The sequence below is a fragment of the Citrobacter youngae genome, assembly GCF_003818115.1.
Taxonomy (GTDB): domain Bacteria; phylum Pseudomonadota; class Gammaproteobacteria; order Enterobacterales; family Enterobacteriaceae; genus Citrobacter; species Citrobacter youngae.
Genome location: NZ_RPOI01000015.1, coordinates 115,343 through 172,254, shown reverse-complemented (window position 1 = coordinate 172,254; position 56,912 = coordinate 115,343). Strand labels below are relative to the sequence as shown.

The window sequence follows — 56,912 nt, the reverse complement described above, 5'->3', positions numbered from 1 at the left end:
TGGTTCCACAGCAAGGCGTTACCCGCACACCGCGTGGCGATGCCAGTGCATTAGTTATCGGTGCTGATGACAAAGTTGAAACGCGTCAAATTGTGGCAGCACAAGCAATTGGCGACAAATGGTTAGTCACTGAAGGACTTAAGCCAGGCGACCGTGTGATTGTAAGTGGGCTGCAGAAAGTTCGTCCTGGCGCTCAGGTTAAAGCGCAGGAAGTCACCGCGGATAATAACCAGCCAGCCGCAAGCGGTAGCCAGCCTGAACAGTCCAAGTCTTAACTTAAACAGGAGCCGTTAAGACATGCCTAATTTCTTTATCGATCGCCCCATATTTGCGTGGGTGATCGCCATTATCATCATGTTGGCAGGGGGGCTCGCGATCCTCAAATTGCCGGTAGCGCAATATCCTACTATTGCACCTCCGGCAGTGACGATCTCCGCGACCTACCCTGGCGCTGATGCCAAAACAGTACAGGATACTGTTACGCAGGTTATCGAACAGAATATGAACGGTATCGATAACCTGATGTACATGTCCTCAAACAGTGACTCAACCGGTACGGTTCAGATCACCCTGACTTTCCAGTCAGGTACTGATGCTGACATTGCGCAGGTTCAGGTGCAGAACAAACTGCAGCTGGCAATGCCGCTGCTGCCGCAGGAAGTACAACAACAGGGCGTGAGCGTCGAGAAATCGTCCAGTAGCTTCCTGATGGTTGTCGGCGTCATCAACACCAACGGCACCATGACGCAGGAGGATATTTCCGACTACGTGGGCGCCAACATGAAGGATGCGATCAGCCGTACTTCAGGTGTGGGCGACGTGCAGCTGTTCGGTTCCCAGTACGCGATGCGTATCTGGATGGATCCGAATAAACTGAACAACTTCCAACTGACGCCGGTTGATGTGATCAGCGCCATTAAAGCGCAGAACGCCCAGGTTGCAGCCGGTCAGTTAGGGGGTACGCCGCCGGTGAAAGGCCAGCAGCTTAACGCGTCGATCATCGCGCAAACCCGTCTGACCTCCGCAGATGAGTTCGGCAAAATTCTGCTGAAAGTGAACCAGGATGGCTCTCAGGTACGTCTGCGTGACGTCGCGAAAGTCGAACTGGGTGGCGAGAACTACGACATCATTGCGAAGTTCAACGGCAAACCTGCGTCTGGTCTGGGTATCAAGCTGGCGACAGGCGCTAACGCCCTCGACACCGCGAACGCTATCCGCGAAGAGCTGAAGAAGATGGAACCCTTCTTCCCGTCAGGCCTGAAGATCGTTTACCCGTATGACACTACGCCATTCGTGAAAATCTCTATTCACGAAGTAGTGAAAACGCTGGCGGAAGCAATCATCCTCGTATTCCTGGTCATGTATCTGTTCCTACAGAACTTCCGCGCGACGTTGATTCCGACTATCGCCGTGCCGGTGGTGCTATTGGGTACGTTTGCCGTCCTTGCGATTTTCGGCTTCTCGATAAACACGTTGACGATGTTCGGGATGGTGCTCGCCATCGGCCTGTTGGTGGATGACGCCATCGTTGTGGTCGAGAACGTTGAACGTGTCATGGCCGAAGAAGGGCTACCCCCGAAAGAAGCAACGCGTAAATCAATGGGCCAGATTCAGGGCGCATTGGTGGGTATCGCGATGGTACTGTCAGCGGTATTTATCCCAATGGCCTTCTTCGGGGGTTCTACCGGTGCGATTTACCGCCAGTTCTCCATCACCATTGTTTCCGCAATGGCGTTGTCTGTACTGGTGGCGTTGATTCTGACCCCTGCCCTGTGTGCAACAATGCTTAAACCGATTGCTAAAGGCGATCACGGTGAAGGCAAAACGGGCTTCTTCGGTTGGTTCAACCGCATGTTCGATAAGAGCACGCACCACTATACCGACAGCGTAGGCGGTATTCTGCGCAGCACCGGTCGTTATCTGGCGCTGTATCTGATCATCGTCGTGGGCATGGCCTATCTGTTCGTTCGTCTGCCAAGTTCGTTCTTGCCGGATGAAGACCAGGGGGTATTCCTGTCAATGGCTCAGCTGCCAGCAGGTGCAACGCAAGAGCGTACCCAGAAGGTGCTGGACGAAATGACGGATTACTATCTGACTAAAGAAAAAGCGAACGTTGAATCGGTGTTTGCCGTTAACGGTTTCGGTTTTGCGGGTCGTGGTCAGAACACCGGTATCGCGTTCGTCTCGTTGAAAGACTGGAGTGAACGTCCGGGCGAAGAGAACAAAGTTGAGGCCATTACTCAACGTGCGATGGGTGCATTCTCGCAGATTAAAGACGCCATGGTATTCGCCTTTAACCTGCCAGCAATCGTAGAACTTGGCACCGCGACGGGTTTCGACTTCCAGTTGATTGACCAGGCTGGTCTGGGCCATGAAAAATTGACTCAGGCGCGTAACCAACTGTTTGGTGAAGTCGCGAAACATCCAGATCTGTTGGTAGGCGTACGTCCTAACGGTCTGGAAGATACTCCGCAATTCAAGATCGATATCGATCAGGAAAAAGCGCAGGCTCTGGGTGTTTCCATTAGTGACATTAATACAACGCTGGGCGCTGCATGGGGCGGAAGCTACGTGAACGACTTCATCGACCGTGGTCGTGTGAAGAAAGTTTACGTCATGTCTGAAGCCAAATACCGTATGTTGCCGGAAGATATTGGAAACTGGTATGTCCGCGGTAGCGATGGACAAATGGTGCCGTTCTCTGCGTTCTCTTCCTCGCGTTGGGAATATGGTTCTCCGCGTCTGGAACGCTATAACGGTCTGCCTTCCATGGAAATCCTGGGCCAGGCCGCACCGGGTAAAAGTACCGGTGAAGCAATGGCAATGATGGAGCAACTGGCCAGCAAACTGCCATCCGGTATCGGCTATGACTGGACGGGCATGTCCTACCAGGAACGGCTGTCCGGTAACCAGGCACCTGCCCTGTATGCGATTTCACTGATCGTCGTCTTCCTGTGTCTGGCGGCATTGTACGAGAGCTGGTCAATTCCGTTCTCCGTTATGCTGGTCGTTCCACTGGGGGTTATCGGTGCGCTGCTGGCGGCAACATTCCGTGGTTTGACCAACGACGTTTACTTCCAGGTGGGCCTGCTCACAACCATTGGGTTGTCGGCGAAGAACGCGATATTGATCGTCGAATTCGCCAAAGACTTGATGGATAAAGAAGGTAAAGGCCTGGTAGAAGCGACGCTGGACGCAGTTCGTATGCGTTTACGTCCGATTCTGATGACATCGTTAGCCTTTATCCTCGGCGTAATGCCACTGGTTATCAGCTCCGGTGCGGGGAGTGGCGCGCAGAACGCCGTCGGTACTGGCGTAATGGGCGGGATGGTCACAGCAACCGTATTGGCTATCTTCTTTGTTCCGGTGTTCTTTGTGGTGGTCCGCCGCCGCTTTAGCCGCAAGAACGAAGATGTTGAACATAGCCACTCAGTTGAGCATCATTGATACACTCCTAAAGATAAGGCCGCGCAAGCGGCCTTTTTTCTGGAAAAAAATCATAAAAAGCGCTTATTGCGATTTCGTTTATTTTCTCTTGTTTAAATAAGCGATATAATCCTTGTGAGTCTAAAGGCTATTCTTAAAAAGCGTCATGAACCCTTATTTACTTAAATAAATATTAAGACTATTCCTAGTTTTCGTTCACAGAGTCGGTTGTCGCCTTTCGTTGCTAAACCTAAACAAGATAACGTGATGATTGGCCGAGAATAAAGAAGTTGTTCCATTTCGAATACCGGCATTTATCTGTTAAAATGTAAAAATGGGACTGCGTCATAATTTTGCATAATTGTAATTTTTCGTGATATGACGATGAAATCTTTTTTAGAGTAGATTATAGTTAAATCATCAGGAGTCACGGGCAAGTTCCAGGTCGTTTGTTGTATCCATCCCGAAAGGTGTTCGGTTAGTCTAAACCACTAAGAAGGGGATGCGTTATGGATGAATACTCACCGAAAAGACATGATATCGCGCAGCTTAAATTTCTCTGCGAAACCCTGTATCATGACTGTCTTGCAAACCTTGAACAAAGCAATCATGGTTGGGTAAATGACCCTACCTCTGCAACCAGCTTGCAGCTCAATGAACTGATAGAGCATATTGCAACCTTCGCACTTAATTATAAAATTAAGTACAATGAGGACAATAAGCTGATCGCGCAGATTGATGAATACCTGGATGACACTTTTATGTTGTTCAGTAGTTATGGTATTAATACGCAGGATCTACAGAAATGGCGGAAGTCAGGTAATCGACTGTTTCGCTGTTTTGTCAATGCCACCAGGGCTAATCCTGTCAGTTTGTCTTGTTAAAAATTATTACAATCATAGGTAAGAGTTATGTCCGATAAACCATTAACTAAAACAGATTATTTGATGCGCCTGCGACGCTGTCAAACAATTGACACGCTTGAACGTGTTATTGAGAAAAATAAATATGAATTGTCTGACAATGAACTGGCTGTATTTTACTCAGCCGCCGATCATCGTCTTGCTGAATTGACAATGAATAAGCTCTACGACAAGATCCCAACATCTGTTTGGAAATTTATTCGTTAATTGCTCATGAGGTTAAGTCAGGTATCGCGAAACATTTGTTTGTCTGGCTGACCATTTCCCGCACCAACTATCATTATTTAATTCAAATCACGTGATTGCGATCACAGTGAGAAAACGGGAACGTTCCCCTTCCCTGCATTGCGTTTTACTGTACTGTGACTGCCTATCAGCAAACGGGAAAGTTCGTAATGAGTGAAGATAAGAAAAAAATGATCGCCGGCGAATTGTATCGCCCGGCAGATGAAACGTTGCGCAACGACCGTCTCCGCGCACGCCTACTCATCCACCGATACAATGCCACCGCACCCGATGCGCAGAGTGAACGTCAGGCTATCCTGCGCGATCTGTTGGGGCAAAGCGAAGGCGCTTACATTGAGCCCTCTTTTCGTTGCGACTACGGGTATAACATTTATCTCGGCAACGCGTTTTACGCCAACTTCGACTGCGTCATGCTTGATGTCTGCCCAATCCACATCGGTGATAACTGTATGTTGGCACCGGGAGTCCATATCTATACGGCAACTCATCCACTGGACGCTAACGAACGCAATAGCGGGGTTGAACTAGGGAAACCTGTAACCATCGGGAATAATGTCTGGATCGGTGGTCGCGCAGTCATAAATCCGGGGGTAACACTGGGCGACAATGTGGTTGTGGCGTCAGGCGCAGTGGTGACGAAAAGCGTTCCGGCAAACACCGTCGTCGGAGGCAATCCGGCACGGATCATCAAAACACTGTGATCTGATATGTAACTGTTATGCTAAATTGTGGTTAATCTGTTACTTTTCTCAGACAGTATCCCCTTTTAAAATGGGCTGATCCCTCCTGACTATTGCAGACTTCACGAAGGCAAGAGATGACAGAAATACAACGCCTGCTTACCGAAACCATCGATGACTTAAATATTCGCGAAAAGCGCGACAACAAACCGCGCTTTAGCATCAGCTTTATTCGTAAACATCCAGGGCTATTTATCGGCATGTATGTTGCATTTTTTGCCACACTGGCGGTTATGCTGCAATCAGAAACGCTGGTCGATTCGGTATGGCTGTTGGTTGTACTGTTCGCCTTACTCAACGCCTTTTTCTTTTTTGACGTTGCGCCACGTTACCGCTTTGAAGACATTGACGTACTGGATTTCAGAGTCTGCTATAACGGTGAATGGTACAACACACGCTTTGTGCCACCCTCGCTGATCGACACTATTCTGCACTCTCCCCAAGTCGACAGTGAGCATAAGGCCCAACTGCAAAAAATGATAACGCGGAAAGGCGAACTGTCATTTTATGATGTCTTCACACTAACCCGCGCGCAGGCCAGTCAGTAATCACGCCCTGTCACAAACAAAAAAAGTGCGTCCCACGAGGGGAACGCACTTCAGTCCCTGTAATGCTGGCGAAGTGACTAACGTCTTTTTTTACGGCCCTGTACCGCTTTAAACCGCGGATTCGTTTTGCAGATGACGTACAAACGCCCTTTGCGTTTGACTATCTGGCAGTCAGGGTGCCGCTGCTTTGCGCTGCGAAGTGAATTGAGTACCTGCATCTTAACCTCGCTTAGCGCCAATGAAGTGGCCGAAACGTTTCTGGAAACGAGCCGCGCTGCCTTCATTATCGAAGGTTTTCTGTTTACCGGTATAGTACGGATGTGACTTAGACGAGATATCAAGCGTTACGTACGGGTACATTTGGCCCTCGAACTCAATCTCTCGTTCGGTTTTAATCGTCGAACCGACCTTAAAGTATTCATTGGCACTGGTATCGTGAAACACCACTGGGCGATAAAAAGGGTGGATATCCGGTTTCATGGCAACCTCAATTTGTTACGTTATAACATACTCAACAAAATACACCACTCTTGTACGAATCACAACCCGATTTACGTTGTGGGTTACTAAACGGGATGATCAGTGGCCGTAAATATATGATGCCAATCGAATAGCTTTTTCGGCTTTCAGATATACTTTCCCTATGCTGTGTAAATAAGGATATCACCGTGACAACACGACATCTGATTGGCCTGGTGACGGGAATACTGGTTCTGTCCATCCTCGTACCGGTGTGTTTAAGCCTGTGGCTGGCACATCGTCAGGTCGAAACGAAATTTATCGATGAACTTGATTCATTTTCTACCCGCGTCGCTTTGCGTACAGAACGCGTCGGCGAGCAGGCCAAAAAAGCGCTACGCAAAATAGAAGCCTTCCAGGGTGTGCCCTGCTCAGAGGAACATTTGCTGGAAATGCGCCGGTTGTCATACAGCTACCGTTATATTCAGGAAGTGATGTACCTCAAAGGCAATGTTCCACAATGTTCCTCCCTTGAGAAAAGGAGCCTGGCTGCTGCGTTTCCGCCACCAATGAAAATGACACCTGATGGCTATCGCGCCTGGTTAACTTCGCAAAACGACCTCGGAATACAACGTTTTATGGCGGCGCTCGGCAGCGAACATTATGTCGTGATGATCGATCCGGGATCGTTCATTGATGTCATTCCATTTGGTTCATGGCCTATCGAAGTCGCCATTGTGGGTACAGTAAGCAACGTCGTGGTGGCCAGTAGTGCCGATCTCCCTTCAGACGTGTTACATCATCTGCAAAAAGACCGTTCTATCAGCCATTTTCAAAAAGAGGGCAGTATTTATAATTCTCGCCCTTTCCCCGAACTGGGCATCACTATCGTAAGCTGGGCGTCGACATTACCTTTGCAAAAATCCTGGCACCGACAGGCGCTGATCTGGCTCCCGGCAGGGCTCATTATTGGCCTGCTCACCGCCCTCTTTATCCTGCGTATTTTGCGCCGCTTGCAGTCCCCCCATCACCAATTGCAAGATGCCATTCAGAACCGGGCTATCAAGGTCCATTACCAGCCCATTATTTCGCTCAAAACAGGAAAGGTCGTGGGTGCGGAAGCACTGGCCCGCTGGCGACAAGCTGACGGTAGCTATCTCTCACCCGATATTTTTATCCCGCTGGCCGAAGAAACCGGCCTGACAGAACCACTCACACGTTTGATTATTGAAAACGTCTTCGAGGATCTAGGTAAATGGCTGCATCAACATCCTCAACAGCATATATCACTCAACCTTGAGTCGGCCGATTTGAAGTCCGAAACGCTTCCGGCGCTGCTAAGCCGCATGGTTAACCACTGGCAACTAAAACCCGCACAAATTGCCCTGGAACTGACTGAACGCGAATTTGCCGACCCGAAAAACAGCGCGCCGTTTATTGCTAAATACCGTCAGGCGGGTCACTCAATCTATATTGATGACTTTGGTACCGGTTATTCCAGTCTGAGCTATTTGCAGGATCTGGATGTAGACATCCTGAAGATAGACAAATCGTTCGTCGATGCGCTGGAATACAATAACGTCACGCCACATATTATCGAGATAGCCAAAACGCTGAAGCTGGAAATGGTGGCAGAAGGCATCGAGACTGAGAACCAGGAAAGCTGGCTACGTCAACATGGCGTGCAGTATGGTCAGGGCTGGTTGTACAGCAAAGCACTGCCAAAGGCGGAATTTATTCTGTGGGCGGAAAAACGACTTTAGCATGGCACTGGCGTGTATTGAGATGGCTGGCGGCACGCCGCACAGCCAGTCATGTCACTCTTCCATAATGGGCGAGAATCCACCGTAGATCATTCGCTTGCCATCAAATGGCATAGATTCACCAAACTCCTTCATACGGGGATCGGACATCATCTTCTGGTTCGCCGCATCGCGGACTTCTTTGGAAGGGTATTCAATCCAGCTGAATACCACTTCTTCATGATCCTGCGCTTTCACCGCCATACGAAAATCGGTCAACTTACCGTCGGGAACATCATCAGCCCAACACTCCACAACGCGCAGTGCACCGAATTCCTTGAAAAGCGGCGCAGCCTTTGCCGCCATCGCGATATATGCCTCCTTGTTTTCGGCAGGAACGGCAACAACAAAACCATCAACATACTTCATCAGATAAACCTCCGAAGTGTACTGCGCGGCAAGCCGGTTCCAGCCGCGTCAGTCGAGGTTAAGTTTAGTCGTCAGCAGGCAATCACGCCGTAGGCTCATTCCGAACACAAATACGTGACTGCGGCAGATGACGAAACCACGGCAGGCAAATCTGAATTAACGGTCCAATAGCTAACGCATACAGTACCGTTCCAACACCCACGGTTCCGCCAAGAAGCCAACCGCTGAGCAAAACCGACACCTCGATTGCGGTCCGGATAGTCCGTACAGACCAACCAGTACGCGCATGAATGCCGGTCATCAAGCCGTCACGTGGGCCCGCACCAAAACCGGCGCCAATGTACAGACTGGTGGCTAACGCGTTCAGGATCACCGCCGCAACCAGCAGTCCACTGCGCGTCAGTAGCGATTCGAATCCTGGGATCACCGCCAGCGCGGCATCTGCCGCCAAACCAATCATAATGACATTGCTGAGAGTGCCAAATCCGGGGCGCTGGCGCAGTGGTATCCATGCCAGCAGGACCAGTACACCCACGGCGATGATCACCAGGCCGATATTCATCGATAATAGATTTGCCACGCCCAGATGAAATACGTTCCACGGATCAGCCCCTAAATCTGCACGGACAAACATCGCCGTCGAAACGCCGTACAGCGCCAGTCCAACATACAGCTGAAGTAAACGACGCAGCATAATTTTCTCCTCGCCTCTCAGATAGCTTTCATCTTCACCGCAATTGGCACTATGATTAATGTCCAGTTTTCAAAAAGTGGACTGCTATGTCATCTCGCCGTTACGGAAGTCAATCTTTGCAGCGCCTGCTAGGGCACTGGCAGGAAAGCCCCTCGCGAACGCCTATCTGGCGACAACTGGCGGAAGCGTTACGTCTGCTGATCCTGGATGGTCGACTGGCACTGGATAGTCGCTTGCCCGGCGAACGCGAGCTCGCTGCCGTTCTGGAAGTGAGCCGAACCACCGTCGCCAGCGCCATGGCGCAACTGCGTGAAGAGGGATATCTGGAAAGCCGTCATGGGAGCGGCTCACGGGTGATCCTGCCGGAACACATTCGTCATGTGCCTACGCGAACCAGTACCGGCACAGCGTTGGATTTGTCCACAGCGGCCCTCAGCGCCGGGCCAGAAATTCATCAGGCTTACCAACAAGCGTTATTTGCGATGCCGCAGCATTTGCTGAGCTCCGGGTATCTGCCGCAGGGACTGGCGGTTTTGCGTGAATCCATCGCCCGGCATTATTGCGAACGTGGATTACCCACACAGTCGGATGAAATAATGGTCGTGAACGGCGCGGTCAGCGGCCTGGCGTTGATCCTGCGTTTACTCACCGGTCCCGGCGATCGCGTAGTGGTCGATCACCCCACGTATCCGCTGGCGATTGCAGCAATACAAGGGGCATCATGTCGCCCCGTCGGCGTTTCGCTGCCTGAGCACGGTTGGGATACAGCAGGTCTGGTTGCCACCCTCGCGCAAACAGCCCCGAGAATGGCCTATCTGATGCCGGACTTTCACAACCCGACCGGACGCTGTATGGACGCCGAAACTCGCCAGGTTGTGGCGGATATTGCGGAAAGAACCTGCACCACGCTGGTGGTCGATGAGACCATGGTGAACCTGTGGTATGACGCCCCGCCTCCGCCTCCACTTGCTGCATTCAATCGCGGTGCGCCGGTGATCCTGCTGGGATCGGCAGGGAAAAGCTTCTGGGGAGGTCTGCGTCTGGGATGGATTCGGGCCTCGTCACGTACTATTGCCGCGCTGGTACAGACTCGCGACACATTTGATTTAGGATCACCAGTGCTTGAACAGCTTGCCACGGGTTGGTTGCTGGACAATGCGGCCGATTTTCTTCCCGACAGACGGCAATTGCTCACCACCCGGCGCGATCTGTGCCATGACCTGATGAAGACACATTTCCCGGAGTGGCAGTTTACTCAACCACAGGGGGGACTCTCTTTCTGGGTTGAATTACCCGATACGCTGGCAACACTCTTTGCCACCCGTGCCGAAAGTGCAGGTATTCAGTTGGGTACCGGGACGCGCTTCGGCCTGGATGGCGCATTCGATCGTTTTTTGCGTATGCCCTTTGCTCTGCCCGATGACACAATGCGCTCGGCTTTCCGGACGTTGCAACCCATTTGGGATAATCTGCGTTTACAGGCAAGTCACGGGAAAATGCGCAAAATAATCTAAGCGACGAGTCAAAAGACTCGTCCTGGATACCGTGATGGACGAGGATGTCTGGGCATTATTACCGCTGAGGAGGAACCGGGAACCCCTTCAGGGAAATCACAAAATTCTCGCCGTCTTTCTTAATTTTCGCCCCGGCATCGCACCAGTCAGAAGCAATACGGAAAAACTCATCGCTACCGACATTCCAGCTCAAACGAACATGTTTCACATAACCGGAACGTAGCAATTCACAGGCTTCGCCATAATTACAGGCGGTTGAGAGCGGTTGTTGTTTCATTTTTTCTTCTTCAGTAATCTGCGCAATGCTTTGATTTCTTTAGGAGTCAGTGCTTCAACCACGGATTCTTCCGTATGCTGGCTATCAATATCATCAGCGGAGACTCCCGCCTCTTCAATGGCGGAAAACGCGATAAGTAGCAATTTTTCCGTCGAGATACTTAGGTTCTCATTATTCACTTCAGCGTAGTGACGCAGCTTTTCTTTTAGCGCCTCATCAATTTTGACATTCAATACAGCGGTCGACATCGTAGAAAATCCTTGTGGTCAGCCAAAACACACCGGATGTAAGACCATGTCGTTACAGCGCGATGGCAGCGGCAAAAGCATCAAATAACATCCCCGAAACACATTGACAGCATTTGATGACAATAAAATGACAATACGATGACAACGAAAAGAAGATGAGAAGAATTGAGATTGCCGGACGGCAGAATTGGGTGGGGGCCCTGCCAGCTACATCCCGGCACACACGTCATCTGCCCTGGCTGCTTCCTTCCGGACCTGACCTGGTGAACAGAGTAGCGTTGCGGGAGAACCAACAGAGCCCCCATTGAGAGCGTTGTCAACCAACGCGCAGGCGCATTATCACTGCTGCACCCGGTAATTGCAACCCATCCAGCACCGGATGCTGTTTTCTTGTGCAATGAAGCTTCACTACCTCGTCATTCGGGATTATGCTGGAGGATTAGCGCAGGAAAAAACGATGGATATACAAGACTCTTTCCCTCAACGCGTCTGGCAAATCGTTGCCTCAATCCCCGAAGGATTCGTCACCACCTATGGCGATGTCGCCAGGCTTGCTGGCTCACCGCGTGCTGCTCGCCAGGTAGGCGGCGTGCTTAAGCGTCTCCCCGAAGGCAGCACTTTGCCCTGGCATCGGGTGGTTAATCGTCATGGTGCCATTTCGCTTACAGGTCCAGACCTACAACGACAGCGTCAGGCGTTGCTGGCGGAAGGTATTGTGGTTTCAGGGAGTGGACAAATCGATTTACAGCGCTATCGCTGGGTGTACTAACCCCCTCCGGATGGAGAGGGTTAGAATGCCCTTAGTACTGTGTCGGGGCAGGAACGGCGGAAGACGGATTCACCTGTGTGGGTGACGTTGACGGTACCGTTGTCGCGGCACCACCACTCGCCTGTACTGGAACAGCCGTCTGCTGGACCGGGACCAGGGTCAGGTCGGCTTTAGTCCCCCCCTGATTGATCACCGTCTGGACGGTATCAGTAATAAAGACCAGTTTATCATTCACCGTAATCGCCGCACTCAGCAGAATACGGGCGTTCGGCTGAATATCTGCCGGGTTAAACGGGAGTACGAAGCTGAATGGTGCTTGTTTACCCTCGGTACGTACAACTTTTTGCGACAGCACTTTTGACGGTGCATCGGCAAGCGATGCATCTGACAGTGTTACGGTCAGCACGGCATCCGGCGGTAAGGCAACTTTCTGGCGGATCCATACCGTACCAGACACATTCGGCTGTTGAATTTTTGACTGTGTGTCAGCAATTGACGTATTAGGGCTTGGCGCAGGTGTCTGAATATCCGCGCTTTTATCAGCACAGGCCGCCAGAGCGACCGCAACCGCTAAACCACTTACCATGTGCACGAGTTTCATTAAATTCTCCTTATCATCTATGCACCAGCGAGAACTTTCCTCGCCAGAAGAGTGGTTAACAAAAACATAACGTGACTAAGTGTGGCACAAGACAGCTGGTTTTGCCTGTAATCGGCCAGTAATTCAGACAATTGCACCCATCGGACCACTTTCAAAATTGCGTTATACTCTGCCTACCTCGCTGCGAGAACGCTATTACCTGGAGAGCACGTATGAGTCTGGCACTGAAAAATTTGCTGACATTGTTAAATCTGGAAAAAATTGAAGAAGGACTCTTTCGGGGCCAAAGTGAAGACTTAGGGTTACGTCAGGTTTTTGGGGGGCAGGTTGTCGGTCAGGCGCTGTATGCCGCAAAAGAAACCGTACCGGAAGAGCGCCTGGTGCACTCCTTTCACAGCTACTTTTTACGTCCGGGCGATAGCCAAAAGCCCATCATCTATGATGTCGAAGTGCTGCGTGATGGTAACAGCTTCAGCGCCCGCCGCGTTGCCGCGATCCAGAATGGGAAACCCATTTTTTATATGACTGCCTCTTTCCAGGCACCAGAAGATGGGTTTGAGCATCAAAAAGAGATGCCGGCAGCGCCTGGCCCTGAAGAGCTTAAATCAGAAACTGAGATCGCCCGTTCGGTCGCTCACCTGCTGCCGCCGCTGTTGAAAGAAAAATTTATCAACGACCGCCCGCTGGAAGTACGTCCGGTTGAATTTCATAACCCGTTAAAAGGTCACGTTGCCAACCCGACTCGCCAGGTGTGGATCCGCGCTAACGGCACGCTGCAGGACGATCTACGCGTCCATCAGTATCTGCTGGGTTATGCTTCAGACCTGAACTTCCTGCCCGTTGCTTTACAACCGTATGGCATTGGTTTTCTGGAAAAAGGGATTCAGATCGCCACCATTGACCACTCCATGTGGTTCCATCGTCCGTTTAATATCAATGAGTGGTTGTTGTATAACGTCGAGAGTACTTCGGCCTCCGGTGCCCGGGGCTTTGTTCGCGGGGAGTTTTATACGCAGGACGGCGTGCTGGTTGCTTCTACCGTGCAGGAAGGGGTAATGCGTAATCGTAATTGAGAATTACCGGATGGTGACGCAAAAGCGTTGCCATCCGGCAGATTGAAACATCAGGCGTTGTAAGCATTCTCGCCGTGGCTGTTCACATCCAGACCTTCGCGCTCCTGCTCTTCCGGTACACGCAGCCCCACCGTCATGTCCGCCAGCTTATAGCCAATGAAAGCCACCACACCGGACCAGACAATGGTGATCGCCACGCTTTCCAGTTGTACCAGCAACTGATGCCCCATGGTAACGCCTTCGGCAAAGCCTACGCCGCCCAGAGAGCTGGCCGCGAAAACGCCGGTCAGGATGCAGCCGACAATGCCGCACACACCGTGAACACCGAAGACATCACACGGGTCATCAACGCGCAGAAAGCGCTTCAGCATGGTTACGCCCCACAGGCCAGCCAGCCCCGCAGCGACACCGATAATCAGCGCGCCGCCGACACCGATATAGCCACAGGCAGGTGTCACGCCTACCAGACCGGCAATGGCGCCAGAACACGCGCCCAGCAGGGACGGTTTGCCACGCAGCGCCCATTCACCGAAGATCCAGCCGAGAATGGCGGCCGCGGTTGCAACAACGGTATTGACGAAGGCCAGCGCAGCAATTTCATTCGCCATACCCGCGGAGCCAGCGTTAAAGCCAAACCAACCGATATAGAGAATAGCCGTGCCGGTAAAGACCATTGGCAGGTTATGTGGCTTAAACGCTTCTTTGCCAAAACCGACGCGTTTACCAATCAGATAAGCCCCAACCAGGCCGGCAATCGCAGCGTTGATATGTACTACCGTACCGCCAGCAAAATCCAGCGCACCGTGAGTAGCCAGCAAACCGCCGCCCCAGACCATGTGTGCAATAGGGATGTAGGACAGCGTCAGCCACACCACCACAAAAATCAGCACCGCAGAGAACCGAATGCGCTCAGCCAGTGCACCGACAATAAGCCCAACGGTAATGCAAGCGAAAGACCCCTGAAAAGCAACATGAATGTACTGGTAGAAGCTCCCCGTGACCGCCGTCAGTGCAATATTCTTCAGCATGACCCAGTTGAAGTTACCGAAGAAATTATTTCCTTCGCCAAAGGCCAGTGAGTAGCCATAAACCACCCATAAAATACAAACCAGAGCGAATGTCACCGTCACCTGGGTCAGCATCGACAACACGTTCTTACCGCGAATCAAACCGCCATAGAACAGCGCAATGCCTGGGATGGTCATAAACAGCACCAGCGCGGTACAGATCATCATAAAAGCGTTATCTGCTTTATCCGCAACCGCCGGTGCCGCCATCGCCAGACCCGGCAGCAGCGCCAGTGAAGCAATACCCGTTTTCATCGTCGCTATCTTCATTTTTTGGTTTCCTATCACTGTGTGCCAGACGTTACAGTGCGGCTTCGTCGGCTTCGCCGGTACGAATACGAATCACGCGTTGCAGCTCGGCGACGAAAATTTTGCCGTCGCCAATTTTTCCGGTGTAGGCGGCCTTACTGATGACATCAATTACGCCATCCAGTTGGTCATCAGCAATTGCCACATCAATCTTCACTTTGGGTAAGAAGTTGACGCTGTATTCAGCTCCCCGGTACAACTCGGCATGACCTTTTTGTCGGCCAAACCCCTTCACTTCGGTGACGGTCAGCCCCTGAATACCAATAGACGACAATGCTTCACGGACGTCTTCCAGTTTGAACGGTTTGATTACCACGGTAACCAGCTTCATAGATCCCCTCCAGTCAGAATTCAGTAGTGGCTGCAGATACACCAAATGAATATTGCAAGGGATGTGCCAGGAATGAAAAACGCGGGATGATTCAGCCGCACGGGGTACGGCCAGGAGAGAAAAAGAAAAAATGCACTATAACGGTGCATAGTGCGTTACATTTTTGCACCAGATTGTTGATTGCCGGATGGCGGCGAAAACGCTTTCTCAGGCCTACAAAACCACACTGGCTGTAGGCCTGAGAAACGCAGCGCCATCAGGCGATTGCCGAATCTTCGTTTACGCTAGCCGCCAGCTCTTCGCCCGCCAACTGCAGTTGATACATTTGCCAGTAGCGGCCCTGTGCGGCAAGCAGTTGCTGGTGCGTGCCGCGTTCAACGGCCTGTCCCCGGTGCAGTACCAGAATGGTATCCGCATCGACAATAGTGGATAACCGATGCGCAATCACCACCAGCGTGGTGTGCTCACGCACCGCTGCCAACGCCTGCTGAATAGCCTGTTCAGTACCGGAGTCAATGCTGGCCGTCGCTTCGTCCAAAATCAGCACCTGCGGCGTTTCGACCAGCACGCGCGCCAGCGCCAGCAGCTGTTTCTGCCCAACTGATAGATTATTGCCCTGCTCGCCCAGTCGGGTATGAATACCCTCGCTCAGACCCCGCGCCAGCTCGGCCAGCTGTACGGTTTCCAGCGCCTGCCACACCCGTTCTTCTGAGATATCACGACCCAGCGTGACGTTTACCAGGAAGGTATCCGCCATCACCACCGGATCCTGTTGCACCATCGCCACGCCCTGGCGTAACACACTGTGGCTCAGTGAAGACAGCGGTCGTCCGTCCAGACGGATTTCCCCCTGCGTCAGCGGGTAGTACCCCATCAGCAGACTGGCGAGCGTGCTCTTGCCGCTACCGGTATGCCCGACCAACGCCACAAAACTGCGCGATGGCACGGACAGGCTGATGTTTTGCAGCACCAGATTATCATCACGATAGGCAAAAGAGACGTTATCAACCTCAATGTCACCGCTTTTCAGGGGGTGGATATCCTCACCATAACGCTGGCGTGGGCCATCCATCAGTTCAAATACCCGTTCACCAGCTACCACCGCCTGTTGCAGCATTGATTGCTGGGTCGTCAGCTCGATCAATGGCTCGTTCAAACGCCCCAGATAGCTGATAAACGCATACAGCACCCCGACCTCAATGGACGTGCCGGACGTAAAGCTAAACAGCATCAGCAAACCGCAGAGGATCAGCGCCGAGAAAAGGCTCAGCAGCGGACGCAACAAAAAGCCATCCAGGCGCAGAGTCTGCATACGCGCCATATAGTGCGAGCGGCTGGCTTCGCCCATTCGCTCACCAAAGCGCGCCTGCTGGCGGAACTGTTGGATAACGCTCATGCCGTTGATGACTTCGTTAAAGCCATCGTTAATATCCGCCAGATAAGCGCGCACCCGACGCACAATGGGGGTGCTGTAGCGCTGATAAATCACCATCACCACCATCACCGCCGGGAAAATGGCCATCGCCACCAGCGCCATACGCCACTCAAGGCTGAACATCGCCACCAGCATGGCACCGATTAAGGCGGCGCTGCGCAGTACCGTCGCGACCACCGTCACATACAGGTCACGGATCACTTCGGTGTCATTGGTCACACGTGAGATAAGCTGCCCGACTGGCTGAGTATCGAAAGCACTGAGCGGCTGACGTAGCGCGGCATCCATCACATCGGTACGTAACTGCTGCACCACACCAACGGCCGCCTGGTTAAAGAGTAATGACTGCGCGTAATGCAGGCCCGCCGCCAACAGTTGCAGACCGACATATGCCGCCACCAGCCCAGCCACCATCGCCAGCGGCAGATTGTTTTTCGCCACCATGTTGTCGATAAAATAGCTGATGAGCAGCGGACCACTCACCTCCGCCGCTGCCGCCACCCATAGCATGACCACCGCAATTGCCAGCTGTTTTCGCCACGGAGAGCCGTACGCCAGCAGTCTTTTCAGGGTCGGCCATAGCTGCCCAAAACTACGCATTAGCCGCCTCCTCGTTTACTTCTGGCGCATCAGACAGCGCCGCTTCCAGTTGCTGATAACGGTACATATCACGATACCAGCCGGGTTGCTGCACCAGCGCATCATGTTCGCCACGCTGAGCAATATGTCCGTGCTGCATCACGATAATTTCATTGGCTTCCGTCAGAGCCGATAAACGGTGGGCGCTGATAATCACGGTTCTGCCTTCGCCCCACTGACGCAGGTTATGCAAGATCTGATGCTCGGTACGACCATCTACCGCCGATAACGCATCATCCAGAATCAGGATTTCAGCATTCAGCAGCAGCGCACGAGCGATAGAAATACGCTGTTTTTGTCCACCGGACAGCATCACCCCGCGTTCACCCACTTCGGTGTCATAGCCTTGCGGAAGACGTAAAATATCCTCATGCACGCTGGCCAGACGTGCAACATGTTCGATCTCTTCCTGTGTGGCCTGTGGGCGTCCAAGCGCTATGTTGTTGGCGACCGTATCCGAGAACAAGAAAGGTGTCTGGCTGACCACTGCCAGACGGCTACGCCAGCTATCAAGTTGCAAGCGAGTTAACGGGATATCATGAAAGCGCACATCGCCCTCAGTGATATCAAAATGACGCTGGATCAGCGACAACACCGTACTTTTACCCGCGCCGGTCGGGCCACAAATACCCAGCATCTGCCCTGGCTTAAGCTGGAAATTCACATTCTCCAGCACCGGATGAGTCGTTTGCGGGTAGCGAAATTCGCGAATTGCCACCGCCAGCTCGCCGCGTCCTTCCGGCACGGGTTCTGTGCCGTCATCCACTACCGGCGCTTCAGCCAGCATGGCGCGAATACGGCTATACGCGGCGCTGCCTCGCTCAACAATGTTAAACATCCATGCCAGTGCCAGCATCGGCCAAATCATCAGCCCGAGATACATCATAAAACTGGTTAACTGACCAAGGGTCAGAGAGTCATGAACCACCATCCAGCTTCCCCCGGCGATAGCCAGCAGGTTAGCCATACCAATGGCGATATAAATCGTGGGGTCAAAACGGGCGTCAATGCGGGCGACCCGTAAGTTTTTCTTGCCGGTATCTTTAGCATCTGCGGCAAATAGCGCCGACTGTCGGTCTTCCAGACCAAAAGCCTTAATCATACGGATACTGGTCAGGCTTTCCTGAGTACGATCGTTAAGGCTGGAGAACGCTGCTTGCGCAACCTTAAAGCGGTTATGGAGTCGATCACCGTAACGTTTGATCATTATCGCCATCACCGGCATTGGGAGTAGCGCGATAAGCGTCAGCTCCCAACTGATTTGCGTAGACATCACGATCAACACCGCGCACCCCATGACCAGCGAGTCCACCAGCGTCAATACACCTTCGCCAGCCGCAAACACCACCCGATCAACATCGTTAGTTGCACGCGCCATCAGATCGCCGGTGCGATGACGCAGATAAAATTCAGGATGCTGGCGGCTCAACTGGCGGTAATAGTCTTCGCGTAGTTCAACTGCCAGTTGGTAGGATGCGCCAAACAGCAGCACGCGCCAGACATAGCGCAGTAAATAAACCACCACGGCGATCAATGCAATGGTTCCCACCCACATCAGCAGCCGCTCGGTAGTGAAGCGTTGTGTCGTTACGCCATCCACAATGATCCCCACCACTTTTGGCGGGATAAGCTGAAGAATAGCGATGATGATAAGCAAGGCCACCGCCCCGAGGTAGCGACGCCACTCCCGGCGGAAGTACCAGCTTAATTGAGCAAATAATCGCACGCGTTATGTCCTGACAAAATTTCCGGCAATAAGCACCGGGAGAATTATTCAATAGGGAGAGCAGTTGTGTATTTAATCTGTTCCATGGCAAAGCTGGAGGTGACGTCAGACAGGCCCGGTACGCTGTTCACCAGGCGCTTATAAAATTCATCGTAGCTTTTCATATCAGCGACCTGCACCCGCATCAGGTAATCATACTCCCCTGCCATACGCCAGAACCCCAGCACCTCCGGCATCCCGGTCACTTCGGTGACAAAGCGGCAGTACCACTCGCTGCTATGATGCTGGGTTTTAATCAGCACAAACGCGGTTAAACCCAGCCCCAGTTTTTCCGGATCCAGCAGAGCAACCTTGCCCAGCAGAATGCCGTCATCCTCAAGCCGCTTGAGCCGTTTCCAGCAGGGGGTGGTCGTCAGATTAACGGCATCGGCTAACGCCTGCAAAGAAAGGGTGCAGTCTTGTTGCAGTAGGCCAAGCAGCTTACGGTCAATTTTGTCTAACATATCCACTCCACAGAGAAGAATTTTCTCCTTACATTCTATTTTAAAGGCTAAATGGCAACAATTTTTTCCGTGCTTTTCGCTATTCTGGGCACAAAATGACAAATGGATATTAATGATGAATAGCTCCTGGGTTAAAAACGCCATCAATGAAATTAATGCGGATTACCAGCGTTCTGCCGATACGCATCTTATTCGCCTGTCGCTTCCGGCGTTTCCGGGTATTCAGCTCTATTTGAAAGATGAGAGCACGCATCCAACCGGTAGCCTGAAACATCGCCTGGCACGTTCACTGTTTCTCTACGGACTGTGTAATGGCTGGATCAAAGAAGGCACCACCATCATTGAATCATCGTCCGGTTCAACGGCGGTATCTGAGGCTTATTTCGCTCGACTGTTAGGGCTGCCGTTTATTGCTGTCATGCCTTCCTGTACGGCAAAACGCAAAATTGAACAAATTGAATTTTATGGCGGCCGCTGCCACTTCGTGGAAAGCGCCTGCGAAATTTATGCGGCTTCTGAGCAGCTGGCACGTGAACTGAACGGGCATTATATGGACCAGTTCACCTATGCTGAACGCGCCACCGACTGGCGTGGTAACAACAATATTGCCGACAGTATCTTCCGCCAGATGCAGTGTGAACCCAACCCCGTGCCTCGCCATATCGTGATGAGCGCAGGAACCGGCGGCACCTCAGCAACCATTGGTCGCTATATTCGCTGTCAGGGCTACGACACTCGTCTGATGGTGGTGGACCCGGAGAATTCGGTTTTTCTGCCCTTCTGGCAGGATCGCGATGCGACATTGCGCAGCCCGGTCGGCAGCAAAATCGAAGGCATCGGCCGCCCGCGTGTCGAACCGTCTTTCATTCCTGACGTCGTTGATGAAATGCTGCGCGTGCCGGATGCCGCCAGCGTGGCTACCGCGCACTGGCTGGAAACACAGTTGGGTCGTAAAGTCGGCGCCTCAACCGGCACCAACATGTGGGGAGCGCTGCAACTTGCCGCGCGCATGCGCAACGCCGGAGAAACCGGTTCACTGGTGACGCTGCTGTGCGACAGCGGCGAACGCTATCTGGAAACCTACTACAACCCGCAATGGGTTGACGCGCACATAGGCGATTTAACGCCGTGGAAAGCGGAACTTGCCCAGTTGCTGAATACACACTGAGCAGACAAAAAAAAAGCCAGACGCGAAGTCTGGCTTGCTGGAAGGGATCTCTCATTCGGGGGAATAAGGTAGATGCGGATTGTCCAGCCAATGCGTCAAAAAGTGTGATACCGCCTGATTACGGCAATGCCCAATCACCGATAAATGAGGTAGTGCAGCCATCAGTTGCGGCATCGCGTTACCCATAATCAGGCCGCGCCCTACGCTGCCTAACATTTCGCGATCGTTCATGGCATCGCCAAACGCCATACACTCGGCCATTGAATACCCTAAGTGGTCACTCAACACCGCCAGCGCAGATCCTTTGTTACAGCCCAGCGGCAACACCTCGAGGCAATCAACCGCGGAGAAACAGAGATTCGCCTGCTCTCCCAACGCTTCATTCAGTTGAATGCGCAATTGGATCAGCGACTCATGATCGCCGCAAAAACAGACCTTCGTTACCTGATGAGCCGGAATACGTTTCACATCGACGATCTGGTAGCGAAATCCGCTATACACATGCGCCTGTAGCAGCGAGGGGATCTCTTGTCCGGTAAACCAACCGTTGTCATTAAAGACATGCATGCTGGCGGTGGTATCCCATTTCTGATGTAACACGATATCCGCAACATGCGGATCCAGATCCTGACGGTGCAACACATCGCCCTCAAGAGAGTGAATGCGCGTGCCGTTACCGGTGATCAAAAAGGCGTCCAGTGAGATAGAACCCAAAATGTGGCGCATTTCCAGCACATGGCGGCCAGTGGCAAATGTCAGAGTGATATCGCGTTCACGCAAGCGCGCCAGCGTTGAAAGCGTTTCGTCACCTAAATGGTGATTCGGCATCAAAAGGGTGCCATCCATATCAAATGCAGCCAGACGAGCCATTTCTTTCTCCACACTGTGACGCGGTTAACTTGTGATTCAGTATCACCTGAGATATACGGAAGTAATAGTGAATAGATAAAATGAATTGTTCCGGGTTTATTACAGAAAATCATTCAAGTTGCATCAAGGCGGCAAGTGAATGAACGCCCAGGAGCATACATTTCAGTATGTGACTGGGGTGAATAAACGCAGCCAACAAAGAGGCAGCTTGAAGGATGAAGTGTATATGAGATTGTTGAATCGCCTGAACCAGTACCAACGCCTGTGGCAGCCTTCGAACGGCGAACCGCAGTCGGTGACCGTCGGGGAACTGGCTGAACGCTGTTTTTGCAGCGAGCGCCACGTGCGAACCCTGCTGAAGCAAGCACAGGATGCTGGCTGGCTGGAGTGGCACGCTCAGTCCGGACGCGGGAAACGCGGAGCATTACGTTTTTTGGTCACCCCAGACTCGCTGCGCAACACGATGATGGAGCAGGCACTGCAAAAGGGTGAACAGCTCAGCGTACTGGAACTGGCTCAACTGGCCCCCGGGGAATTAAGAACCCTGCTGCAGCCGTTTATGGGCGGGCAATGGCAAAATGATACGCCAACCCTGCGTATCCCCTATTATCGCCAGCTCGAACCTTTGCACCCTGGATTTCTCCCCGGTCGTGCGGAGCAGCACCTTGCCGGACAGGTATTCTCTGGCCTGACACGTTTTGACAGCACTACGCAACGTCCCTGTGGAGACTTAGCCCACCACTGGAATATCTCCGCTGACGGCCTGCGCTGGGATTTCTATATTCGTTCCACCCTGCATTGGCATAACGGCGATACGGTAAGCAGCACGCAGCTACATCAACAGTTGCTGAAGCTGTTAGAGTTACCTGCGCTGAATAAGCTGTTTATCAGCGTAAAACGCATTGAGGTAACGCATCCCCAGTGTCTGACCTTTATTCTGCATCGTCCCGACTTCTGGCTGGCGCACCGTCTGGCGAGCTACAGCAGTCACCTGGCGCATCCTGAGCACCCGTTTGTGGGTACTGGCCCGTTCCGGTTGACGCTGTTTACTCCTGAGCTGGTGCGTATCGAGAGTCACGACCACTACCATCTGAGTCATCCGCTATTGAAAGCCATTGAATACTGGATAACCCCACAGCTTTTCTCCCAGGATTTGGGCACCAGCTGTCGCCATCCGGTACAAATTGCGATAGGTAAACCAGAGGAACTTCCCATGCTAAGCCAGGTAAGCAGCGGGATCAGCCTCGGTTTTTGCTATCTTACGCTCAGAAAAAGCGCGCGCCTGAATACGCAACAGGCCCGTCGACTGGTCAATATTATCCACCGCTCTTCGCTGCTACAGACGCTTGAGGTGGATGAAAACCTCATTACTCCCAGCAATGCCCTGCTGCCAGGATGGACGATCCCACAATGGGATGAACTGAACGAAGTAGCGCTACCAGAAAAACTGACGTTGGCTTACCACCTGCCGGTAGAACTGCACGCCATGGCTGAACAGCTTCGCCAGGCCCTGGCAAAACTGGGCTGTGAATTAACGCTTATTTTTCATAATGCTAAAAACTGGGATGGCGACCATCCTTTAGCCCAGGCCGATCTGATGATGGGCGACAGGCTGATTGGCGAAGCCCCCGAGTATACCCTCGAACAGTGGTTACGTTGCGATCAGCTATGGTCACACGTTCTGAATGCACCCGCATATACTCATCTGCAGACCACGCTGGATGCCTTGCAAATTCAGGCCGATGAGGACGATCGTCATGCAGCTTTACAGCAGGTTTTCGCCACGCTGATGCATGACGCAACCCTGACGCCGCTGTTCAATTATCACTATCGCATCAGCGCGCCGCCGGGCGTGAACGGCGTACGTTTGAATCCGCGTGGCTGGTTTGAGTTCACCGAGGCCTGGTTACCGCCCCCTTCATCGTGAAGAAGCTGGTCGGCGACACGCCCAGGCGCTACCATAAGGGCTTCGTTATTTTGTCAGGAAAAGCCATGAAACGTGCCGTTGTTGTATTCAGTGGAGGTCAGGACTCCACGACTTGTCTGGCGCAAGCGCTGCATCAGTATGATGAAGTGCACTGCGTGACCTTTGATTATGGTCAGCGCCATCGCGCTGAGATTGATGTCGCACGTGACCTGGCCTTAAAACTTGGCGCACGCGCGCACAAAGTGCTTGATGTCACGCTGCTCAGTGAACTGGCTGTCAGCAGCCTGACCCGCGATAATATTCCGGTACCCGATTACGAACCGGATGCGAACGGCATTCCCAATACCTTTGTGCCAGGACGCAATATTCTGTTCTTAACGCTGGCAGCAATTTACGCGTACCAGGTGCAGGCAGAGGCGGTCATTACCGGCGTGTGCGAAACGGATTTCTCTGGATACCCGGACTGCCGCGATGAGTTCGTCAAAGCGCTGAACCATGCCGTAAGCCTGGGTATGGCGAAAGATATCCGCTTTGAAACCCCGCTGATGTGGATTGATAAAGCCGAAACCTGGGCGCTGGCCGACTACTGGGGCAAGCTGGATCTGGTACGTGAAGAAACGCTGACCTGCTATAACGGCATCAAAGGTGACGGTTGCGGTCACTGTGCGGCCTGTAATCTGCGCGCCAACGGCCTGAACCATTATCTGGCGGATAAACCGGCGGTGATGGCAGCAATGAAGCAGAAAACTGGCCTGAAATAATAGTGCGAATAGTGCCGGATGGCGACGTAAACGCCTTGTCCGGCCTGGCGATATTCACCATAGTCAATATCGCCCGTAGGCCTGATAAGCGAAGCGCTATCAGGCAACGTTGAGCTACTGCACCATCTGCTCCAGTTTTTCGCGTAACTCCCCTTCCAGCGGCAGCGCTTTTTGCGTTTTCAAATCAATACAGACAAAGGTAATCAATGCGTCTGCCACCACCTGTCCTTCCGGCTCCAGGGTAATTGTCTGGTTTAGCACGCCGCTTTTGCCATTTAGCTGTTGCACCTGACTGGTGATGGTCAGCAGGTCACTTAGCACCGCAGGGCGGCGGTAGTTAATATTGATATTCACGACCACAAACGCGATATTGTGCGCGGTCATCCATTGAAAGCTGTCGCTGTTTTCCAGACCAGCCCAGCGCGCTTCTTCCAGAAACTCGAGGTAGCGGGCGTTGTTGACGTGCTGATAGACATCAAGATGAAAACCACGGACTTTGATTTGTGTTTGCATAGCGCAGAAACCTTACGTTTTTTATAGGAGTGTTTTCAGGGTAGTGAGGCCATAACTGGTATGACCTCTACAGTCTGGCAAATTTTCAGCGCTGTGCAAGTTATTAAAGTGTTAAAACTGCCAGGTTACGCTCCACCAGCGAACTGCCCATACCCGGTACCTGCTTTAAGTCCTCCACCGTTTTAAACGGTCCGTACTCCTCACGATAGCTCACAATCGCCTGCGCTTTCTTCAGACCGACGCCATTCATGACTCGCGCTAAATCCTCCGCGGAAGCGCTGTTGATGCTTACCCTGGTGCCTTCATCGTCGCTTGCTTTAGCGGGCTGTGTGGCTTTGCTTTGTGCCGCCCCTGAGTTTTCCGCTTTGGTTTGAGTCGCCTGGCTTTTGGCGACAGCCTCAGCCGCCAATGCAGTTTGGGCCATACCAGCGCAGGTCAATGAAAGAGTGATAAGCAGGGCTTTGATTCCATGTTTCATACTGTTTTCTCCTTGTTTGTTAACAGTGGAATCACGATAGCGAGGTGCAGAACAGCAGACAAACGGCAAATATCAAAAATGGAAAAGGCCGCGAAAGCGGCCTTTTGTAGATACAAACTTTTGCAATTTTTTGCGAGCGGACTCGGTTATTGCTGCTGTTCCAGCGCATCCCCGATTTTAATTTTGGCCGCTTTACGCAGGTTGCTCATCAGCGCTTCGAAGACAATCTGCGCGTTGTTCTGAGTGATCCCCTGAACCATCGCTTTCTTCTGCGCTTCAGGCATAGAACCGGCTTTCACCTCGTCCAGCGCCAACAGTACAACGTTACCCTGCATATCGTTCGCAACACCGTAGCTCGGCTTGTCTTTTGCCGGCAGGCTCAGACCAAAGGCAGCCTGACTCAACGGATCCTGACCCGTACGGCTCAGCGTTTTCGCCTCGCCAAAGCTCAGACCCGCCGCTTTCAGCGCTTCATCGCCTTTACCGGCTTTCAGATCCGCCAGCAGTTTATCGGCATCAAGCTTCGCCTGCTGCTCTGCTTTATTGTGCTTAACGAGCGCAGTTACCTGCTCTTTCACTTCAGCCAGTGGCTTCACGGCTTCTGCTTTGTGTTCGCTAATACGCAGCACGAACGCGCGATCGCCATCCACGGTGATGATATCGGAGTTACTGCCAGGCGTTCCGTTCTCGCCAACCAGACCACCATTGAAAATGATGTCAGCGACTGGTTTGAAATTCAGTTCTTCCGGCAGGCTGTCACGGCTAAACCAGCCCGTTTCAACCGCTTTCATACCTGCTGCCTGCTCTGCACCCGCCAGAGATTCGTTATCGTTGCTGGCCGCATCGCTGACTTTCTGCTGCAGCGCATAGTAGGCATCCAGCGCTTTTTCCTGCTTCACTTTCGCCGCAATGTCGTCGCGAGCTTCGCTCAGCGGTTTAACCTGTGCAGGCTGTACGTCATCAAGACGCGCCACGAGGAAACCAACGGAAGACTTAATTACGCCAGACAGTTGGCCTTTTTCTTTCAGACCGGCATTTTTCAGCTCATCCGGGGTGGTGGAATCTTCCAGCCAACCCATATCACCGCCGTTACGGGCAGAGATGATATCAGCAGATTTTTCTTTCGCCAGCGCAGCAAAGTCACCGCCTTTATTCAGCTCGTCCAGTACCGCTTTTGCTTCATCTTCCGTTTTGGTCTGGATGATGCTATAGCGGTTACGCTGCGGCTGAGTGAACTGATCCTGATGCTGGTCATAATAAGACTGAATATCAGCATCGCTGGCGGTTTCCTGCATTGCTGCAGCGTCCAGCTTGATATAGCTCACACGGAACTGTTCCGGCGTCATAAAGTTGTTTTTATTCTGCTCGTAGTAGCTGGCAACTTCCTGCTCGGTAACAGATTGCTTCGCGGCCAGTGCGTTAACGTCAATCGTCGCCTCGCGCACGATCCGCTGCTGTGCAACCAGTGCAGCCAGTTCGTCCGTTTCACCCTTCAGCATAAAGTCGGTCCCGGCAACGCCGTTGATCAACTGTTGCGTGGTGAGCTGGTTACGCAATGCCTGAGCGTACTGATCTGCGGTCATTCCCATCTGATTCACAATCGCGTTGTAGCGGTTGTTATCAAATTTGCCGTCAACCTGGAAAGCCGGTGTGGCGAAAATAGCCTGCTTAATCTGATCGTCGCTAATGTTGAGCTTAAGCTCACGGGAGTACTGATCCAGCAGCGCTTCGTCCACAAGACGATTCAGCACCTGCTGACGCAGCGTTTTCATATAACCTTCGTTCGCCGCCAGCTCAGAATATTGATCGCCCAGCTGTTGCTGCATGCGGTTACGTTCGCTGTTGAACGCATTCTCGAACTGCCCGCGGCTGATCTCCTGGCCATTCACTTTAGCGGCGTAGTTATTGCCCCCGCCAATCAGGTAACCACTCACGCCGGTCAAAATGAACGACACGATAATGATACCGAAAATAATCTTGAGCACGAGACTGTTAGCAGCCGTGCGTAAGCTGTCCATCATGGTGTAACCACACTCCGCTGTAGATGACTATACGCGTTATCCTTCAGGCCGTCTGCGCGTTGACACAACAACGGCGGCAAGGATTTTGAGTATATATGCTTCACGCAGCATAGCGTTTCCTGAACGCTGCGCACAAAGGCCTATTGTGACAAGAAACAGGGGCAATTGTCAGCCCACAACGCATAGAAAGTACCGGAATCAGAAATAAAAAAGGCACATCGGTTGATGCGCCCTTGTACTTAGTCACATCCCCAAAGGGGAAATCACTTAGTTTACCGCGTCTTTCAGTGCTTTACCTGCACGGAAGCCCGGTACTTTAGCCGCGGCGATGGTGATCTCTTTACCTGTTTGCGGGTTGCGACCAGTACGGGCAGCACGCTCTTTAACGGCAAAAGTACCAAAACCTACCAGTGCTACGTCATCACCTTCTTTCAGGGATTCGGTAACAGAAGCAATAATTGCATCTAACGCACGTCCAGCCGCAGCTTTAGAGATATCAGCCCCTGCAGCAATTTTGTCGATCAGTTGAGATTTATTCACTCTTCTCTTCCTCTTTATAATATATATCGCACCAGAATCCTTCAAAGTGCGACCGCGCAGCAGTTATATCAGGCCTGCCATGCCCTTACAACACCCGATAATGATGGCAAGCCCAATCCGTTATCTAAATTAGCTATACAAAAAAAGGCTGGCAAGCCCGAAATGGCCTGCCAGCCCTGTTTTTATTAATGCTCTTTGCGCGAGGTCACTATTTTGCCGTCACAACCTGCATTCCAGAGGGTTCATTTTGCAACGCAAGAGTCAGAACTTCCTCAATACGTTTCACCGGGTGAATATTAAGATCGGCAATGACGTTGTCCGGAATCTCTTCCAGGTCACGTTTGTTTTCGTCTGGAATTAAGACCGTTTTAATGCCGCCGCGGTGCGCCGCCAGCAGTTTCTCTTTCAAACCACCAATAGGCAGAACCTGACCACGCAGGGTGATCTCGCCAGTCATCGCCACATCGGCACGAACCGGGTTACCGGTCAGACATGAGACCAGCGCGGTGCACATGGCAATACCCGCACTTGGACCATCTTTTGGCGTCGCGCCTTCAGGTACGTGAACGTGGATGTCGCGTTTTTCGTAAAAATCCGGATTAATACCCAGTTTTTCCGCACGCGCACGTACCACGGTCAGTGCAGCCTGAATGGATTCCTGCATGACTTCACCCAGAGAACCGGTGTAGGTCAGCTTACCTTTACCCGGTACGCAGGCGGTTTCGATGGTCAGCAGATCGCCGCCCACTTCCGTCCACGCCAGACCGGTCACCTGACCCACGCGGTTTTCGTTATCCGCACGGCCATAGTCAAAGCGCTGTACGCCCAGGTAGTCGTGCAGGTTATCGCCATTGATCTCGATGTGTTTCAGTGATTTATCGAGCAACAACTGCTTAACTGCTTTGCGGCACAGTTTGGAGATTTCGCGCTCCAGACTACGCACGCCCGCTTCACGGGTGTAGTAACGAATAATGCCTACAATGGCGCTATCGTCGACCGTCAGCTCACCTTTTTTCAGCGCGTTACGCTCAATCTGTTTTGGCAACAGGTGACGTTTCGCAATGTTCAGCTTCTCGTCTTCGGTATAACCAGACAGACGAATCACTTCCATACGATCCAGCAACGGTGCCGGAATGTTCATGGAGTTCGACGTCGCAACGAACATCACGTCGCTGAGATCGTAGTCCACCTCCAGGTAGTGATCGCTGAACGCCACGTTCTGCTCTGGATCCAGCACCTCAAGCAGTGCGGAAGCCGGATCGCCACGCATGTCAGAAGACATTTTGTCGATCTCATCAAGCAGGAACAGCGGGTTTTTAACGCCCACTTTGGCCATTTTCTGGATCAGTTTGCCCGGCATCGAACCGATATAGGTCCGGCGGTGACCACGAATTTCAGCCTCATCACGCACGCCGCCAAGCGCCATACGGATGTATTTACGCCCTGTCGCCTTGGCGATGGACTGACCCAGAGAGGTTTTACCTACCCCCGGCGGCCCAACCAGACACAGGATCGGCCCCTTGATTTTGTTCACACGGCTTTGGACCGCGAGATACTCAAGGATACGGTCTTTGACGCGTTCCAGACCGTAATGGTCGGTATCGAGGATTTCCTGCGCCTGACGCAGGTCTTTTTTGACCTTGCTACGCGCATTCCACGGCACCTGTACCATCCAGTCGATGTAGCCACGCACGACCGTCGCTTCTGCCGACATCGGAGACATCATTTTCAGCTTCTGCAGCTCTGCTTCCGCTTTCTCTTTTGCCTCTTTCGGCATTTTCGCCGCGTCGATCTTACGTTTCAGCGCTTCGTTTTCATCCGGCGCATCGTCCATCTCGCCGAGCTCTTTCTGAATAGCTTTCATCTGCTCGTTCAGATAGTACTCACGCTGGGACTTCTCCATCTGCTTTTTCACGCGGTTGCGAATGCGTTTCTCAACCTGCAGCAGATCGATTTCTGACTCCATCATCGCCATCAGATATTCCAGACGTTCATTCACGTCGGACATCTCCAGCACGGACTGTTTGTCAGCCAGCTTCAGCGGCATGTGCGCTGCGATGGTGTCCGCCAGACGTGCAGGATCGTCAATGCTGTTAAGCGACGTCAGCACTTCTGGTGGGATTTTTTTGTTTAGCTTGATATAGCCTTCGAACTGGCTGATAGCTGTACGTACCAGCACTTCCTGTTCACGCTCATCAATAGCAGGCGAATCAAGGTACTCCGCTTTCGCAGAGAAATGCTCGCCGTTGTCTGACAACGCAGAAATACGCGCGCGCTGTAACCCCTCGACCAGCACTTTTACGGTGCCGTCAGGCAGTTTCAGCATCTGCAAAATAGAGGCCACGGTCCCGACGGTGAAAAGATCGTTTACACCCGGCTCATCCGTTGACGCTTCTTTCTGCGCGACCAGCATGATTTTTTTATCATGGTCCATAGCCGCTTCAAGACAACGGATAGATTTTTCCCGCCCTACAAATAAGGGTATGACCATGTGCGGATAAACCACCACATCGCGCAACGGCAATACGGGGATTTCAATGCGTTCAGAACGCTCAGGATTCATAGAGCTCTCTCTTAGTTTAGTTTCCGCCAGGTAATCAGGTGGTACGACTGTGCTTCACACCACCTTTAACATGTATGTCAGTATATGGGGATGATTCCCACACATTCAACGCCATGTTTACGGAAAAATAAAAGGGGAGATAAAATCCCCCCTTTTTGGTTAAACGTCTGTATGAATTGATGAATTATTCGCCAGATGCCTGCTGTGCTTCCGGCTTACCGTAAATCAGCAACGGCTTGCTCTGTCCGCCAATCACCGACTCGTCGATCACCACTTTTTCAACGTCTTCCATAGAAGGAAGATCGTACATGGTGTCGAGTAACGCCGCTTCGACGATAGAACGCAGACCACGCGCACCAGTTTTACGAATCATCGCTTTCCTGGCGATAGCATCCAGCGCTTCCTCGCGGAATTCCAGATCAACACCTTCAAGATTGAACAACGCCTGGTACTGCTTGGTCAGGGCATTTTTCGGCTCTTTCAGGATCTGAATCAGCGCTTCTTCGCTCAGTTCGCTCAGGGTTGCCACAACCGGCAGACGACCGATGAACTCAGGGATCAGACCAAATTTAATCAGATCTTCCGGTTCTACCTGCGACAGCAGTTCACCTTCGCTGGCTTTATCAGACTGTGCTTTTACCGTTGCGCCAAAACCAATGCCGGAGCCAGTTTCAACACGGTTAGCAATCACTTTATCCAGACCGGCAAATGCACCACCGCAGATAAACAGGATCTTGGAGGTATCAACCTGCAGGAATTCCTGCTGCGGATGTTTACGACCACCCTGCGGCGGAACGGCGGCAACCGTACCTTCGATCAGTTTCAACAGCGCCTGCTGTACACCTTCGCCGGAAACGTCACGGGTAATGGACGGGTTGTCAGACTTACGAGAAATCTTGTCGATTTCATCGATATAGACGATCCCACGCTGTGCTTTCTGCACGTCGTAATCGCACTTCTGCAACAGTTTCTGAATAATATTTTCAACATCTTCACCCACATAACCGGCTTCGGTCAGCGTGGTGGCATCGGCCATTGTGAACGGAACGTCCAGCAGACGCGCCAGCGTTTCAGCCAACAGCGTTTTACCAGAACCCGTCGGGCCAATCAGCAGGATGTTACTTTTGCCCAACTCGACGCCATTGCTGGTGTCGCCGTTGCGCAGACGTTTGTAATGGTTGTATACCGCGACCGCCAGCACTTTCTTCGCCTGCTCCTGACCGATAACGTAATCGTCCAGGTGGTTGCGAATTTCATGTGGCGTCGGCAGCGCACTGCGTTCACGGTGCGGTGCTACTTCCTTAATCTCTTCGCGAATGATGTCGTTACATAAATCAACACATTCGTCGCAGATATACACGGATGGTCCGGCAATCAGCTTACGCACTTCATGCTGGCTTTTGCCGCAAAAAGAGCAGTACAACAATTTGCCCGAGCCATCTTTGCGTTTATCTGTCATGGGTCAAAACCTCTTCTTTGTTCTTTGTGCCGCACACGACGACGCAAATGCCATTCTCAGGCGCAAGACGCTAGTCAGCGTTGTGCCGCTCCAGGTAATTATAGCGGCACACCTGCGCGCTGGGCATTAATTACGATGGGTCAAAATCGAGTCGACCAGACCGTACTCCACCGCTTCAGAAGCGGAGAGGAAGCGATCGCGCTCGGTATCACGTTCAATCTGCTCAAGAGATTGACCCGTATGATGCGCCATAAGTTCGTTCATGCGCCCTTTTACCTTCAGGATTTCACGGGCATGAATTTCAATATCCGTTGCCTGACCCTGGTAACCGCCCAGAGGCTGGTGGATCATGACGCGAGAGTTAGGCAGGCAAAAACGTTTACCTTTCGCCCCGGCGGTCAGCAAGAACGCGCCCATTGAGGCCGCCTGGCCCATACAAATGGTGCTGACGTCTGGCTTAATAAACTGCATGGTGTCATAGATAGACATCCCGGCAGTGATCACCCCACCAGGGGAGTTAATATACAGGTAGATATCTTTTTCCGGGTTTTCTGCTTCCAGGAACAGCATCTGCGCCACGATCAGGTTAGCCATATGGTCTTCGACCTGGCCGGTCAGAAAAATGACGCGTTCCTTAAGTAGACGAGAATAGATATCAAATGAGCGCTCACCACGTGAGGTCTGTTCAATGACCATCGGCACCAGCGCCATATGGGGTGCAAAGTTATCTCGTTCGCCGCTGTATGACATTTCCGTCTCCTGGATAAAATTTGAAAAAACCTGCTGTGCTGATTGTAACCTTATGGACGGATTATCAGCTAGTCCCTCAGTAATGGGTACGACATCGCCATAATTCAAGCATAACAATCTTTTGTTGTAACGCTAACACTGAAACGCTGTTTTCGCACTCTTCCCATGCAAAATGCGTGACAAAAAAAAACCCGCCACCAAAAGGTGACGGGCTTGCGTACGAAATTCGAGCTAAAAAAGCGACGAATTACGCCTGCTGGTTCATCAGCTCGTTGAAGGAAGTGGCTTTTTCAGTCACTTTCGCTTTCGCCAGAACGGCTTCAACAGCCTGCTCTTCCAGAGCGACGTTACGCATGTTGTCCATCAGCTCTTTATTTTTGCTGTAGAACTCAACCACTTCTTTCGGATCTTCGTAAGCAGAAGCCATCTCTTCGATCAGGCCTTTAACGCGATCTTCGTCAGCTTTCAGTTCATTGGTGCGAATCACTTCGCCCAGCAGCAGACCAACAACTACGCGACGCTTAGCCTGTTCTTCGAACAGTTCACGCGGCAGTTCCAGAGCTTGTTTCTCGTTGCCGCCGAAACGCTGTGCAGCCTGACGACGCAGAACGTCGATTTCGCTGTCGATCAGCGCAGCCGGAACGTCGATGTCGTTAGCTTTTACCAGACCTTCGATCGCCTGAGACTTAACGCGGTTACGCACTGCGCCTTTCAGCTCGCGTTCCATGTTTTTGCGTACTTCAGCGCGCAGACCTGCTACGGAACCATCTTCAACGCCGAAACGTTTGATGAATTCTTCAGTCAGTTCCGGCAGTTCGCGTTCTTCAACTTTCTTCAGGTTGATAACGAACTTAGCGGCTTTACCTTTCAGGTTTTCAGCGTGGTACTCTTCCGGGAAAGTCACGTCGATAGTGAACTCTTCGCCAGCTTTGTGGCCTTTAACGCCTTCTTCAAAGCCTGGGATCATACGACCCTGGCCCATCGCCAGTACGAAGTCAGACGCTTTGCCGCCTTCGAACTCTTCGCCGTCTACAGAGCCGGTGAAGTCGATGGTTACACGGTCTTCTGCGTCAGCAGCGCCGTCTTTGTCTTTCCAGGTTGCCTGCTGCTTACGCAGGGTGTCCAGCATCACGTCAACGTCAGCGTCAGTAACTTCAACAACCGGTTTTTCAACTTCGATTGCTTCCAGGCCAGTCAGCTCAACTTCCGGGTAAACTTCGAACTCTACCGCGTAAGTAAAATCTTCACCCAGTTTGTATTCGCCCGGAACGTAGTTCGGTGCGCCAGCCGGATTGATTTTTTCTTTGATGATCGCGTCAACGAAGTTGCGGCTCATCAGGTCACCCAGAACGTCCTGGCGAACAGACGCGCCATAACGCTGAGCAACAACATTCATCGGTACTTTTCCTTTGCGGAAACCGTCAATACGCACTTTCTTCGCTACGTTGACCAGCTCGCTTTTCACAGCGGTCTCGATGCTGTCAGCAGCGATAGTAATCGTTACACGGCGGCCAAGGCCTTGAGTGGTTTCAACTGAAACTTGCATCTTGTTACCTCAAAAAATCACAGTGCTCGGTCAACTCTTCTCCGCAAGCACAGGTTGTTGGCTTCGCGGAACTGGGATGTTCTCATAATCAATCACATTCCCTGTCGTCAGAATCATCCCGAAGACATTCCGAAAAATAAGACGCGCATTATAGCGGCATCACTTTTATGAGTCGAGAACGGTTATTGCGCGTTGCTGCGGCTTTTTTCACAATTCCCGGCTAATTTTTGTCTGAATACTGGACGACCTACTCAGAATTCAGACAAAACAAAACGGCCCGCAGGCCGTTTTCACATAATCTGTAGCAACATACTGGAAAAGCGTCGGTTGTTGCAAATCCGTTTTTACGCGATGCTTCCCGCCCCACGACACGGAGGCGATGCAAAAATCGTATCCTGCAACGCTTCCCACTCCTTAATGGTGTAGGTATGCAGGGCAAGGGCATGAACGGTTGTGGAAAGCTCTGCCGTTAACGTGCTGTAAATCATCCGATGACGATTAAGAAAACGTTCACCTGTAAAGCGATCGCTGACCAGCACAACCTTAAAGTGGCTTTCAGAACCAGCCGGGACATTGTGACGATAGCTTTCATCCACAACTTCGAGGAACACGGGTTGGAACGCTGCCCTTAATTTTTCTTCTATTTGCTCACGAATCATCATGAAATTTTCCTCCGACAACGCTGAGATGTCACCCATCCCTTTAAATACTAGCCGCTTTTACCGTTTTCATTACACCTTAGCAACAAAAAATTAGCGCTTGTCTGATTTTCTCAGCCAAACGGATGAAGTTCACTGAATCCTCACTTCGATTTATTGCAAAAAGTCCGTTTATGGTCTCCACAAAATCATAAAACGAACAACACAATGAATTTACATGCGTTACCTACTTCCCCTCATCGTTGGCGATGTTATGATGGCGGGAAATTTCTCCAACCATACAATTTAGATTCGCTGAGAGCCCTGGCATGTTTAAAAAAATCCTCGTCCCGTTTGTCGCGCTGTTCATGTTAGCTGGATGCGCAACGCCGCCGACCACTATTGAAGTCTCCCCGAAAATTACTCTGCCGCAGCAGGATCCAAGCCTGATGGGCGTGACCGTTAGCATCAACGGTGCCGACCAGCGTCAGGATCAAGCGCTGGCAAAAGTCACCCGCGACAACCAACTGGTTACGCTGACTGCGTCACGCGATCTGCGCTTCCTGCTACAAGAAGTGCTGGAAAAACAGATGACCGCACGCGGTTATATGATTGGACCAAACGGTGCTGTAAACCTGCAAATCATTGTTAGCCAGCTGTACGCTGACGTGTCTCAGGGTAGCGTGCGCTATAACATCGCCACCAAAGCAGACATCGCCATCATTGCGACCGCTGCTAACGGCAACAAGATGACCAAAAACTACCGCGCAAGCTATTCTGTTGAAGGCGCACTGCAGGCCTCTAACAAAAATATCGCTGACGCCGTTAACAGCGTGCTGACCGACACCATCGCTGATATGTCTCAGGACACCAGCGTTCACGATTTCATCAAGCAGAACGCGCGTTAATTTCTGCCCATATGGCCCGGCGTTCGTCGGGCCTATAGAAGCCCATGTCCAGTCATTACTTACGTATTTTTCAGCAACCACGTTCGGCTATCCTGCTCATGCTGGGGTTCGCTTCCGGTTTACCGCTCGCACTCACCTCCGGTACGCTTCAGGCGTGGATGACGGTCGAGAATATCGATCTTAAAACCATCGGTTTCTTTTCCCTGGTAGGTCAGGCCTACGTATTTAAGTTTCTCTGGTCCCCGCTTATGGATCGCTACACGCCGCCATTTTTAGGTCGACGTCGTGGTTGGTTGTTGGCAACTCAGGTGCTGTTACTCATTTCTATCGCCGCGATGGGTTTTCTGGAGCCTGGCACACAGCTGCGCTGGATGGCCGCGCTTGCGGTGGTGATCGCGTTTTGTTCAGCATCGCAGGATATCGTCTTTGATGCCTGGAAAACCGACGTGTTACCCGCCGAAGAACGTGGTACCGGCGCGGCTATCAGCGTGCTGGGATATCGATTAGGGATGCTGGTTTCCGGTGGGCTGGCACTGTGGATGGCCGACCGCTGGCTCGGCTGGCAAGGCATGTACTGGCTGATGGCCGCGCTACTGATTCCCTGCATTATCGCCACCCTGTTAGCACCCGAACCGACTGATGCCATTCCGGTGCCCAAAACGCTGGAGCAGGCGGTTGCAGCCCCGCTGCGCGACTTCTTTGGTCGTAACAACGCCTGGCTTATCCTGCTGCTTATTATGCTGTATAAGCTCGGTGATGCCTTCGCCATGAGCCTGACCACCACCTTTTTGATCCGCGGTGTCGGATTTGATGCCGGTGAAGTCGGCGTCGTCAATAAAACGCTGGGGCTGCTGGCGACAATAGTCGGTGCGCTATACGGTGGGATCCTGATGCAGCGTCTTTCGCTGTTTCGCGCATTGCTGATATTTGGCATCCTGCAAGGGGCGTCAAATGCAGGCTACTGGCTATTGTCCATCACTGACAAACACATGTTCAGTATGGCGGCCGCCGTCTTCTTTGAAAACCTGTGTGGCGGAATGGGCACGGCGGCGTTTGTCGCTTTACTAATGACGCTGTGCAATAAGTCCTTCTCAGCGACCCAGTTCGCCCTGCTCTCCGCGCTTTCAGCTGTTGGTCGCGTTTACGTTGGCCCGGTAGCGGGTTGGTTTGTCGAAGCACACGGCTGGCCGACGTTTTATCTGTTCTCCGTGTTTGCCGCGATCCCCGGCCTCATACTGCTGCTGGTATGTCGCCAGACCCTGGAACATAGCTGGCAAAATGAAAGCTTTATTCCGCGTACGGAATTTCGTGGAGCGTACAGTCTGGCATTAATGACGTTGGTAGTGGGCTGCTGCCTGCTGCTGGTTTGGCTGCTGCTGTTAACCATGAACGCGCTGGATTACACCAACTTCTCCTTCCTGCCGGAACTGCTTGAAGTCTCGGTGGCGGTCGCGGTCTGCGGGGTGATTTTTGGCGGATTGCTGGATTATCTGGCTCTGCGCAAAAACCGTCTGGCGTAAAAAACCGTATTAATAAGCCGTTGTAATCACCCTGCGTAATTATAACGGCTAAATAAACAACAATTGATAAAAATAATATTTGTTATTTTGTGCGCCAAAGAATTTGGAAATTATTGACGCCTTTTATATATTTTATTTTCCTTACTCGATTCAGCCACTACAGATTTATTTTTTGTTCCCGAACTGTCTTTTTATTGATAATCAATTGTTAAACAATTGTTTTATTTTCGTATTGGTTATACCAATTGCCCTCAGCCTGTCCCCCGCCTGCCTGCTTTCGTTATAACGTGATGTTGCAACAGGTTCTTAAAGCCGAGGCGACATATATTGCAACATATGTGACATGCACGGCAGAACCCGGTAACACAGATCCAAGGATGTTTACAGTAATGTAACCTTCCCGTAAAATGCCCTCACACTTTAAACGCCACCCGGTCCCGTGGAATTGAGGTCGTTAAATGAGACTCAGGAAATACAATAAAAGTTTGGGATGGTTGTCATTAATTGCAGGCACTGCGTTACTCAGTGGCTGTAATTCTGCGCTGCTTGACCCTAAAGGACAGATTGGACTGGAACAACGTTCACTGATACTGACGGCATTTGGCCTGATGTTGATTGTCGTTATTCCTGCCATCTTGATGGCTGTTGGTTTTGCCTGGAAGTACCGTGCAAGCAATAAAGATGCGAAGTACAGCCCGAACTGGTCACACTCCAATAAAGTGGAAGCTGTGGTCTGGACGGTGCCTATCTTAATCATCATTTTCCTTGCCGTACTGACCTGGAAAACCACTCACGCTCTTGAGCCAAGCAAACCGCTGGCGCATGACGAGAAGCCCATTACCATCGAAGTGGTTTCCATGGACTGGAAATGGTTCTTCATCTATCCGGAACAGGGTATCGCTACCGTGAATGAAATCGCCTTCCCGGCGAATACTCCGGTTGAGTTCAAAGTGACATCCAACTCCGTGATGAATTCCTTCTTTATCCCGCGTCTGGGTAGCCAGATTTATGCCATGGCCGGTATGCAGACTCGACTGCATCTGATCGCCAACGAAGTCGGTACTTATGATGGTATCTCCGCAAGCTATAGCGGACCAGGCTTCTCTGGTATGAAGTTCAAGGCTATCGCAACAAAGGACCGCGCCGAATTCGACCAATGGGTTGCTAAAGCTAAACAGTCCACGAACACCATGAGCGACATGGCTGCGTTCGAGAAAGTGGCTGTGCCAAGCGAATACAACCAGGTGGAATACTTCTCCAACGTGAAACCCGATTTGTTTAAAGACGTTATTAACAAATTTATGGCTCACGGTAAGAGCATGGACATGACCCAACCCGAAGGTGAGCACAGCGCACACGAAGGCATGGAAGGCATGGACATGAGCCACGCGGAATCCGCCAACTCAAGGGGTTGAGGAAGAATACGATGTTCGGAAAATTGACGCTGGATGCAGTGCCGTTCCATGAACCCATTGTCATGGTTACGATCGCTGCCATTATCATCGGTGGTGCGGCCTTACTGGGCCTAATCACTTACTTCGGTAAGTGGACCTACCTGTGGAAAGAGTGGCTGACTTCGGTTGACCACAAACGCCTTGGCATCATGTATGTCATTGTCGCAATCGTCATGTTGATTCGTGGCTTTGCCGACGCCATCATGATGCGTAGTCAGCAAGCGCTGGCTTCTGCAGGTGAAGCGGGCTTCTTGCCACCTCACCACTACGATCAGATCTTCACGGCTCACGGCGTGATTATGATCTTCTTCGTGGCAATGCCATTTGTTATCGGTCTGATGAACCTGGTGGTTCCGCTGCAGATCGGCGCACGTGACGTTGCGTTCCCATTCCTGAACAACCTGAGCTTCTGGTTCACCGTTGTCGGCGTAATCCTGGTTAACCTGTCTCTGGGCGTGGGTGAATTCGCGCAGACCGGTTGGCTGGCGTATCCGCCGCTCTCGGGAATAGAGTACAGTCCAAGCGTCGGGGTCGATTATTGGATATGGGCAGTCCAGTTGTCCGGTATTGGTACAACCCTGACCGGTATCAACTTCTTTGTGACCATCATTAAGATGCGTGCGCCAGGAATGACCATGTTCAAGATGCCGGTATTCAGCTGGGCGTCTCTGTGCGCGAACATCCTGATTATCGCTTCTTTCCCAATCCTGACGGTTACCGTCGCGTTGCTGACCCTGGATCGCTATCTGGGCACCCATTTCTTTACCAACGATATGGGCGGCAACATGATGATGTACATCAACCTGATTTGGGCCTGGGGCCATCCGGAAGTGTATATCCTGGTTCTGCCGGTCTTCGGGGTGTTCTCCGAAATCGCGGCAACCTTCTCACGTAAACGTCTGTTTGGTTACACCTCGCTGGTGTGGGCAACCGTGTGTATCACCGTTCTGTCGTTCGTTGTTTGGCTGCACCACTTCTTCACCATGGGTGCAGGCGCTAACGTAAACGCCTTCTTCGGTATCACCACTATGATTATCGCCATCCCGACCGGGGTGAAGATCTTCAACTGGCTGTTCACCATGTATCAGGGCCGTATCGTATTCCACTCAGCGATGCTGTGGACGATTGGCTTTATCGTGACCTTCTCAGTCGGCGGCATGACCGGCGTACTGCTGGCGGTGCCGGGTGCGGACTTCGTACTGCACAACAGCCTGTTCCTGATTGCGCACTTCCATAACGTTATCATCGGCGGCGTTGTATTTGGCTGCTTCGCTGGTATGACCTACTGGTGGCCAAAAGCATTTGGCTTCACGCTGAACGAAACCTGGGGTAAACGCGCATTCTGGTTCTGGATCATCGGCTTCTTCGTGGCATTTATGCCGCTGTACGTGCTGGGCTTCATGGGTATGACTCGTCGTCTCAGCCAGCAGATTGACCCACAGTTCCATCCGATGCTGGTCGTTGCCGCCTGCGGTGCCGCGCTGATTGCACTGGGTATCCTGTGCCAGCTGATTCAGATCTTCGTTTCTATTCGCGACCGCGAGCAGAACCGTGACCTGACCGGTGACCCATGGGGTGGTCGTACGCTGGAGTGGGCAACCTCTTCCCCGCCTCCGTTCTATAACTTTGCCGTTGTGCCGCACGTTCACGAGCGTGATGCCTTCTGGGAAATGAAAGAAAAAGGTGAAGCGTACAAGCAGCCTGCGCACTATGAAGAAATTCATATGCCGAAGAACAGCGGTGCCGGTATCGTCATTACCGCCTTCGCAACATTGTTTGGTTTCGCCATGATCTGGCATATCTGGTGGCTGGCGATTGCAAGCTTCGCAGGCATGATCATCAGCTGGATTGTGAAAAGCTTTGATGAAGACGTGGATTACTACGTGCCGGTCCCGGAAGTCGAAAAACTGGAAAACCAGCATTTCGATGAGATTACTAAGGCAGGGCTGAAAAATGGCAACTGATACTTTAACGCACGCGACTGCCCACGCGCACGAACACGGGCACCACGATGCAGGCCAGACCAAGATCTTCGGATTTTGGATCTACCTGATGAGCGACTGCATTCTGTTCTCTATTCTGTTTGCAACCTATGCCGTTCTGGTGAACGGCACCGCAGGTGGCCCGACAGGTAAGGACATTTTTGAACTGCCGTTCGTTCTGGTTGAAACATTCCTGCTGTTATTCAGCTCCATTACTTACGGCATGGCAGCGATTGCCATGTACAAGAACAACAAGAGCCAGGTTATCTCCTGGCTGGCGTTGACCTTCTTGTTCGGTGCCGGATTCATCGGGATGGAACTCTATGAATTCCATCACCTGATTGTTAACGGCATGGGCCCGGATCGTAGCGGTTTCCTGTCTGCGTTCTTCGCGCTGGTCGGCACGCACGGTCTGCACGTCACCTCCGGTCTTATCTGGATGGCAGTGCTGATGGTGCAAGTCGCTCGTCGCGGCCTGACCAGTACTAACCGTACCCGCATCATGTGCCTGAGCCTGTTCTGGCACTTCCTGGATGTGGTATGGATCTGTGTGTTCACTGTTGTTTATCTGATGGGGGCGATGTAATGAGTCATGCTAACGAGAGCGGCGGCGCATCCCATGGCAGCGTAAAAACCTACATGACAGGTTTTATCCTGTCGATCATCCTGACGGTCATTCCGTTCTGGATGGTGATGACAGGTTCTGCCTCTCCGGCCGTCATTCTGGGAACTATTCTGGCAATGGCAGTGGTACAGATTCTGGTGCACCTGGTGTGCTTCCTGCACATGAATAGCAAATCTGATGAAGGTTGGAACATGACGGCCTTTGTCTTTACTGTGCTAATCATCGCCATCCTGGTTGTGGGCTCCATCTGGATTATGTGGAACCTTAACTACAACATGATGATGCACTAAGAGCGGCGATTATGATGTTTAAGCAATACCTGCAAGTAACGAAACCAGGCATCATCTTTGGCAACCTGATCTCGGTGATTGGGGGGTTTCTGCTGGCCTCGAAAGGCAGCATTGATTATCCCCTGTTTATCTACACGCTGGTTGGGGTGTCACTGGTTGTGGCGTCGGGTTGTGTATTTAACAACTACATCGACAGGGATATCGACAGGAAGATGGAGAGGACCAAAAACCGCGTGCTGGTTAAAGGTCTGATTTCCCCTGCGGTCTCACTGGTGTACGCCACCCTGCTGGGTATTGCTGGCTTTATGCTGCTGTGGTTTGGCGCGAACCCTCTGGCCTGCTGGCTGGGGGTAATGGGCTTCGTGGTCTATGTGGGCGTCTATAGCCTGTACATGAAGCGCCATTCCGTTTATGGCACGCTGATTGGCTCACTCTCCGGCGCTGCGCCGCCGGTGATTGGCTACTGCGCCGTAACCGGTGAGTTCGATAGCGGTGCGCTGATTCTGCTGGCTATTTTCAGCCTGTGGCAGATGCCGCACTCTTACGCGATTGCGATTTTCCGCTTTAAGGATTATCAGGCTGCCAACATCCCGGTACTGCCGGTGGTGAAAGGTATTTCAGTCGCGAAAAACCATATCACGCTGTATATCATCGCATTTGCTATCGCCACGCTGATGCTAACCCTGGGCGGCTATGCAGGTTATAAATACCTGATTGTTGCTGCGGCGGTGAGCGTCTGGTGGTTGGGCATGGCGCTGCGCGGTTATAAAGTGGAAGATGACAAAGTCTGGGCGCGCAAGCTGTTCGGCTTCTCCATCATCGCCATTACCGCGCTTTCCGTGATGATGTCCGTCGACTTTATGGTGCCAAACTCGCAGAACCTGCTGACTTACGTCTGGTAAAATCTGCTAATACAAAAAGGGTGCTTCGGCACCCTTTTTATTGGCAAGAAAGCTATTCAATCATATAGCCATTTCCCGGCCTTTGCTGACTCAATAATCATCCCAACTGTCAGAGGTTTTAACTCAATTTCGGGAGGCTCTTTTTTCCAGAAAGGGTATTCTTGTTCAATATAATTCCTCCCATCAAAATTCGAATATTCAATATCAAAATGTTCAAATAAATCAGCTAAAAAATCATATGCATCTTCCGGAACAAACTGAAAATCATCCTCCAGAGTCCATTCTTTAGTAACCTGCCTAAGACCAGGTCTAAACCAGCGTTCCCTGATTGGGTAATTCTTCATGATGTACTCAATAACTTCAGCTTCATAATTTCTCATCAGAAAGATGTCCACTGTATGCGATCTTTGGGTCGCGCGATGAGGTTGTATTTATCGCGGGTATGTTTTGTCACCGCGAACAAAAGCACGATTAACTGAGCATGCCCGATAAAAGGAACCCAACGACCTAAGTAAGTTGCTATTTGGTTTGTTGGAACCATCTTTAATTTGGAAAACTTCCCCATAGGAGCGTGTAGTCTTAAACCAAACGGGAACCGAGCCCCTTTCAGAAGTTTTCTACATAGAATTGATGCAATACTAGTGCCTGGGGTGTTTGTGGCTGCTGATAGTTTTCCTTTGACTGGAATAAATGGTTGGCCGATCAAAACCAGCGTAACAGCTTCCGTGGTGATACCTAATGAATCGGCCAACTGCTCGATGAATATCAAATCAAACAGTTCACCCGACGTTACGTTAGCGTGACCATGATACCAATAGGTTCCATTCGCTTCTTCAGTTGTGTCCATTCAATCACCCATTATGCCGTCTGCCGATCATTCCATGCGTCGGTATAGATAATGTTCCCGTCGCAATGCTTCCATGTAATTTTTTCGTAGCGTAACTCTATGGTTTCAAGGTGATTGTTGTTTTTGTCTTCTGGCCCAGCCATCGTCGGAGAGACCGAGACAATCCGCACGCCCTCGAGCAACATATTGAAATACTCCACTTCCTGACCGGCATCATTGATTTTGTACCAACGAATCTCTGCAGACTTAAGATTCTGACCAGAAGCAACAGCTTTGTATAAATAGGGACTCGAGTAGTCAAACTCTTTGACGATCATCATCGGTGAATGTTGGCGTGTGCCTGTTGGTTTACCCGTTGCATTATCAGTTGGAATAGAGAGATTGTGATGAAAACCTTTAAATTCAATACTGTATTCTCTTCCCTTTACGTCACACCCGCCCTTAATCAGCGCGCCACCATCGTCATAAATCCACATATTGCCTGGAATCGCCATTTTCCTTTTCCCTCTTTCCATTAGAAATAACCACAAAAAGACTACACCTGTAATTATCGCAAGTAAATTAGTTGCAACTGTAACTATTTAAGTTTCCGCGCTACACAATTCCACATATCGTAGAGGTTTACCGCACTCCTTCCCCGCTTTACACTAGGCGCGAAATTAATACAGAGGTGGGAATGAACGATTACAAAATGACGCCCGGTGAGTTGCGCGCCACCTGGGGTTTAGGGACCGTATTCTCGTTGCGCATGCTTGGCATGTTTATGGTTCTGCCGGTTCTGACCACATACGGTATGGCGCTACAGGGTGCCAGCGAAGCGCTGATAGGCCTTGCCATCGGCATTTATGGCCTGGCACAGGCCGTCTTCCAGATCCCCTTTGGTCTGCTCTCTGACCGCATTGGTCGTAAGCCACTTATTGTCGGCGGGCTGGCGGTATTCGTTCTCGGCAGCGTGATTGCCGCCCTTTCCGATTCAATCTGGGGAATTATTCTAGGCCGGGCTTTGCAAGGTTCCGGGGCGATTGCCGCCGCCGTGATGGCGCTGCTTTCCGACTTAACCCGCGAGCAAAACCGCACCAAAGCGATGGCGTTTATCGGCGTCAGCTTTGGTATCACCTTCGCCATTGCGATGGTGCTGGGGCCAATCGTTACCCATGCGCTGGGGCTCCACGCGTTGTTCTGGATGATCGCCGCCCTTGCCACCACGGGTATCGTGCTAACCATTTGGGTCGTTCCCAATAGCACCAGTCACGTACTAAACCGTGAATCGGGCATGGTAAAAGATAGCTTCAGCAAAGTGCTGGCGGAGCCCAAACTGCTGAAGCTTAACTTTGGCATCATGTGCCTGCACATTTTGCTGATGTCCACTTTCGTCGCGTTACCAGGACAACTGGCGAAAGCCGGTTTCCCCGCCGCAGAACACTGGAAAATTTATCTGGTGACGATGCTGCTGTCCTTTGTTTCCGTGGTGCCGTTCATCATTTACGCCGAAGTGAAGCGCAAGATGAAACGCGTGTTCCTCGCCTGCGTGTTACTGATCCTTATTGCAGAGATTGTATTGTGGAGCGCTAACATTCGTTTCTGGGGTCTGATTGCGGGCGTGCAGATTTTCTTCCTCGCCTTTAACCTGATGGAAGCCCTCCTCCCCTCGCTTATCAGCAAAGAGTCTCCGGCTGGCTATAAAGGCACGGCGATGGGCGTTTACTCCACCAGCCAGTTTCTTGGCGTGGCGATTGGCGGTTCGCTCGGCGGTTGGGTGGTCGAAATGTTTGATGGTCAGGCGGTATTCCTGGCTGGCGCGCTGCTGGCAGCAGTGTGGCTGTTGGTGGCAAGCACAATGAAAGAACCGCCGTACGTCAGCAGCCTGCGCGTGGAAATCCCACCTGAAATTGCTGCGGATGACACCCTGAAGCAGCGTCTGCTGGCAAAAGAAGGGATAAGCGAAGTGTTAATTGTGGCGAAAGAGCATTCGGCCTACGTGAAAATCGACAGCAAAGTGACCAATCGATTTGAAGTTGAGCAGGCCATCAGCCAGGCGTGATGATTGCCGGATGGCGACTATCGTCTCGTCCGGCCTACCAATAGCGTGTGCTACCTGTAGGCCGGATCAGGCATTACGACTTAATCGCGGAAGTTTTTAAACTGGAACGGCTGGCCGAGATCGCCACCGCGAACCAGCGCCATGACGGATTGCAGATCGTCGCGCGCCTTACCGGTCACACGAATTTCTTCGCCCTGAATCTGCGCCTGCACCTTCAGCTTGCTGTCTTTGATCAGCTTAACGATTTTCTTTTGCACTGCGCTTTCAATGCCTTGTTTAAGCTTAGCTTCAACAAACCAGGTTTTACCACTGTGCACGAAGGTCTCTGGTACGTCCAGCGACGTGCCTTCAATACCGCGTTTGAGCAGCTTGGCACGCAAAATATCCAGCAGTTGATTAACCTGAAAATCAGACTCGCTCAGCACCTTAATCGTCTTATTTGACTCATTCAGCTCAAAAGTGGCTTCAACGCCACGAAAATCAAAGCGTGACTCGACTTCACGGCTGGCGTTATCCACCGCGTTACGGGCTTCCTGAAGATCAACTTCAGAGACAATATCGAAAGATGGCATCTTTTCCTCTCCCTTCATTTTTGATGCGAAGCATAATACCTGCAAAGTTACTCAACAGACAGCGCTATACTAGGCTGTATCCTTTCATTGTACGTGGTAGTGACATCTGCGAACAATAATGGGGTGCGGTCGATATGGATTAACACCTGGTGCTGTTGCAGGTGAGGAGGAAGAATGAAAATTACCGTACTGGGATGTGGAGCGTTAGGGCAGCTATGGCTTACAGCGCTGTGCAAACATGGACATGAGGTGCAAGGGTGGCTGCGCGTACCGCAACCCTACTGCAGCGTAAACCTGATCGACACGGATGGGTCAGTTTTTAATGAATCCCTGACGGCAAACGACCCCGACTTTTTGGCAAAAAGCGACCTGCTGCTGGTCACCCTGAAAGCCTGGCAGGTTTCTGATGCGGTAAAAGGCCTGGCCGCAATTCTGCCCGAAACCACGCCCATTCTGTTAATTCACAACGGCATGGGGACGATTGAAGAGTTACATAACATTAAACAACCCCTGCTGATGGGCACCACCACTCACGCGGCACGCCGTGACGGGAACGTCATCATTCATGTCGCTCAGGGAACAACGCGTATTGGGCCGGCGCGTGAACAAGATGGTGATTTCAGCTATCTGGCTGAAACCCTGCAAGAGGTGCTGCCGGACGTCGCCTGGCACAACACCATTCGCGCCGAGCTGTGGCGCAAGCTGGCCGTCAACTGCGTCATTAACCCGCTGACCGCATTATGGGATTGCCCAAACGGCGAGCTGCGTCACCATCCGGAAAAAATAGCGCTCATCTGCGAGGAAGTGGCAGCGGTCATCGAACGCGAAGGCCACCACACATCAGCGGATGATTTACGCTATTATGTCGAGCAAGTGATTGACAGTACGGCGGAAAATATCTCATCTATGCTGCAGGACATTCGCGCCATGCGTCATACCGAGATCGACTACATTACCGGTTATTTGTTAAAACGCGCACGCGCGCACGGCATCGCCGTTCCGGAAAATGCCCGCCTGTTTGAAATGGTTAAAAGAAAGGAAAGTGAGTATGAGCGCTCAAGCACTGGTATGTCTCGCCCCTGGTAGTGAAGAAACCGAAGCGGTTACTACTATCGATCTACTGGTTCGCGGCGGAATTAAGGTCACAACCGCCAGCGTCGCCAGCGATGGCAACCTGACGATCGTGTGCTCGCGCGGTGTGAAACTGTTGGCGGATGCGCCATTAGTCGAAGTTGCTGACGGCGATTTCGACATTATCGTACTGCCCGGTGGTGTCAAAGGCGCTGAGTGCTTTCGCGACAGCCCTCTGCTGGTCGAAACCGTGAAGCAGTTTCATCGCTCCGGGCGCATTGTCGCGGTAATCTGCGCCGCTGCCGCGACCGTCCTCGTCCCGCACGACATTTTTCCCATCGGCAACATGACCGGTTTCCCGGCGCTGAAAGACCAAATCCCCGCTGATCAATGGCAGGACAAGCGCGTCGTGTGGGATCCGCGCGTTAACCTGTTAACCAGCCAGGGACCGGGAACCTCAATCGATTTCGGTTTGAAAATCATTGATCTTCTGGTCAGTCGTGAAAAGGCTTACGAAGTTGCATCACAACTGGTGATGGCAGCGGGAATTTATAACTACTACGAGTAAATCTTCAGGCCACTCCCTTATAAGGAATCATAATGAAAGGATATCTGAGTGGAGTGGCTTTATTGCTCCTTTCCGGTTATGCCACAGCGACGCAACTCGACATAAAGAGTATTGAGTATCGCTATCCCGGAAGCACTGAAATGCAATATCGCGTACCATGGCTTTCCTCGACGGATAACCCCAAGGTTGCGAAACGTATTAACGATTATATTTTCGCAACCTTTATCAATCAGCTACCGGGTAATACTCCGCAGGCCACAGTAAACCAGTTTGCGAAATCAGCCATGAATCCCACCGCAAACCTTAACTACACGGTTGAATTTCGCGACGAAAAAATCCTGACCATGAATATGTTTGTCGAAAGCTGCGGGGCATATTGCGAGTCGTTCAATGTGCCGATCAGCTTTGATTTAGCCAGCGGCGCAGCCATTACCCTTAACGATCTTTTCTCCCGCTCCACGATGGGTGAATTAAACACCCGTATCAGAAAAGATATCCGTGGCCAAATCGACACCTTTGTTGATGCGCATAAATCGCAAACACCAGAACAAATAAAAGAAGAGAAAGGCGAAGACTTTGACTATGCCGAATTCTACGCATCATGCGCAACCTACACCGACGGGTTGTATTACATCGACAAATTCTCCCTGCAAAAAGACCATCTGGTCTTCCTGAACGGGCGCTGTAGCAACCACGCCAGCCGCGCACTCGACGAGTTGGGTGATTTCACCACGAAAATCCCAACCGCGGAACTGCAAAATCGGCTCACGCCGTACGGCCAGTATCTGACTGGAGCAAAGAGTACAACACCGGTTTCGCCAGCGCCCGGCATTGACGGCAAAGTCATGTACGGCACGCTGGGAAAAAGCATGCGTATTGTGTTGAAGGTGGACTGCAAATACAGTGATTTTTTTGAAGGGGCTTACTTTTACCAGAAATTTGGCGCACCGATTGAATTAACCGGCAAGTGCGACACCGCCAACAATCAGCATTATGAACTGAAGACGTCTGCTGCTGAACAAGCGCAAGAGAAGATAACGCTGGAGTTAAAAGACGGAGTTTATCAGGGCGTCTGGGAGTCGAACGGGAAGACGCTTCCTGTGCGTTTTGAATAATATCGTTGCATTGCCGGATGGCGGCGCAACCGCCTTATCCGGCCTACAACACGGTGTTTACTCAATTACGGGCGATACACCTTCACGTTTTCAAAGCCCTGCTCGCGCAGATAAAGCGCCTGCAGGCGGCTCATCACCCCGCGTTCACACCACAGCAGCCAGGTTTTACTCTGGTCCAAATCGCCGAATTTAGTGCTCAGCTTGTAGAATGGCAGAGAAACGACGTCCACGCCGTCAACCTTCAGCGGTTTATCATCCTGTTCATCCACAGAACGGATATCCAGAATCACATCGTTCGGGCCGAAGTCGCTCACGGTTTCCACTTCTACCACGGTTTGCTGCGTCTGCTGGGCGATATCGCGAATATCAATATTGTTCGCTTCTTCAACCACTTTATCGAGGATAGAGAAATCGAAGTTTTCTTCTTCGGCCTCAATCTTCGATTTGATCGCTTTCACCGTCGGGCTTTTTGAAATTACACCGCAGTATTCCGGCATGGTACGAGCAAAATCCTCGGTGCCAATTTCACGCGCCAGATTGATGATGTGCTCTTTATCATGAGAGATAAGTGGGCGCAGGATCAGGGTGTCTGATACGTTATCGATCAAACGCAGGTTGGTCAGCGTCTGACTGGACACCTGGCCCAGTGCTTCACCGGTTACCAGCGCCTGTACGCCGTAGCGCTCAGCGACTTTCGACGCCGCGCGAACCATCATACGCTTGAGAACCACGCCCATCTGGCCGTCATCAACTTTCTCCAGGATCTCACCGACCACAGGTTCAAAGTTGATAGCAACAAAACGCACGCGATGCGAACTACCGAAGCGATTCCACAGGTAATGCGCCACCTGGCGAACACCGATTTCATGCGCAGCCCCGCCAAGGTTGAAGAAGCAGTAGTGCACGCGGCAGCCGCGACGCATCAGCATGTAGCTGGACACGCCGGAGTCGAAACCACCGGAGATCAGCGACAGTACGTCTTCCTGCGTACCAATAGGGAAACCGCCAATACCTTCATAGCGGCCTTTAACCAGCAACAGACGGTCGTTTTCGATTTCAAGATTAACCGTCACGTCCGGCTTCGTCAGCTTCACGCGCGCGGATTCAATATGCTGGTTCAGTCCACCGCCAACATAACGTTCCACCTCAATGGAGCTAAACTCATGCTTACCACGACGCTTAACGCGTACGCAGAAGGTTTTACCTTCCAGTTGGTCACGATACTGTACCAGCGCTTTCTCGAAAATATCGTGCATATCGGTAAACGGCACGTCTTCTACTTCGAGAATGTGGTGGATCCCCGGAATACGGGTCAGCGCGTCACGAATATCCAGACGTTGGGTTTCATCTTTAGCGCGAACCTCAACGTGATCCCAGTGGCGGACAACGGCAAGGTCTTCATCATAGTGCTTTAAAACGTTACGAATGTTCCCTGTCAGAATTTTTATAAAGCGCAAACGCACAGATTGGCTTTTGATGGTGATTTCTGGGAACAATTTAATGATAAACTTCATGGCGGCAATGGTTCTTAGGCAAGTCTGAATGACTTGTAATGGGAAAAAATACAGCAGCCCATACCCTGCGGCTGCATCCAGGCGCGCAAGTATACCACCATCATGGTCATCCTGTGCACATCGCCTTACCATTGCGCGTTATTTGCTTATCAGTGCGAGTCCGTTACCATAGTCTTGTGCTGCCAATACAGAGAGTCAGACATTCATTATGCCGAAGAAAAATGAAGCGCCAGCCAGTTTTGAAACAGCGCTGAGCGAGCTGGAACAGATTGTTACCCGCCTGGAAAGCGGCGACCTGCCGCTGGAAGAAGCGCTGAACGAATTCGAACGCGGCGTACAGTTGGCGCGTCAGGGACAGGTTAAATTGCAACAGGCTGAACAGCGCGTGCAAATCCTGCTGTCAGATACTGAAGACGCCGCCCTTACGCCTTTTACACCGGATAATGAGTAAATGGATTTTACGCAGCAGCTACAGGCTTGCGTTGAGCAGGCCAACCAGGCACTGAGCCGTTTTATCGCGCCACTGCCCTTTCAGAACACTCCCGTGGTCGAAACCATGCAATATGGCGCATTATTAGGCGGTAAACGTCTGCGCCCGTTCCTGGTGTACGCGACCGGCCAGATGTTTGGCGTCAGCCTGAGTACGCTTGATGCTCCCGCTGCAGCCGTCGAGTGCATCCATGCTTATTCACTGATGCACGATGATTTACCCGCGATGGACGATGATGACCTGCGCCGCGGTCTGCCGACCTGTCACGTAAAATTTGGTGAGGCAAACGCGATCCTCGCCGGAGATGCGCTGCAAACGCTGGCGTTCTCCATTATCAGCGACGCCCCGATGCCGGAAGTGTCTGACCGTGACCGCATCGCGATGATCTCTGAACTGGCTCAGGCCAGCGGTATCGCCGGTATGTGCGGCGGCCAGGCGCTGGATCTGGCAGCCGAAGGCCATCAGGTTGAGCTGGATGCTCTGGAGCGTATTCACCGCCACAAAACCGGGGCATTGATTCGCGCCGCCGTACGTCTGGGTGCATTGAGCGCAGGCGATAAAGGGCGAGAATGCCTGGCAATACTCGACAAATACGCAGAAAGCATCGGTCTGGCCTTCCAGGTTCAGGATGACATACTGGATGTGGTAGGCGATACTGCAACATTGGGTAAACGTCAGGGTGCTGACCAGCAGCTTGGCAAAAGTACCTATCCTGCACTTCTGGGTCTTGAGCAAGCCCGGAATAAAGCCCGGGATTTAATCGAAGATGCCCGCCAGTCGCTGAATCTGCTGGCCGCACAGTCACTCGATACCTCGGCACTGGAAGCGCTAGCGGACTACATAATCCAGCGTGATAAATAAACCAACATATCCCATGAGCTTGCGATGAGTTTTGATATAGCCAAATACCCGACCCTGGCGCTGGTCGACTCCACCCAGGAGTTACGCCTGCTGCCGAAAGAGAGCCTGCCAAAGCTTTGCGACGAACTGCGCCGCTATTTGCTCGACAGCGTGAGCCGTTCCAGCGGGCACTTCGCCTCTGGCCTGGGCACGGTGGAACTCACCGTCGCGCTGCACTATGTCTACAACACCCCGTTTGACCAGTTAATCTGGGATGTCGGGCATCAGGCTTATCCGCACAAAATCCTGACCGGCCGCCGCGATAAAATCGGCACGATTCGCCAGAAAGGCGGTTTGCATCCGTTCCCGTGGCGCGGTGAGAGCGAGTATGACGTACTGAGCGTTGGGCACTCCTCAACCTCCATCAGCGCTGGCATCGGTATTGCGGTTGCCGCTGAGAAAGAAGGCAAAGAACGTCGTACCGTATGTGTGATTGGCGACGGCGCCATCACCGCTGGCATGGCGTTTGAAGCGATGAACCACGCGGGTGATATTAAACCCGACATGTTGGTTATCCTCAACGACAACGAAATGTCGATCTCAGAAAATGTCGGTGCGCTGAACAACCACCTGGCGCAATTGCTCTCCGGCAAACTTTACTCCTCGCTGCGCGAAGGCGGGAAGAAAGTGTTCTCCGGCGTACCGCCGATTAAAGAGCTGCTCAAACGTACCGAAGAACACATCAAAGGCATGGTTGTTCCGGGTACGCTGTTTGAAGAACTGGGCTTTAACTATATCGGTCCGGTGGACGGTCACGACGTGCTGGGGCTTATCACCACACTGAAGAACATGCGCGATCTGAAAGGCCCGCAGTTCCTGCACATCATGACCAAAAAAGGTCGTGGCTACGAGCCGGCGGAAAAAGATCCGATTACCTTCCACGCAGTACCAAAATTCGATCCGTCCAGCGGATGCCTGCCGAAAAGCAGCGGCGGCCTGCCGAGCTATTCAAAAATCTTCGGTGACTGGCTGTGCGAAACCGCGGCGAAAGACAATAAGCTGATGGCGATCACCCCGGCAATGCGCGAAGGCTCCGGCATGGTGGAGTTTTCCCGTAAGTTCCCGGACCGCTACTTCGATGTGGCGATTGCCGAGCAGCACGCGGTGACGTTTGCTGCCGGTCTGGCGATTGGCGGCTATAAGCCGGTCGTGGCGATTTACTCTACTTTTCTGCAACGCGCGTACGATCAGGTGCTGCATGATGTCGCCATTCAGAAACTGCCGGTCCTGTTCGCTGTCGACCGGGCGGGTATTGTGGGCGCAGATGGGCAAACCCACCAGGGAGCGTTCGATCTCTCCTTCCTGCGCTGCATCCCGGAAATGGTCATTATGACCCCGAGCGATGAGAACGAATGTCGCCAGATGCTGTTTACCGGCTATCACTATAACGATGGTCCAACGGTAGTACGTTATCCGCGCGGTAACGCGGTGGGCGTTGAGTTGGCGCCGCTGGAACAGCTGCCTATCGGTAAAGGTATCGTCAAGCGTCACGGTGAGAAACTGGCAATTCTCAACTTCGGTACCCTGATGCCGGAAGCCGCTCAGGTCGCAGAGTCGATGAACGCCACGCTGGTGGATATGCGCTTTGTGAAACCGCTGGATGAAACGCTGATCCTGGAAATGGCTGCCCAACACGAAGTGCTGGTCACCATTGAAGAGAACGCCATTATGGGCGGTGCTGGCAGCGGCGTAAACGAAGTACTGATGGCACATCGTAAGCCCGTTCCGGTACTGAATATTGGCCTGCCTGATTTCTTCATTCCCCAGGGAACTCAGGACGAGGCTCGCGCCGAACTGGGCCTGAATGCCACCGGAATTGAGGCCAAAATCAAGGCCTGGCTGGCATAATCCCCTCCCCGCTCCTGCTATGCTTAATTCATCACGAGCTAAGCAGGAGTGGATTGATGAAATACAACATCTTAGGAAAAACCGACCTTCGGGTCTCCCGCCTTTGCCTGGGCTGCATGACGTTTGGCGAACCCAATCGCGGCAATCATGCCTGGACGCTACCTGAAGAAAGCAGCCGCCCGATAATCAAACACGCCCTTGAAGGCGGCATTAACTTTTTCGATACCGCCAACAGCTACTCCGCTGGCAGCAGCGAAGAGATTGTCGGTCGCGCGCTGCGTGATTTTGCCCGCCGCGAAGATGTCGTGGTCGCCACCAAGGTTTTTCATCAGGTTGACGACCTGCCGGAAGGATTATCCCGCGCACAAATCCTGCGCTCAATCGACGATAGCCTCAGACGTCTGGGTATGGACTATGTCGACATCCTGCAAATTCACCGCTGGGATTACAACACGCCAATCGAAGAAACGCTGGAAGCGCTGAACGACGTCGTTAAAGCCGGTAAAGCGCGCTATATCGGCGCCTCATCCATGCACGCTTCGCAGTTTGCTCAGGCACTGGCCCTGCAGAAACAACACGGCTGGGCACAGTTCGTTAGCATGCAGGATCACTACAACCTGATTTATCGCGAAGAAGAACGTGAAATGCTGCCGCTTTGCTATCAGGAAGGTGTGGCGGTGATCCCATGGAGTCCGCTGGCGCGTGGTCGCCTGACGCGCCCGTGGGGAGAAACGACGGCACGTCTGGTTTCTGATGAAGTCGGTAAAAATTTGTACAACGAGAGCGATGAAAACGATGCGCAAATTGCAGCACGGCTGGCCGGTATCAGTGAAGAATTAGGCGTCACGCGTGCACAGGTTGCGCTGGCCTGGCTACTGAGTAAACCCGGTGTGGCAGCGCCGATTATCGGTACGTCGCGTGAGGAACAGCTGGATGAGTTGCTTAATGCGGTGGATTTAACGCTGAAACCAGAGCAGGTAGCCGAGCTGGAAACGCCGTACAAACAGCATCCGGTGGTGGGATTTAAATAAGCATTGGCGATTGCTAATTGTAGGCCGGATAAGCATAACGCATCCAGCACTGATTGCCCGATGGCGCGGCGCTTATCGGGCCTACAATAGCCCCCAAAAGGGTTAAATAATCCCTACCGGCCAGTGATGGCCGATAAAATAGAGGATCCCGGCAGAAAGTATCCCGGCGACAATATCATCGATCATGATCCCCGTACCGCCATGCACGTTGCGATCAAACCAGCGGATCGGCCACGGCTTCCACATATCCAGGATACGGAAAATCACAAAACCCGCGGCAACCCACTGCCAGTCGTTGGTTGGTAGCGCCATCAGGGTTATCCACATCCCGACAAACTCGTCCCAGACAATGCTGCCGTGATCGTGCACGCCCATATCTTTCGCCGTTTGATGGCACAGATAAACGCCAATACAGATAGACAACATGACCACCAGCGAATACAGCTGCCACGGCAGAAACGTCATTAAATACCAAAATGGGATCGCCGCCAGCGATCCCATGGTGCCAGGAACAATTGGACTCAGTCCGCTGCCAAAACCGGTGGCCAACAAGTGCCACGGGTTGCGCATACTCAGGCGACTTTTGGCGACATCTTTTTTAAGGCGCGGCAAAATGGTCATATCCTTTCCAGTCGAACGTGACGGGTTTTCCGTCGCGCGTAAAGTGAATGCCTTCCACATCCGTGCTCATCTGCCCGATACAGGTAAACGCTGCGCCGAGATTCCCCAGCGCCACGTCCAGCGCGCCACGGTTAATTTCCGGTACGGTAAAGCATAACTCATAATCTTCCCCCCCCGAGAGCGCCCAGCGCAGCGCCTGTTCCGATTCCACGTGTTGGGCAAATGCCGGAGAGTAAGGCAGCGCATCAACGTTAACCCGCGCGCCGCAGCCGCTGGCATTAACGATATGCCCCAGATCGGAGATCAGGCCGTCGGAAATATCGATAGCGGCGCTCGCCAGATCGCGCAGGGCTTGTCCCTGCAGGATGCGCGGCGTTGGCCGCAGATGACGTTTAAGCAGATAGTCCGCGTCTTTTGCATCTCCAACCTGCAACCGATTCTGTAAAATCGCCAGCCCCGCCGCGCTGTCGCCCGGCGTACCGGTCACATAAATCCAGTCTCCCGGTTTCGCTCCGGAGCGTTTTAAAACCCGTCCTACAGGGACGTAGCCATGGATACCCAGCGTCATCGACAGTGGTCCACGCGTGGTGTCACCGCCAATCAGCTGCATATCATAGTAATTCAGCAGTTCAAACAGGCCATCGCTGAAGGCTTCAAGCCAGGCTTCATCGACGTCAGGTAACGTGAGCGCCAGCGTCAGCCATGCAGGGTCCGCCCCCATCGCCGCCAGATCGCTCAAATTCACCGCCAGCGCTTTCCAGGCGAGATCGGTCGGATCAATGTCAGGGAGGAAGTGGTTACCAGCTACCAGCGTATCGGTACTGATCGCCAGCGTCTGTTTTTCAGGGATGTTCAGAAGTGCGCAATCGTCACCAATACCGGTTTCGACATCAAGACGAGAGGTTCTTACGCGGTCAAAATAACGGGCAATCAGGGAAAATTCGCCGCATGCCATACGTTATGCCTCAGCAGAAAAAAAAGAAAAAGCCGGGGATAGCGGAAACATGTTCCACCATCCGACCGGCCTCGGAATTACTTTTTGTTGGGGCGAATCACAGGTGCTGCTTTATCCAGTACGCCGTTGACGAATTTGTGGCTGTCTTCAGCGCCGAAGGTTTTCGCCAGTTCAATCGCTTCGTTGATGGCCACTTTGTATGGCACATCGCTACGTTTAGACAGTTCAAACAGCGCAATACGCAGCACGGCTTTTTCTACCTGACCCAGCTCTTCCAGCAGGCGAGACAGGTAAGGCTTCATTAAGCCATCCAGGTACGCGCTGTTAGTCGCCACCCCGGACAGCAGTTCACGGAAATACAGAACGTCGACATCTTTTACGTCCTGTTCCGCCAGGAACTGGTATTCAACATCAGCGATGTCGTTCTGGGACAACTGCCAGGAGTAGAGCGCCTGGACGGCACACTCACGGGCGCGGCGACGAGCAGCAGGTTTCACGGATTTCCCCTTACAAAAATCAGGCCTTGATGGCTTTCAATACATTAATCATTTCAAGCGCAGTCAGTGCAGCTTCTGCGCCTTTGTTACCGGCTTTAGTGCCAGCACGTTCGATGGCTTGTTCAATACTTTCGGTGGTCAGAACACCGAAGGCTACCGGAATGCCGCTGTCCTGAGCGACATGCGCCAGGCCATTGCTTGCACCGCCAGCCACATATTCGAAGTGCG

59 protein-coding genes and 1 other RNA gene (2 of these 60 running past the window's edge) are annotated in these 56,912 nt (G+C 52.1%); 28 read left to right on the top strand and 32 right to left on the bottom strand.

Annotation, left to right across the window (positions count from 1 at the left end; genetic code table 11):
- The 6 genes from acrA to EHN13_RS12965 all read left to right on the top strand — a co-directional run.
- On the top strand, positions 1–275 hold the end of the coding sequence (gene acrA / locus EHN13_RS12990; RefSeq protein WP_048212410.1) for a multidrug efflux RND transporter periplasmic adaptor subunit AcrA. The gene continues 919 nt to the left of window position 1, outside the view; only the last 275 of its 1,194 coding nucleotides appear in the window; the start codon falls outside the window, past its left edge; its stop codon occupies positions 273–275.
- Between the two features lie 22 nt (positions 276–297).
- Positions 298–3,447 (top strand): efflux RND transporter permease AcrB, encoded by a 3,150-nt coding sequence (acrB, locus tag EHN13_RS12985; RefSeq protein ID WP_048212411.1) that lies wholly within the window; start codon positions 298–300, stop codon positions 3,445–3,447.
- Positions 3,448–3,935: 488 nt separating this feature from the next.
- Entirely contained in the window at positions 3,936–4,310 is a 375-nt protein-coding gene (gene tomB, locus EHN13_RS12980; RefSeq protein WP_003021733.1) for an Hha toxicity modulator TomB, read from the top strand.
- A 27-nt stretch (positions 4,311–4,337) separates the two neighbouring features.
- A complete protein-coding gene (locus EHN13_RS12975; protein WP_002892050.1) occupies positions 4,338–4,556 on the top strand; it encodes an HHA domain-containing protein in 219 nt (72 codons plus the stop codon).
- A gap of 188 nt (positions 4,557–4,744) precedes the next feature.
- A complete protein-coding gene (gene maa / locus EHN13_RS12970) occupies positions 4,745–5,296 on the top strand; it encodes a maltose O-acetyltransferase (RefSeq protein WP_061067437.1) in 552 nt (183 codons plus the stop codon).
- A 116-nt stretch (positions 5,297–5,412) separates the two neighbouring features.
- Positions 5,413–5,883 carry a YlaC family protein gene (locus EHN13_RS12965; RefSeq protein WP_040232692.1) on the top strand — a complete coding sequence of 157 codons (471 nt, stop codon included), beginning with the start codon at positions 5,413–5,415 and terminating at the stop codon, positions 5,881–5,883.
- 77 nt (positions 5,884–5,960) lie between these two features.
- Here the strand turns inward: EHN13_RS12965 and ykgO are convergent, their stop codons facing one another.
- On the bottom strand, positions 5,961–6,101 hold the full coding sequence (gene ykgO / locus EHN13_RS12960; protein WP_005125190.1) for a type B 50S ribosomal protein L36: 141 nt from the start codon (positions 6,099–6,101) through the stop codon (positions 5,961–5,963).
- Between the two features lies 1 nt (position 6,102).
- Positions 6,103–6,363, bottom strand: coding sequence for a type B 50S ribosomal protein L31 (locus EHN13_RS12955; RefSeq protein WP_124021513.1), 261 nt, complete (start codon positions 6,361–6,363; stop codon positions 6,103–6,105).
- A 188-nt stretch (positions 6,364–6,551) separates the two neighbouring features.
- Between EHN13_RS12955 and EHN13_RS12950 the strand changes: the two genes are divergently transcribed.
- Complete coding sequence (locus EHN13_RS12950) at positions 6,552–8,105, top strand: EAL domain-containing protein (protein ID WP_048212413.1); 1,554 nt, start codon at positions 6,552–6,554, stop codon at positions 8,103–8,105.
- Between the two features lie 54 nt (positions 8,106–8,159).
- On the opposite strand, the gene EHN13_RS12945 is transcribed toward EHN13_RS12950, so the two are convergent.
- Together EHN13_RS12945 and yczE are read right to left on the bottom strand one after the other, a co-directional pair.
- On the bottom strand, positions 8,160–8,513 hold the full coding sequence (locus EHN13_RS12945) for a DUF1428 domain-containing protein (RefSeq protein WP_061067436.1): 354 nt from the start codon (positions 8,511–8,513) through the stop codon (positions 8,160–8,162).
- An 82-nt stretch (positions 8,514–8,595) separates the two neighbouring features.
- On the bottom strand, positions 8,596–9,207 hold the full coding sequence (gene yczE, locus EHN13_RS12940) for a membrane protein YczE (protein ID WP_061067435.1): 612 nt from the start codon (positions 9,205–9,207) through the stop codon (positions 8,596–8,598).
- 86 nt (positions 9,208–9,293) lie between these two features.
- On the opposite strand from yczE, the gene yczR reads away from it, so the two are divergent.
- On the top strand, positions 9,294–10,721 hold the full coding sequence (gene yczR, locus EHN13_RS12935) for a MocR-like transcription factor YczR (RefSeq protein ID WP_048212416.1): 1,428 nt from the start codon (positions 9,294–9,296) through the stop codon (positions 10,719–10,721).
- Positions 10,722–10,779: 58 nt separating this feature from the next.
- Here yczR and EHN13_RS12930 read toward each other — a convergent pair whose 3' ends face one another.
- From EHN13_RS12930 to ffs, 3 genes are all read right to left on the bottom strand, one after another.
- A complete protein-coding gene (locus tag EHN13_RS12930; RefSeq protein WP_005125184.1) occupies positions 10,780–10,998 on the bottom strand; it encodes a hypothetical protein in 219 nt (72 codons plus the stop codon).
- Complete coding sequence (locus EHN13_RS12925; protein WP_048212417.1) at positions 10,995–11,246, bottom strand: hypothetical protein; 252 nt, start codon at positions 11,244–11,246, stop codon at positions 10,995–10,997. The genes EHN13_RS12930 and EHN13_RS12925 overlap by 4 nt, the downstream gene beginning before the upstream one ends.
- A gap of 198 nt (positions 11,247–11,444) precedes the next feature.
- Positions 11,445–11,541, bottom strand: an RNA gene (gene ffs / locus EHN13_RS12920) — signal recognition particle sRNA small type.
- A gap of 84 nt (positions 11,542–11,625) precedes the next feature.
- On the opposite strand from ffs, the gene EHN13_RS12915 reads away from it, so the two are divergent.
- Positions 11,626–12,015, top strand: a complete 390-nt coding sequence (locus EHN13_RS12915; RefSeq protein ID WP_086523608.1) for an MGMT family protein — start codon at positions 11,626–11,628, stop codon at positions 12,013–12,015.
- Positions 12,016–12,046: 31 nt separating this feature from the next.
- Here EHN13_RS12915 and EHN13_RS12910 read toward each other — a convergent pair whose 3' ends face one another.
- Entirely contained in the window at positions 12,047–12,616 is a 570-nt protein-coding gene (locus tag EHN13_RS12910; RefSeq protein WP_048212418.1) for a YbaY family lipoprotein, read from the bottom strand.
- Between the two features lie 212 nt (positions 12,617–12,828).
- On the opposite strand from EHN13_RS12910, the gene tesB reads away from it, so the two are divergent.
- The gene (gene tesB / locus EHN13_RS12905; RefSeq protein ID WP_061067433.1) at positions 12,829–13,689 is read left to right on the top strand and encodes an acyl-CoA thioesterase II; all 861 of its coding nucleotides are present in this window, start codon (positions 12,829–12,831) and stop codon (positions 13,687–13,689) included.
- Positions 13,690–13,739: 50 nt separating this feature from the next.
- Here the strand turns inward: tesB and amtB are convergent, their stop codons facing one another.
- From amtB to decR, 5 genes are all read right to left on the bottom strand, one after another.
- The gene (amtB, locus tag EHN13_RS12900; RefSeq protein ID WP_048212419.1) at positions 13,740–15,026 is read right to left on the bottom strand and encodes an ammonium transporter AmtB; all 1,287 of its coding nucleotides are present in this window, start codon (positions 15,024–15,026) and stop codon (positions 13,740–13,742) included.
- A gap of 31 nt (positions 15,027–15,057) precedes the next feature.
- The gene (gene glnK, locus EHN13_RS12895; RefSeq protein WP_003021657.1) at positions 15,058–15,396 is read right to left on the bottom strand and encodes a P-II family nitrogen regulator; all 339 of its coding nucleotides are present in this window, start codon (positions 15,394–15,396) and stop codon (positions 15,058–15,060) included.
- Positions 15,397–15,652: 256 nt separating this feature from the next.
- Positions 15,653–17,431 (bottom strand): SmdB family multidrug efflux ABC transporter permease/ATP-binding protein, encoded by a 1,779-nt coding sequence (locus tag EHN13_RS12885; protein ID WP_124021512.1) that lies wholly within the window; start codon positions 17,429–17,431, stop codon positions 15,653–15,655.
- Positions 17,424–19,196, bottom strand: a complete 1,773-nt coding sequence (locus EHN13_RS12880; protein WP_124021511.1) for a SmdA family multidrug ABC transporter permease/ATP-binding protein — start codon at positions 19,194–19,196, stop codon at positions 17,424–17,426. Before EHN13_RS12880 ends, EHN13_RS12885 begins: the two co-directional genes overlap by 8 nt.
- 44 nt (positions 19,197–19,240) lie before the next feature.
- A complete protein-coding gene (decR, locus tag EHN13_RS12875; protein ID WP_167469992.1) occupies positions 19,241–19,699 on the bottom strand; it encodes a DNA-binding transcriptional regulator DecR in 459 nt (152 codons plus the stop codon).
- Between the two features lie 112 nt (positions 19,700–19,811).
- Between decR and EHN13_RS12870 the strand changes: the two genes are divergently transcribed.
- The gene (locus tag EHN13_RS12870; protein ID WP_124021509.1) at positions 19,812–20,867 is read left to right on the top strand and encodes a PLP-dependent cysteine synthase family protein; all 1,056 of its coding nucleotides are present in this window, start codon (positions 19,812–19,814) and stop codon (positions 20,865–20,867) included.
- 51 nt (positions 20,868–20,918) lie between these two features.
- Here EHN13_RS12870 and cof read toward each other — a convergent pair whose 3' ends face one another.
- The gene (cof, locus tag EHN13_RS12865; RefSeq protein WP_124021508.1) at positions 20,919–21,737 is read right to left on the bottom strand and encodes an HMP-PP phosphatase; all 819 of its coding nucleotides are present in this window, start codon (positions 21,735–21,737) and stop codon (positions 20,919–20,921) included.
- Positions 21,738–21,963: 226 nt separating this feature from the next.
- On the opposite strand from cof, the gene EHN13_RS12860 reads away from it, so the two are divergent.
- Both EHN13_RS12860 and queC read left to right on the top strand, forming a co-directional pair.
- Positions 21,964–23,664, top strand: coding sequence for an SgrR family transcriptional regulator (locus tag EHN13_RS12860; protein ID WP_124021507.1), 1,701 nt, complete (start codon positions 21,964–21,966; stop codon positions 23,662–23,664).
- 65 nt (positions 23,665–23,729) lie between these two features.
- Positions 23,730–24,425 (top strand): 7-cyano-7-deazaguanine synthase QueC, encoded by a 696-nt coding sequence (gene queC / locus EHN13_RS12855; protein ID WP_003021638.1) that lies wholly within the window; start codon positions 23,730–23,732, stop codon positions 24,423–24,425.
- Between the two features lie 114 nt (positions 24,426–24,539).
- On the opposite strand, the gene EHN13_RS12850 is transcribed toward queC, so the two are convergent.
- The 9 genes from EHN13_RS12850 to bolA all read right to left on the bottom strand — a co-directional run bounded on the left by EHN13_RS12850 (position 24,540) and on the right by bolA (position 34,957).
- Positions 24,540–24,938: a YbgC/FadM family acyl-CoA thioesterase gene (locus EHN13_RS12850; RefSeq protein WP_124021506.1), complete on the bottom strand. Its 399-nt coding sequence runs from the start codon at positions 24,936–24,938 to the stop codon at positions 24,540–24,542.
- 103 nt (positions 24,939–25,041) lie between these two features.
- A complete protein-coding gene (locus EHN13_RS12845) occupies positions 25,042–25,416 on the bottom strand; it encodes a helix-hairpin-helix domain-containing protein (protein ID WP_048212425.1) in 375 nt (124 codons plus the stop codon).
- Positions 25,417–25,562: 146 nt separating this feature from the next.
- Complete coding sequence (gene ppiD, locus EHN13_RS12840; RefSeq protein ID WP_124021505.1) at positions 25,563–27,437, bottom strand: peptidylprolyl isomerase; 1,875 nt, start codon at positions 27,435–27,437, stop codon at positions 25,563–25,565.
- A 267-nt stretch (positions 27,438–27,704) separates the two neighbouring features.
- Positions 27,705–27,995, bottom strand: coding sequence for a nucleoid-associated protein HU-beta (gene hupB / locus EHN13_RS12835; protein ID WP_219352570.1), 291 nt, complete (start codon positions 27,993–27,995; stop codon positions 27,705–27,707).
- 190 nt (positions 27,996–28,185) lie between these two features.
- Complete coding sequence (gene lon, locus EHN13_RS12830) at positions 28,186–30,540, bottom strand: endopeptidase La (RefSeq protein ID WP_003831014.1); 2,355 nt, start codon at positions 30,538–30,540, stop codon at positions 28,186–28,188.
- Between the two features lie 184 nt (positions 30,541–30,724).
- The gene (gene clpX, locus EHN13_RS12825; RefSeq protein ID WP_040232704.1) at positions 30,725–31,999 is read right to left on the bottom strand and encodes an ATP-dependent protease ATP-binding subunit ClpX; all 1,275 of its coding nucleotides are present in this window, start codon (positions 31,997–31,999) and stop codon (positions 30,725–30,727) included.
- A gap of 126 nt (positions 32,000–32,125) precedes the next feature.
- On the bottom strand, positions 32,126–32,749 hold the full coding sequence (clpP, locus tag EHN13_RS12820) for an ATP-dependent Clp endopeptidase proteolytic subunit ClpP (protein WP_003021624.1): 624 nt from the start codon (positions 32,747–32,749) through the stop codon (positions 32,126–32,128).
- Between the two features lie 247 nt (positions 32,750–32,996).
- Positions 32,997–34,295: a trigger factor gene (gene tig / locus EHN13_RS12815; RefSeq protein WP_003021622.1), complete on the bottom strand. Its 1,299-nt coding sequence runs from the start codon at positions 34,293–34,295 to the stop codon at positions 32,997–32,999.
- A gap of 344 nt (positions 34,296–34,639) precedes the next feature.
- The gene (gene bolA / locus EHN13_RS12805; protein ID WP_040232707.1) at positions 34,640–34,957 is read right to left on the bottom strand and encodes a transcriptional regulator BolA; all 318 of its coding nucleotides are present in this window, start codon (positions 34,955–34,957) and stop codon (positions 34,640–34,642) included.
- 305 nt (positions 34,958–35,262) lie between these two features.
- Here bolA and EHN13_RS12800 point away from each other — a divergent pair, with 305 nt between their 5' ends.
- The 7 genes from EHN13_RS12800 (at position 35,263) to cyoE (ending at position 42,614) form a co-directional block, all read left to right on the top strand.
- The gene (locus EHN13_RS12800; protein WP_016152050.1) at positions 35,263–35,841 is read left to right on the top strand and encodes a lipoprotein; all 579 of its coding nucleotides are present in this window, start codon (positions 35,263–35,265) and stop codon (positions 35,839–35,841) included.
- A 44-nt stretch (positions 35,842–35,885) separates the two neighbouring features.
- Positions 35,886–37,361 (top strand): muropeptide MFS transporter AmpG, encoded by a 1,476-nt coding sequence (ampG, locus tag EHN13_RS12795; protein ID WP_124021503.1) that lies wholly within the window; start codon positions 35,886–35,888, stop codon positions 37,359–37,361.
- 458 nt (positions 37,362–37,819) lie between these two features.
- Positions 37,820–38,776, top strand: coding sequence for a cytochrome o ubiquinol oxidase subunit II (cyoA, locus tag EHN13_RS12790; RefSeq protein WP_086523605.1), 957 nt, complete (start codon positions 37,820–37,822; stop codon positions 38,774–38,776).
- Positions 38,777–38,787: 11 nt separating this feature from the next.
- Positions 38,788–40,779 carry a cytochrome o ubiquinol oxidase subunit I gene (gene cyoB, locus EHN13_RS12785; protein ID WP_003831008.1) on the top strand — a complete coding sequence of 664 codons (1,992 nt, stop codon included), beginning with the start codon at positions 38,788–38,790 and terminating at the stop codon, positions 40,777–40,779.
- Positions 40,769–41,383, top strand: a complete 615-nt coding sequence (locus EHN13_RS12780) for a cytochrome o ubiquinol oxidase subunit III (protein WP_003021608.1) — start codon at positions 40,769–40,771, stop codon at positions 41,381–41,383. The genes cyoB and EHN13_RS12780 overlap by 11 nt, the downstream gene beginning before the upstream one ends.
- The gene (locus tag EHN13_RS12775; RefSeq protein WP_003021607.1) at positions 41,383–41,712 is read left to right on the top strand and encodes a cytochrome o ubiquinol oxidase subunit IV; all 330 of its coding nucleotides are present in this window, start codon (positions 41,383–41,385) and stop codon (positions 41,710–41,712) included. Before EHN13_RS12780 ends, EHN13_RS12775 begins: the two co-directional genes overlap by 1 nt.
- Before the next feature lie 11 nt (positions 41,713–41,723).
- Positions 41,724–42,614 (top strand): heme o synthase, encoded by an 891-nt coding sequence (gene cyoE / locus EHN13_RS12770; RefSeq protein ID WP_003835956.1) that lies wholly within the window; start codon positions 41,724–41,726, stop codon positions 42,612–42,614.
- 56 nt (positions 42,615–42,670) lie between these two features.
- Here the strand turns inward: cyoE and EHN13_RS12765 are convergent, their stop codons facing one another.
- The 3 genes from EHN13_RS12765 to EHN13_RS12755 are packed head-to-tail and all read right to left on the bottom strand — an operon-like array spanning position 42,671 to position 43,955.
- The gene (locus EHN13_RS12765; protein WP_124021502.1) at positions 42,671–42,994 is read right to left on the bottom strand and encodes a DUF1493 family protein; all 324 of its coding nucleotides are present in this window, start codon (positions 42,992–42,994) and stop codon (positions 42,671–42,673) included.
- Positions 42,994–43,461 (bottom strand): STM2901 family protein, encoded by a 468-nt coding sequence (locus EHN13_RS12760; RefSeq protein ID WP_048219487.1) that lies wholly within the window; start codon positions 43,459–43,461, stop codon positions 42,994–42,996. The genes EHN13_RS12765 and EHN13_RS12760 overlap by 1 nt, the downstream gene beginning before the upstream one ends.
- An 11-nt stretch (positions 43,462–43,472) precedes the next feature.
- A complete protein-coding gene (locus tag EHN13_RS12755; RefSeq protein ID WP_003021598.1) occupies positions 43,473–43,955 on the bottom strand; it encodes an Hcp family type VI secretion system effector in 483 nt (160 codons plus the stop codon).
- Between the two features lie 182 nt (positions 43,956–44,137).
- Between EHN13_RS12755 and EHN13_RS12750 the strand changes: the two genes are divergently transcribed.
- A complete protein-coding gene (locus EHN13_RS12750) occupies positions 44,138–45,502 on the top strand; it encodes an MFS transporter (RefSeq protein WP_124021501.1) in 1,365 nt (454 codons plus the stop codon).
- An 80-nt stretch (positions 45,503–45,582) separates the two neighbouring features.
- Here EHN13_RS12750 and EHN13_RS12745 read toward each other — a convergent pair whose 3' ends face one another.
- Complete coding sequence (locus EHN13_RS12745) at positions 45,583–46,074, bottom strand: YajQ family cyclic di-GMP-binding protein (protein ID WP_003831002.1); 492 nt, start codon at positions 46,072–46,074, stop codon at positions 45,583–45,585.
- Between the two features lie 174 nt (positions 46,075–46,248).
- On the opposite strand from EHN13_RS12745, the gene panE reads away from it, so the two are divergent.
- Genes panE through EHN13_RS12730 form a run of 3 tightly spaced genes read left to right on the top strand, consistent with a single transcriptional unit; the run spans position 46,249 to position 48,828 of the window.
- On the top strand, positions 46,249–47,160 hold the full coding sequence (gene panE / locus EHN13_RS12740; protein ID WP_040232714.1) for a 2-dehydropantoate 2-reductase: 912 nt from the start codon (positions 46,249–46,251) through the stop codon (positions 47,158–47,160).
- A complete protein-coding gene (gene yajL / locus EHN13_RS12735) occupies positions 47,123–47,713 on the top strand; it encodes a protein deglycase YajL (protein ID WP_124021500.1) in 591 nt (196 codons plus the stop codon). Before panE ends, yajL begins: the two co-directional genes overlap by 38 nt.
- 32 nt (positions 47,714–47,745) lie before the next feature.
- Entirely contained in the window at positions 47,746–48,828 is a 1,083-nt protein-coding gene (locus tag EHN13_RS12730) for a hypothetical protein (RefSeq protein ID WP_124021499.1), read from the top strand.
- Between the two features lie 65 nt (positions 48,829–48,893).
- Here EHN13_RS12730 and thiI read toward each other — a convergent pair whose 3' ends face one another.
- Complete coding sequence (thiI, locus tag EHN13_RS12725; RefSeq protein ID WP_124021498.1) at positions 48,894–50,342, bottom strand: tRNA uracil 4-sulfurtransferase ThiI; 1,449 nt, start codon at positions 50,340–50,342, stop codon at positions 48,894–48,896.
- 208 nt (positions 50,343–50,550) lie between these two features.
- Here thiI and xseB point away from each other — a divergent pair, with 208 nt between their 5' ends.
- From xseB to yajO, 4 genes are read left to right on the top strand one after another with little or no spacing between them, the layout of a single operon-like run.
- Positions 50,551–50,793 carry an exodeoxyribonuclease VII small subunit gene (xseB, locus tag EHN13_RS12720; protein WP_038638224.1) on the top strand — a complete coding sequence of 81 codons (243 nt, stop codon included), beginning with the start codon at positions 50,551–50,553 and terminating at the stop codon, positions 50,791–50,793.
- A complete protein-coding gene (gene ispA / locus EHN13_RS12715; RefSeq protein ID WP_048212434.1) occupies positions 50,794–51,693 on the top strand; it encodes a (2E,6E)-farnesyl diphosphate synthase in 900 nt (299 codons plus the stop codon).
- Between the two features lie 24 nt (positions 51,694–51,717).
- Positions 51,718–53,580 (top strand): 1-deoxy-D-xylulose-5-phosphate synthase, encoded by a 1,863-nt coding sequence (gene dxs / locus EHN13_RS12710; protein WP_124021497.1) that lies wholly within the window; start codon positions 51,718–51,720, stop codon positions 53,578–53,580.
- A 56-nt stretch (positions 53,581–53,636) separates the two neighbouring features.
- Positions 53,637–54,611, top strand: a complete 975-nt coding sequence (gene yajO, locus EHN13_RS12705) for a 1-deoxyxylulose-5-phosphate synthase YajO (protein ID WP_101741804.1) — start codon at positions 53,637–53,639, stop codon at positions 54,609–54,611.
- Positions 54,612–54,713: 102 nt separating this feature from the next.
- Here the strand turns inward: yajO and pgpA are convergent, their stop codons facing one another.
- The 4 genes from pgpA to ribH all read right to left on the bottom strand — a co-directional run.
- On the bottom strand, positions 54,714–55,232 hold the full coding sequence (gene pgpA / locus EHN13_RS12700) for a phosphatidylglycerophosphatase A (protein ID WP_003021578.1): 519 nt from the start codon (positions 55,230–55,232) through the stop codon (positions 54,714–54,716).
- Positions 55,210–56,187: a thiamine-phosphate kinase gene (gene thiL / locus EHN13_RS12695; RefSeq protein WP_124021496.1), complete on the bottom strand. Its 978-nt coding sequence runs from the start codon at positions 56,185–56,187 to the stop codon at positions 55,210–55,212. Before thiL ends, pgpA begins: the two co-directional genes overlap by 23 nt.
- 77 nt (positions 56,188–56,264) lie before the next feature.
- Entirely contained in the window at positions 56,265–56,684 is a 420-nt protein-coding gene (nusB, locus tag EHN13_RS12690) for a transcription antitermination factor NusB (protein ID WP_000801129.1), read from the bottom strand.
- 19 nt (positions 56,685–56,703) lie between these two features.
- Positions 56,704–56,912, bottom strand: the 3' end of a protein-coding gene (gene ribH, locus EHN13_RS12685) for a 6,7-dimethyl-8-ribityllumazine synthase (protein WP_003021575.1). 262 nt of this gene lie beyond the right edge of the window; the window shows 209 of its 471 coding nt (coding positions 263–471); its start codon lies beyond the right edge, outside the window; its stop codon occupies positions 56,704–56,706.

Bases quoted from the DNA above. Each gene is read 5' to 3' on its own strand.
- acrB (WP_048212411.1), top strand. From the start codon at position 298: ATGCCTAATTTCTTTATCGATCGCCCCATATTTGCGTGGGTGATCGCC.
- tomB (WP_003021733.1), top strand. From the start codon at position 3,936: ATGGATGAATACTCACCGAAAAGACATGATATCGCGCAGCTTAAATTT.
- EHN13_RS12975 (WP_002892050.1), top strand. From the start codon at position 4,338: ATGTCCGATAAACCATTAACTAAAACAGATTATTTGATGCGCCTGCGA.
- maa (WP_061067437.1), top strand. From the start codon at position 4,745: ATGAGTGAAGATAAGAAAAAAATGATCGCCGGCGAATTGTATCGCCCG.
- EHN13_RS12965 (WP_040232692.1), top strand. From the start codon at position 5,413: ATGACAGAAATACAACGCCTGCTTACCGAAACCATCGATGACTTAAAT.
- ykgO (WP_005125190.1), bottom strand. From the start codon at position 6,101: ATGCAGGTACTCAATTCACTTCGCAGCGCAAAGCAGCGGCACCCTGAC.
- EHN13_RS12955 (WP_124021513.1), bottom strand. From the start codon at position 6,363: ATGAAACCGGATATCCACCCTTTTTATCGCCCAGTGGTGTTTCACGAT.
- EHN13_RS12945 (WP_061067436.1), bottom strand. From the start codon at position 8,513: ATGAAGTATGTTGATGGTTTTGTTGTTGCCGTTCCTGCCGAAAACAAG.
- yczE (WP_061067435.1), bottom strand. From the start codon at position 9,207: ATGCTGCGTCGTTTACTTCAGCTGTATGTTGGACTGGCGCTGTACGGC.
- yczR (WP_048212416.1), top strand. From the start codon at position 9,294: ATGTCATCTCGCCGTTACGGAAGTCAATCTTTGCAGCGCCTGCTAGGG.
- EHN13_RS12930 (WP_005125184.1), bottom strand. From the start codon at position 10,998: ATGAAACAACAACCGCTCTCAACCGCCTGTAATTATGGCGAAGCCTGT.
- EHN13_RS12925 (WP_048212417.1), bottom strand. From the start codon at position 11,246: ATGTCGACCGCTGTATTGAATGTCAAAATTGATGAGGCGCTAAAAGAA.
- EHN13_RS12915 (WP_086523608.1), top strand. From the start codon at position 11,626: ATGCTGTTTTCTTGTGCAATGAAGCTTCACTACCTCGTCATTCGGGAT.
- EHN13_RS12910 (WP_048212418.1), bottom strand. From the start codon at position 12,616: ATGAAACTCGTGCACATGGTAAGTGGTTTAGCGGTTGCGGTCGCTCTG.
- tesB (WP_061067433.1), top strand. From the start codon at position 12,829: ATGAGTCTGGCACTGAAAAATTTGCTGACATTGTTAAATCTGGAAAAA.
- amtB (WP_048212419.1), bottom strand. From the start codon at position 15,026: ATGAAGATAGCGACGATGAAAACGGGTATTGCTTCACTGGCGCTGCTG.
- glnK (WP_003021657.1), bottom strand. From the start codon at position 15,396: ATGAAGCTGGTTACCGTGGTAATCAAACCGTTCAAACTGGAAGACGTC.
- EHN13_RS12885 (WP_124021512.1), bottom strand. From the start codon at position 17,431: ATGCGTAGTTTTGGGCAGCTATGGCCGACCCTGAAAAGACTGCTGGCG.
- decR (WP_167469992.1), bottom strand. From the start codon at position 19,699: ATGTTAGACAAAATTGACCGTAAGCTGCTTGGCCTACTGCAACAAGAC.
- EHN13_RS12870 (WP_124021509.1), top strand. From the start codon at position 19,812: ATGATGAATAGCTCCTGGGTTAAAAACGCCATCAATGAAATTAATGCG.
- cof (WP_124021508.1), bottom strand. From the start codon at position 21,737: ATGGCTCGTCTGGCTGCATTTGATATGGATGGCACCCTTTTGATGCCG.
- EHN13_RS12860 (WP_124021507.1), top strand. From the start codon at position 21,964: ATGAGATTGTTGAATCGCCTGAACCAGTACCAACGCCTGTGGCAGCCT.
- queC (WP_003021638.1), top strand. From the start codon at position 23,730: ATGAAACGTGCCGTTGTTGTATTCAGTGGAGGTCAGGACTCCACGACT.
- EHN13_RS12850 (WP_124021506.1), bottom strand. From the start codon at position 24,938: ATGCAAACACAAATCAAAGTCCGTGGTTTTCATCTTGATGTCTATCAG.
- EHN13_RS12845 (WP_048212425.1), bottom strand. From the start codon at position 25,416: ATGAAACATGGAATCAAAGCCCTGCTTATCACTCTTTCATTGACCTGC.
- ppiD (WP_124021505.1), bottom strand. From the start codon at position 27,437: ATGATGGACAGCTTACGCACGGCTGCTAACAGTCTCGTGCTCAAGATT.
- lon (WP_003831014.1), bottom strand. From the start codon at position 30,540: ATGAATCCTGAGCGTTCTGAACGCATTGAAATCCCCGTATTGCCGTTG.
- clpX (WP_040232704.1), bottom strand. From the start codon at position 31,999: ATGACAGATAAACGCAAAGATGGCTCGGGCAAATTGTTGTACTGCTCT.
- clpP (WP_003021624.1), bottom strand. From the start codon at position 32,749: ATGTCATACAGCGGCGAACGAGATAACTTTGCACCCCATATGGCGCTG.
- tig (WP_003021622.1), bottom strand. From the start codon at position 34,295: ATGCAAGTTTCAGTTGAAACCACTCAAGGCCTTGGCCGCCGTGTAACG.
- bolA (WP_040232707.1), bottom strand. From the start codon at position 34,957: ATGATGATTCGTGAGCAAATAGAAGAAAAATTAAGGGCAGCGTTCCAA.
- EHN13_RS12800 (WP_016152050.1), top strand. From the start codon at position 35,263: ATGTTTAAAAAAATCCTCGTCCCGTTTGTCGCGCTGTTCATGTTAGCT.
- ampG (WP_124021503.1), top strand. From the start codon at position 35,886: ATGTCCAGTCATTACTTACGTATTTTTCAGCAACCACGTTCGGCTATC.
- cyoA (WP_086523605.1), top strand. From the start codon at position 37,820: ATGAGACTCAGGAAATACAATAAAAGTTTGGGATGGTTGTCATTAATT.
- cyoB (WP_003831008.1), top strand. From the start codon at position 38,788: ATGTTCGGAAAATTGACGCTGGATGCAGTGCCGTTCCATGAACCCATT.
- EHN13_RS12780 (WP_003021608.1), top strand. From the start codon at position 40,769: ATGGCAACTGATACTTTAACGCACGCGACTGCCCACGCGCACGAACAC.
- EHN13_RS12775 (WP_003021607.1), top strand. From the start codon at position 41,383: ATGAGTCATGCTAACGAGAGCGGCGGCGCATCCCATGGCAGCGTAAAA.
- cyoE (WP_003835956.1), top strand. From the start codon at position 41,724: ATGATGTTTAAGCAATACCTGCAAGTAACGAAACCAGGCATCATCTTT.
- EHN13_RS12765 (WP_124021502.1), bottom strand. From the start codon at position 42,994: ATGAGAAATTATGAAGCTGAAGTTATTGAGTACATCATGAAGAATTAC.
- EHN13_RS12760 (WP_048219487.1), bottom strand. From the start codon at position 43,461: ATGGACACAACTGAAGAAGCGAATGGAACCTATTGGTATCATGGTCAC.
- EHN13_RS12755 (WP_003021598.1), bottom strand. From the start codon at position 43,955: ATGGCGATTCCAGGCAATATGTGGATTTATGACGATGGTGGCGCGCTG.
- EHN13_RS12750 (WP_124021501.1), top strand. From the start codon at position 44,138: ATGAACGATTACAAAATGACGCCCGGTGAGTTGCGCGCCACCTGGGGT.
- EHN13_RS12745 (WP_003831002.1), bottom strand. From the start codon at position 46,074: ATGCCATCTTTCGATATTGTCTCTGAAGTTGATCTTCAGGAAGCCCGT.
- panE (WP_040232714.1), top strand. From the start codon at position 46,249: ATGAAAATTACCGTACTGGGATGTGGAGCGTTAGGGCAGCTATGGCTT.
- yajL (WP_124021500.1), top strand. From the start codon at position 47,123: ATGAGCGCTCAAGCACTGGTATGTCTCGCCCCTGGTAGTGAAGAAACC.
- EHN13_RS12730 (WP_124021499.1), top strand. From the start codon at position 47,746: ATGAAAGGATATCTGAGTGGAGTGGCTTTATTGCTCCTTTCCGGTTAT.
- thiI (WP_124021498.1), bottom strand. From the start codon at position 50,342: ATGAAGTTTATCATTAAATTGTTCCCAGAAATCACCATCAAAAGCCAA.
- xseB (WP_038638224.1), top strand. From the start codon at position 50,551: ATGCCGAAGAAAAATGAAGCGCCAGCCAGTTTTGAAACAGCGCTGAGC.
- ispA (WP_048212434.1), top strand. From the start codon at position 50,794: ATGGATTTTACGCAGCAGCTACAGGCTTGCGTTGAGCAGGCCAACCAG.
- dxs (WP_124021497.1), top strand. From the start codon at position 51,718: ATGAGTTTTGATATAGCCAAATACCCGACCCTGGCGCTGGTCGACTCC.
- yajO (WP_101741804.1), top strand. From the start codon at position 53,637: ATGAAATACAACATCTTAGGAAAAACCGACCTTCGGGTCTCCCGCCTT.
- pgpA (WP_003021578.1), bottom strand. From the start codon at position 55,232: ATGACCATTTTGCCGCGCCTTAAAAAAGATGTCGCCAAAAGTCGCCTG.
- thiL (WP_124021496.1), bottom strand. From the start codon at position 56,187: ATGGCATGCGGCGAATTTTCCCTGATTGCCCGTTATTTTGACCGCGTA.